Origin of the sequence: Kitasatospora sp. NPDC057904 (assembly GCF_042887925.1) — a bacterium.
Classification (GTDB): Bacteria; Actinomycetota; Actinomycetes; order Streptomycetales; family Streptomycetaceae; genus Kitasatospora.
In genome coordinates this window covers 451,987-509,657 of sequence record NZ_JBHVOL010000004.1, presented here as the reverse complement: position 1 = coordinate 509,657, position 57,671 = coordinate 451,987, and the positions used below count along the sequence as shown (strand labels likewise).

Sequence of the window (57,671 nt, the reverse complement as noted above, 5' to 3'; positions counted from 1 at the left end):
TGAGGGCGAGGCCAGACCTCGTGGTTTCATTAAGCAACCACAATGGTGGGCGGGTTCAGAACAGCGCTTCCTGGGTGTCCGGCTCCGGCGGGCGGACGCGCTCCGCGAGCGCGACGCCGGCGGTGGCGCGGCCCGTGACGGCGGTGAGCGTCCAGCCGGTGAGCAGCCGGGTGTCGAGCAGCAGCGGGTCGGCGCCGTCGGCCTGGTCGAGGAAGAGGTGCCGGCCGACCGGCGCCCGCAGCGTGCCCGCGAGGACGGCGCCGTGCGCGAGCCCGTCGACGTGCCGGTAGCTCTCCGGGGCGCCGCCGGCCAGGCCGAAGCGCTCGACGTGGTCGGTCACCGGGCGGTCCGCGAGCAGCTCCAGGGCGTGGCCGCGCAGGAGCCCGTGCGCCTGCGTGCGGGCGTCGGAGAGCACGGCTCGGCGGTGCGGCACGTCGCCGTGCGACCACCAGCGGTCCGTCTTGGCGCGGCTCTTGAACCGCTCGCGCGCCAGGCCCGAGGCGGCGACGGTGAGTTCGGCGCGACGGATCGCCGGGAGACCGCCGCGCGCGGTGAACGCGTAGGCGAGCGCGCCCTGTTCGAGGAGCCGGCTGTCGCCGCGCTGCTCGGCGGTCAGGCCCACCTTGAGCAGGCCGTCGCCGAACCAGGCCAGGTAGAGCAGGTACGTGCGGCCGTCGTCGAGGATCTGGTCGCGGGCGAGGGCGAGGCCGCGGTCGACGCTCTGGCACGCCGGGCACTGGACGGCGCCGCCGCCCGGATCGATCTCCGCGTGGTACGGACACGGCGTGCGCTCGGTGGCACCGGCCAGCCAGGCCCCGGTGCACCGGCGCGGGCCGCCGAGCAGCCAGCCGACCTCCGTCCCGGCCCCGACGACGCGCTCGTGGACCCGCGGACCGCACACGGCACCGAGCCGCGGCCGGCCCTCGTGCCAGCTCAGGCCGGTGGAGATCCAGCCGGCGGGCCGGTCGGGGTGCTGCGGTGCGATCGTCACGGGGCTCCTCTCGGCCGGAACGAGTCCGGGCGGAGCCGGTCTCGGTCGGAACCAGTGAGGCTACCCGCCACCACCGACAGCGGGCACGGCCGGTGCAGCGCCCGCGCCGCGTCACCCGGGCGCCCGGCATTCGGCGGACACCGGCGGGCGGGCCGAGGGGTGCATGCCTAGCGTGACGTCCTGGGGGCGATCCGAGCACTTCCGCGGGTCGGGACGGACCGTCCCGGGCCCGCCCTCCAGGAGGCACCGCACATGAGACTTCGGGCTTGTTCGAGCGCGCTGGTGAGCGCCGCGCTGACCCTCGGCCTGACCGCCGCCGCGACCCCGGCCGGGGCAGGGGCAGGGGCCGGGACCGCGACCCCGCCCGTGGCCGCCGAGCCGCGGCCGTTCCTCGACCGGCTGAACACCGTGTCCCTCGTCGGGTCCACCGTGCCCGCCAACGGCGACGTGAACCCGTACGGCACGTTCACGATCCGGGAGAGCGTCGGCGACCTGCGCCGGGGCAACGTCCTGATCAGCAACTTCAACAACTCGGTGAACCTGCCGGCGGGCCAGCAGGGCCGGGGCACCACCCTGGTCCAGGTCGCCCCGGACGGCGCCCTGACCACGTTCGCCACGATCGACCCGAACAACCTGCCGGGACCGTGCGACGGCGGGGTCGGCCTCACCACGGCGCTGACCGTCCTGCCCGGCGGCTGGGTGGTCGTCGGCAGCCTCCCCACCTCGGACGGCACGTCCGCCACCGCCAAGGCCGGGTGCCTGCTGGTGCTCGACGAGCACGGGACGGTCCGCGAGACGATCGCCGGGCACGGTATCAACGGCCCCTGGGACATGACCGCCGTCAGTTTCGGCAAGCGCAGCGAGCTGTTCGTCACCAACGTGCTCAACGGGACGGTCGACGGCAACGGCGCGGAGGTCGACGAGGGCACCGTCCTGCGGATCACCCTGTGCGCCGAGGGCGACCAGCCGCCCGCCCCGGTGGCCTTCACCGAGATCGGCTCGGGCTTCCCCGAGCGGACGGACCCGGCGGCCCTGGTCGTCGGCCCGACCGGGGTCGGCCTGCACGACGGCACGCTCTACGTCGCGGACACCGTGCTGAGCCGGATCACGGCCATTCCCGACGCGCTCACCCGCAAGAACAGCGCGGGCATCGGACGGGTCATCACCTCGGGTGGCAGCCTCAACGCCCCACTGGGCATGGCCCTCACGCCCAGGGGCGACATCCTCACGGTCAACGGCGGGGACGGCAACATCGTCGAGACCACGCGGAGCGGACGGCAGGTGGCGACCAAGACGATCAACAACGAGGGCACCCCGCCCGGCGCGGGCGCGCTCTTCGGCCTCGACCTGGACCTCGACCACGACGCGGTCTACTTCGTCAACAACGCCGACAACGTCCTCGACGTCCTGCACTAGGCCCTCTCTCTCCCGTCAGGCCGTCGCACCCGGCAGGCCGGCCACCCCCACCGCGTCCAGCAGCGGGCCGCCCGTGAAGGCGGCGAGGGGGCGGCCGTGCCGGGTGAGGACGTACGAGGTGTGGTGCGGCGTGTGGCCGGGCGTCGCGACGGCGCGCAGGGCCAGGCCGTGGTCGGGGTCGAGGTCGAACTCGTCGCCGTCGTGCACCAGGACGCGCCGGTAGGACACCGCCGCGTCGGCGGGCACGAGGTAGTGCGCGCCGGTGAGCAGCGCGAGTTCGGGCCCGCCGGTGGCGTGGTCGTCGTGCACGTGTGTCTCGGCGACGTACGCGATCGGGACGCACCGGCGGGCGGCCGCGGCGAGGACCCGGCCGACGTCGGCCGGCGGGTCGACGGCCACCGCCCCGCCGGGCCCGCCCGCCAGGTAGCCGTGACCGCCCGGCGCCTCGCTCTCAAGGATGTCGACGAAGTACACGCACCCTCCTCACGGATGTACCCCGGATGTACCCCTGGGGGTATCGGGCCGGATCCTAGCAGACGTACCCCCAGGGGTATCGCAGGCGCGCGGTGGGCCGGGGCCGGGACCGTTAGCATCACGATCATGACCGAGACCCCCACCCCGGACGACCTCGCCACCGCCCTCCGCCTCGCCGCCGACACCCTGCGCGGCGCCCCCGCGGACGCCGACTGGTCCCGCCCCGCCGGCACGCTCGGCTGGTCCTGCTGGGAGACCGTCGAACACCTCGCGGACGACCTCCTCGCCTACGCCGCCCAACTCGGCCCCGCCCGGCCGCCGCGGGACCGCTACGTCCCGTTCGTCTCGACGCGCGAGGCCCCGGGTGCGCCGAACAGCTTCGTCCGCGCCGAGCGCGGGGCCGGCGCGGCCGGGCTCGTCGAAGTGCTGGAGGCCAGCGGCGGGCTGATGGTCGCCATCGCCCGCACCGCCTCACCCGACGCGCGCGCCTACCACCCCTGGGGCCTCGCCGACCCGACCGGCTTCGTGGCGATGAGCCTGGTGGAGCTCCTGGTGCACCTGCACGACGTCACCCGGGGCCTGGACCTCCCCTGGAAGCCCCCGGCCGACATCTGCCACCGCACCCTCACCCGCCTCTTCCCCGACATCCCCACCGTCGACGCCGCCCCCTGGCCCACCCTCCTCTGGGCCACCGGCCGAGCCCCACTCCCCGGCCACCCCCAACGCACGACCTGGCGCTGGCACGCCGACGTCCCCGCCTGACCACCCGGCCCGCAGGAAGTCGGACCCGCCGACTTCCTGCGCCGATCACACAATCGGCGCCCTTGACCTCCAGGAGCGCATGCCGCCTCCCTCCGATGCGAGTAGCAGCGGCCCGACAGTACCTCGCCCACACCGGCACCCGCTGCCGACACAGATGGCAGCCACGACCTCGTCCTCCCTCGAACGGCGGTGTCCCGTTGCTTGACGACAACGGGGCACCGCCAATTAGCCGTTGCCAGGATTGTCCGGCTGACGCCGCCCCGTCACCGTCCGCCAAGGGGCGGGGGGGGACCGGCCACGCTACGACTCGGGTCGGCGGGCCTCCGCCTCCTGGACGTAGCGCTGGAAGAGGTACTCAACTTCGTCGGGCGCGCAGTACATCCGGGCCTGCCGCCAAGCGTTTTCGAGGTCGAACGGGTAGCGGCTGAGCCGTTGGAGGCGGAGTGCCCGCAGGGTCGTGAGCGGGGCGAGCATGACCCGCCACAGGACCACCCTCATCCTGCCCGCCCAACCGGGGCAGCCCAGTCCGGCGGCACGGTGGCCACCCTCAAGGCCTCGACGGACTGACGAAGCAGGACCCGCATGGCCTCATGCTGAGTCTCCGGGTCCTGGAACCCGGCACCGACCATCTCCCACTGCTCCAAGAGCGGGTGCCACCATGCGTTGCAGGACCTGATCGCTCGAGAGAGCCGTTGCAGGTCGGCCACCCGGGCGTCGTCCGGGAGTTGGGAGGTCCGCTCCATCCGGTCGAGCACCACCAGGTCCGGGTTGTCGTAGAGAGCTGTCTTGAGGAACTTCAGCCGCCTGATCCGTTCGGTGTCGGCCCGCCGGACGGCCAGAGCCTCCTGTGAAGTGGGCGACAGGCGGAGGACGAACTTCGCGGACAACAGCCGGTAGTGCGGGGTGCGCCGCCCACCGGGCACACCGAGCACGGCGTTGAGGATGTCCTCGGCCCCGAGTAGGTCGTCCGGTTGCAGCCCGGCGGTCACCTCCGCGGCGGCGCTGCGGAGGTCAGTGCGGACCTGCTCTGCCAGATTGGCTCGGCCCCGCATGGTGGGCCGCCATACAAGGGAGAATGTCCCTTCGAATGGAATGTCCGGTTCAGCGCTCGGCAGTTGACAAGGTCTCGGGCACGCCGTGGTGTGCGGGGCCCGCTGCCACGGCCACCTCATCGAGTGGTGCCGTCGAGCGTGAAGACATTGCGGAGCGGAGCGCCGACCAAGTGCTGGTAGAAGTCCTCAGCGATGTTGACTCCCTGCGCCGTGACGGAGCTCGCGAGCGCCTTCATCAGGTCCATCCCGGCCTGGAACATCCGGTGCCCGCGGAGCGGCACGAGCAGCTGGTCACGGAGCTGCACGTAGCTGTCGGAGTCGGCGTCTCCGGCGCAGGAGTGGATCCAACCGGTGATCCGCGGGATGGTCTCGACTGCAGTATCCGGACTGCCGAGCAACTCTGCCAGGGCCCTCTGAACGTCGATCTCCGGCGCGTCACCCGACAGCAGCCACGGCAGCTCCGGGCTGTCCACCGACATCAAGGCCAGGAAAGCCAGACTCCCGTTCCGGGACGAGCTCTTCGCCTGCTGCCAGGCCCGAACCTCCGTAACCAGTCGAGCCCGACCGGCGGGTTGGCGGGCGAGTTCCTCGAAGGCTGTGAGCACGCTCTGCCGGACTGCCGGGTCGTTGGTCCTCTGTGCCACCCGCCGCAGCCGGACCAAGGCCATCTTCGCGACGGCAGAGCTGACGTCGGGGTCGGCCAGGACGAGGCGACAGGTAGAAACCACGGTGAGCGCGCCGCCGCTCGTGTCGGCCCACTGGTAGAGCGTGGCCCAGACGAGGCGCCCGACGTGCTCATCACGCACCACAGTTCGAAGGACGGCACCCAGCACGTCCGGCTCGGTCAGCTCGGCCAACTTGTTGAGGTGTTCCCTAGTCCCGTGGCGCAGGGCCAAGGACGCCAGCGTCCGCACCACCGGGTCCATCGGGTCGGGCCGGTCGGCGAGCTTCCCTAGCCAGCCGAGCAGCGGCGTCCGCATCGCCTCATAATTGTCCCAGACGTACTCGAGCACCGCCCGCCCGTAGGCCGGCCGGTCGAAGAGCACCACGTCGCGCCCGTCGACCGTGGCACCGATGTCCTGGATCCGGCGGCGCAGACCGCGGGCCGCGAAGGCCGCCTGGGCGGCCGTCCCAGTCATCGGGTCGGTGTTCCCCGACTCCACCGCTTCCTGCAACTTCCGCGCGTCGGCGGACACCCTGGACACCGGCACGGACTGCCGCACCGCCAGGGCGAGCAGCAGGTAACGGTCCTCTAGCGTCAACGACCGGTCGGTCCTGCCACGGGCTACGGTGCGGTCCCCGAAGAGCTCGTCCAACTCCCCGCGCCAGTCCGATAGCGCGTCCAGCACGCGCTCCTCGAACGTCTTTACCGCGTCAGGGTCCACTGCCTTCCGGAGCAGCGCAGGGGCCGCTTGGTAGAGGCGGTGCTCCTCCCAGACCGCAACGATGCGATGGATCGCCCGAACGGCCGCCACAGCATTCAGGCCTTGCAGCTGAAACTGGGCCTGCGTGGACTCCCTGATCTCCTTGGCCAGCTCGTGGTGGCCGCCGGCCGCAAGGTGGGCGTCCACCACCGTGCCGGCGGCGGGGGGATCGACGAGGCGGAGCACGTGCACGCCGGATCGGGAGACCAGGCCGGGTACGTCCCAGAGCTCCTGGGCCACCGTCAGTACAAGGTGGGATCCGCAGTCGGACAGGTCCGCGGCGTGCTTCCCGAGCGAGCTGAGGAAGTCGGCCGAGACCCGGTCGGTGTCCGGATCCTTGAGATCGAGCTGGAAAGCATGGCTCTCCTCCAAGGGCAGCCAGGCCCGGCTCGGCGAATTCCAGTCCGCCTGCAGCTTGACCAGCGCGGCGCTCGGCGCGGTGCGCTCGGCCAGCAGGCGCAGCGCGAAGGTGGTCGCGCCGATCTCGCGGGGGGCGACGATGACCAAGACGGGCGCCCGCAAATTGCCGGTGGCCGGATCGAGCGCTTCCTGCCAGGTGTCCGTCCACGCGTCACGGACGAACGGCTGCTCCAGGAGGGCCTCACGGTCCAACTCCTCGCCCTCAAGAAGATCACGTTTGCGGGTCTCGAGGATCAGCTGCTTGACGTCGCCGCCGACGACGACGTCAACCTGGCCGTGGAAGTGCGCTACCGGACCGGTGGCCGTTTGGGTATCCGGGGTCACCTGCCGAGTAGCAGCCTGCTCCGAAGCGTCCTCCACCGGGGCTGGCAAGGCGTCGGGCAGCTCCAAGCGGGGGACTTGTCGAGGCTGTACCCACTTCGGCAGCCGGGCCTCGAGGATTTCACCGCCGTATCCCTCATCGTTCGGCCCGTCAGCGGAGTGGCGCGGGTGGAGGATTTCGGACATGGTTTCTCCCTTGTAGGGATACGACGGATGAGGTGCTGTCGGTTCAACGGCTGCGGCGGTCGATCCGGAGGGTCTCGACATGCCCGTTGATCACCGGGTCGTGCAACGGGGCATGAAAATTTTGGACAGCCCCTGCCCTGGCAAGTTGCTCCGACCTGGGGTGCGCCGGAGGCGTGGAAGCGATGCCCGATTCGGGGCTGTCCGGGTCAGGCAGGCACCCGCGGAGGGAGCTGACAGGCAAGCCAGGAACGAACAGCCGGCACGGCGCCTCGAACCCGGGCTTGTCGGCCACCCTGGCGACAGTCGCCAGGAAATGGCGTTCCGTGAGGCCCTGGTGGGTGCGCCCAGCCTGCACGGAGCGCTGGTAGACGGGCTCCGAGAGGACGGCCGCGAGGAACAGGCCGTTATCCGTCGCAGCCGCGACGGCCTGGTAGGCCGCGTCGCTGTTGACCAGCCGGCAGGCGTCGTTGATCGCGGCGCCGCGATGGTCGGGAACACTCAGCGGGCCGACGTGGACGGCGACCCGGACGCAGATGGCCGGTGCAGTGGCCATCCGGATGCCCTCGTAGCGCTGGAGCGCGGCGCTCAGGTTCCCCAGCAGCGGATCGACCATCCGCGCGGCATGCCGGGGTGGAAGGAGCAGGATGACGCCGTCGCCCGTGTCCTTGAACCCGGTGTCCAAGGTACGGGGCTCGGGCAATCCGCTCTGGACGAAGGCCGTCTCCAGGATGCTGTCCAAATCGGACCGGACCGGTGCCATCTGCGCTTCGGGGAGTCGGCTGTAGCCCTTCATGTCGACGACCAAGACGGCCTGTTCAGGCGGCACGTCGCGGTCCGATGCGTCACGGTCCAGTGCGGCGTGGTCCGGTGTGAAAACGGAGGAAGTCATGGGTGAGCAGCCCTTTCGGCAGTGGGGGCGGTGAACGAGACCCCATGCTGCTCGGCGGGACGGAGCGGTGGTGCCCAGTACTGGGCACCACCGCGGTGGCCTGCGTCACTCAGGCGAGCACATCGGCCTGGATGGCCGGCATGTTCCGGATGACCAGCCCGCCGCCCGCCTCGGTCCCGAGCCAGCCCCGTTCCCGCCACGGCTTGATCGCACTGCCCACGCCGTTCCGGGAGGCTCCGATCAGCTGCGACAGCTCGGTCTGGGTCAACCGCACCACGGCGTCGGCGCCATGCCGGGAAGCCGCCTGGACCAGTCGACCCAGAGCTGCGGCCAGACGCACCGGAACCGGCGCGGTTGCCATTTCCAGCCGTGCCGCCTCCGCCTCCCGAACGCGCGCAATGGCGTGTCGTAGCAAGGGAATTGTCAGATCGTGTTCGTGGACGAAGGCGAGGAACTCGGGAGCGGGAATGAGGTGGACGCGGCACGGCTCGGCCGCGATCACCGAGGCCGAGCGCGGCTGGGCATCCAGGACCGCGAGTTCGCCGAGCAGTTCGCCCGCGCCGCGGACGGCCAGTAGCGTCCGTTCACCGTTGGCGCCCACCAGCGTGACCAGGGTGGATCCGGAGCTGAGAAGGATCACCTGGGTGGCGGGGTCGCCCTGCCGGAGCAGCATGGACCTGGCGGGACGGCTGCGTTCTGGTGCGAGATTGCGCAATTTCGACCAGAGTCGATCGCCGATGATAGATTTATGGCAGAGATACACGTCCCCCCCTGAGTTTCCTCGGACAACAGCCGCACGATGCTCTCAATTCGCGCACGCGATCAACAGGCCGATTCCGGTCACCGTGCCTGCCGCAGCGATTAGGTCCACCGAGGTCCTCACCGCCCGGAACTTCCGCTCGGCGAGCGCGGCCAGCCGCTGCAGGCGCTGCGTCTCCAGCTCGGCCAGGGCCTCCCGATCCAGAGTCGTCAGGTTGGCAAGGGTGCTCGCCGTCACCGGACTGAGCCGGTACTGCTCCAGCTCGGCCAACGACCGCCCCTTCGGCAACGCGGGCCGGATGGCGAGAAGCGCGGCCGCCGCGGCAGCGAGCAGGAGCACACAGCCGCACAAGACCGCCATGGTCAGCAGCGCCGGCCAGGTGGACCAAGCCGGAACGGCCGCCACGGCTGCGGCCAGCGCGCCGCTGGCCAGCGTGCAGAGCGCGGCAGCCTTTCCGTCGGCACGCTGGAGCTCCACGAGCACCGCCGCCGACCTTGCGCCGAGTACCGCTTCCACGGGAACGGGTGAGGGGTCGGCAGTCCCGCTGTTTGTCTCCGGCATCAAAACCCCCTGGGATGTTCGGACGGTTCGGTCCATATGGCTACTCTCCGGGAAGCGAGTTCCAGCGGAAGCCCAGTAACGGGCACCGCTGCCGTTCGCCGCGTCACACCGGGACGCCCGCGCGACCGACTTTGGGTCGACCCTTGTAGACAGAGCGGAAGGTGCGGGGTGCCGCTGAACGGCAGGCCCACTGGCTGGAGCGCCTGACCTCACATCAGGGGCAGAGGACGGGAACAGGTATCGGCCTCTCTCCGAACGAAGCTCGGGGAGAGGCCGATACGATGCCGATCGGACGTGCGCTACTTGGTCTGGGCCTCGTAGGTCCAGCGCTCGTTCGCGCCGCCGGTGCAGTCCCACATGTCGAGCGCGCTGCCGTTCGTTGTGTCCCAGCCGTGCACGTCGATGCAGCGTCCGGATGCCGGGTTGTAGATCGAGCCGTCGAACTGGCGGATCCACGTCTGGGCGGCCGGGTCGCCGCAGGGTTGGGCGGTGATCCGGGTGCCGTTGACGGCGGGCGTGGTCGCCGTACCCAGGCAGGTGCCGGTGACCGGGTTCTTGATCTTGTTGTCGCCGGTCATCAGGAGGTGCTGGCTGTCCCCGTTCCAGCAGTCGTAGATCGCGGCGGCGGCGCCGGTGAGGCCGCCCCAGTTGTCCACGCACTTGCCGGGGTTGAAGGCGGTGTGGATCTGGACGAGCGAGTCGGTCGTCGCGAGCGCGTTCGCCTGCGGGTCGGTCAGTGCGTACGGGTAGATCCGGACGTCGCCGACCGCGCCGTTGAGCGCGTTGCCGGCGGGGTAGCGGTTGCTGATGTCGTTGCCGATGTTGAGGCTGCCGGCGGTCTTCCACGCGGTCGGGACCTTGGTGGAGCCGACCGCTCGGCCGTTGACGAACAGCGTGGCGGTGCCCGCCTCTGCGTTGTAGGTGCCGACCAGGTGAGTCCAGACGCCGAGTCGGGGCTTGGCCCGGTCCGTCGTCGGGTCTGTTGCGACGTAGTAGGTGCCGGTGTTGTAGTGATCGCCGTCCGGCAGGACGAAGGCCCACTTGCCGAGCCCGGCCGAGTACTGGAGGTAGAACGGGCTGCGCTCGTCGCCGGTGAGCGATAGCACGCTCTGGTAGCCGTTGGTGCTGTTGAGCTTCACCCACGCTGCGACGCTGTAGCTCCGGGTGGTGTCGAGGCCGGACGGTCCGGTGGTGCGGTAGAAGACGGAGCCGTCGAGCGCTGTGGCCTTGTTGGCGTTGCCGGTGTGATCGGCGGTGAGCACGGCGTTCTTCGGGTAGGCAGTGCCGGGCGCTCCGTTCTGGTACAGCGCGTTGGCGTCGCCGGTGTCACCGCTGCTACGGCCGTCGAGTGCCCACCACTGGGGATTGACGGACGTGTTGCCGATCGTGGAGGGGCCGACCTGCCAGGTGTATCCGGCGGCCGGGTTGCCGGGAGCAGTGGGCTGTCCCCACCAGATGTCGATCGTGCCGTTGCCCTTCATGGCCCAAAGGGTCGAGTTGCCGCTGCCGGTGAGGTCACCGTCGGAGCCGACGGTGGGCCAGGTGTCGGCGCTGACTCCGCCGATCTTGGTGCCGGGGCTGATCTGGGTGAGCGTCGGGGCCATGACGGTCTTGCCGGTCGGGTCCAGGATCGGCTTGCCCTGGTTGTCGGTGGCGACGACGGTGCTGGTGGTGAAGGTGTAGGCGAGCAGGTCGTCCTTGGCCGCGTCACCGGTCGCCGCGAGGTTCCGGCTCCACAACCCGGGGTGTCCCTGCTTGGCCCAGTCACCGGGAGTGATGAGTTCCTTGTCCTTCCAGCCGGAGGCGGCCAGTTGGACGGGCTTTCCGAGGGTGTTGGTGTCTGTGGCCGGGTAGTACCAGAGGGCGGCATCGGTGCCGTTGTTGAAGCTTTCAACGGTGAGCAGGCCGGTCTTGTTCTTGAATCCCAGCTTGGGATCGAGGTCGGAGTTCACCGGGTCGCCGAGCGCGGCGACCCGGAGCGTGTTCGACCAATCCTTGGCGTTGTAGCCGGGAGTGCCGAGCCATGCGCAGTTCTCCGTCTGTGTCGGTGAACAGGCGGGCTTCGAGATCGACTTCTTCGCGTCGATCCGCCCGTACACGCCGTCGTTCCCGGGATTGGGGTAGGCGACGAGGTCGGGCGAACCCGGTCCATGGACGATGACGTCATCGATGTGGGTACCGCCGGTCAGGGTGCCACGGTGCGTGAACTGGAAGTTCTTCCAGCTCAGACCGTCGGGCGCGGCACCGGCGGTGGCAACGGTCGTGACGGACGGGTTCTTGACGTTCGGGTTGCCCGGGGCGTTGTAGGTGCGCAGGTTGCCGGCCTGGTCGGCCAGCAGGATGTCGGGTGCTCCGTCGCCGGTCACGTCGCCGAAGACCGGCGGCGGGCCGTCGGGGTTCCACGGCACGTAGAACGAGTACGACGCGACGGGCGAGACGTTCTGCGCGTTGTCCATCACCTGGATGTACAAGATGTTGGTGCCCCAGCGGCCGGGTGCGACGGGGATCCCGCCTTGCGGCATCTGTGACCCGCAGGCCCAGCCGGCACCGGAGAACTGGGGGTCCCAGGACCAGCGGGCGCAGACCACACCGGAGGCGTAGCCGCCCCCCGCCGGGGCCGGGTCGGCTGCGGTGAACGGCACGAGACCGGTCTCCCCGACCCGCTTCTTGGTGACCTGGCCGTTGCCGGACGGCGGGTACTTGGTCGCCAGATCGGCATCCGACAACTGGGTGTAGACGTCCGGGACCGAAAGAGTCGGCGGGGTCAGGTCGACGCCGAAGCGGCAGACCGGGGTCGAGGCCGACATCTGCTGCATCACGGTGTCGGCACCCAGGGCGCCCCAGCCGTAGACGTGACCGTCCTTGATGACGCCGGGCTTGACCTGGAAGACCGCCACGCCGTTGTTGGGCGTCAGAGCGGAGTTGCCTTGGTCGGCGTCGGCGCTGAGGTCGGCGTAGTCCCAGATGTGGAACCAGCCGGTGAGCGAGTCCTGGGCTCGGCTGCTGACGGTGGCGTTGAGCGTGACCGTGCCGTTGAAACCGGCGGAGGAGTTCATCCAGCCGATCGAGTTGCCGTCGCAGCCCTGGTTGGTCGTCTCCGGGACCTTGGTGGTGGGGGCCGGGGAGGCGTTGGGGTTGGTCGGGGTATTGGGGACGCGGTCGTACTTGACGACGACGACCGGGGTGTAGTCGATGCGCTTGAACGCCTTCTGAATCGTCTCGTCGTGAGCGGCGAGGCCGAACGCGAGGCTGTCCCGCGCGGGTGCGTAGTTCTGGTAGACGGAGGTGACGTCGTAGTCGATCTGGTAGCTGCCGGTGCAGCCGTCGTGGTGCGCTCCGGGTACGGACTTCGTGCCGACCACGCCTCCGATGACGCCGGGAGGGTTGTTCCAGGTCGTGTTGTTGTCGATCGGATTGGTGAGGTAGAGGTCGACGTCGTACGGGTTGGTGCAGGAGTAGTCGGAGGACTCGACCTCCCACAGCGACAGGGTCGCGTTGTCGATGACGATGTCGTTGTACCAGCGGGTGTCGAACTGGAAGTACGAGCGTTCGACGCCCTTCTTGGTCCGGTAGCCCTGGAATCCGACGCCGGGGGTGGCGTACTGGTCACCGGTGTTGGCTACGGTCCTCCCGATGTTGGCCGTGGTCGGATAGGCGGATTGGGTCCAGGTCCAGGCGTTGGCCGAGCGGCTGTCGTAGAGCCAGCCCGGGTCGATGAACCAGGGCCCCTGGCCCTGGCCGAGGATGGACTCGTCCGTGGTCAGTTCGACCGCGTCAGGGGTGGCCGTGGTGGCCATGGTGGCGATCTTGGCTCCGGGGCCAGGACCTTCGGCGGTGCTGGTCCGGTCGGACCCGCCTGGTGTCACGTCATCGACGGCACCGGCGGCGTCCCGCTTCGAGGGTGCGGTAGCCGGCGACGTGCTGGTGGAGCTGTCCCACATCTGCGGAGCGGAGGCGTGCCAGCGGACCTTGCCGTCCGCGGTGGTGGCGGTGAGGTTGTTGTCGGCGTCGGCCTTGACAGTCACGCCCTTGGCGGTCGTGGGGAAACGGACCTTCTTGAGTGCCGGGTTCTTCGCCGCTTCGGCGGACTTGACGATCAGGACCGTGCTGAGGCTGCCGAGCTTGGACGTGGCCACCTTGAGGTCAACGCCGGGCGCGACTTCCGGATAGATCAGTGCCTGGCCACCCGGGTCGAGCGTCGGATTGGTGAGCGGGAACGGGGAATCCATGCTCAGCGATTCCCCGTCAGGGCTGGTCAGGGTGGCCAATGGCCCGGCACCCCCGCCGGACAGGCGCACGCCGGAGACCGAGGCCTTGGGGCGGAATCCGCCGGAGCCGTCCGCGATCAGCGTGCCGTCCAGAACGGCCCACGCCCCGTTCTGCTTCACGCGCTGCGGGTCGGCGTGCATGGTCCGGGCGAGGTGGCCGTCGGGAGTGGCGATAGTCTCGCTCGACTCGTCGGTCAGCTCCGGAACCGCGACGAGCTTTCCGGTCTTCTTCGCCTCGGCGATCGCCTTGTCGCCGGGCAGGACGGGCTTCTCGCCTGCGAACTTGGTGTCGCCGACGGTGATCGCGCCGGACAGTCCGGCCGGGAGGCCGGCCCAAGCAGCGGATGTCGAAGGTGGCGCGGTGTCGGCGAAGGCGCTGGGCACGATCGGCCCGACCGAGGTCAGCGCGAGAGCCAGACCGATCGCGGCGGCTGATGAGCGCCGTGACGGATACCTGATTCGGCGCATGCCGGAGGAAGCTCCGGGCGGAGCGGTAGGCATGATGTAGTCCCCCCACGAGAGATGCACGTGTCGATGCGTGCGAGCAACCTGCCGGTGAACGTAGGCAGGGCCAGAAGGCAAGCTGTCTCAGCGGCAAAGGCTTCGTCAACCACCTTTCACCGGCTGGATGTCCGATTTGCCATCGGGCCTCCCCGTTTACCCTCCGTGTGAGATCGGTCACGCAGGGCTGATGCAGTGAATCCGCTCGACCGCCCATTGGTTTGCACGCTACCCTCCGCCACAGTCGTTCGTCCGCGCCGTGTCGCGGTGCGGCCAACTCTGCTGGGGGGCAGTCATTTTGGTTCGTCATGTCCGTTTACGACGATCGGTTGGGCGGGTGGGTCCGCCGCCGACGTGGGGGAAGTCCCGAGTAGCACTCGTCAGTTCGCTGGCGCTTCTCGGCGCGTTGCTGTCACCGGTGGCACCGGCACTTGCCGCACCGCTCGCGGACAGCGGCAAGGACAAGATCTGGTCACCGCCCAACACGCCGTTGCCGAAGACGGGATCGGTGCCCGGCAAGCACGATGTACCCAAATCGACTCCTCGGGTGACCGGTTCGCCGGACTGGGTGCCGCCGAAGCCTCCGACGGGATCGGCGCACGGCAGCGCGGTGGCAACACTGGCAGCACCTCCGGCCGCCGGCTCGACGGCGGCCCGCAAGGGCGCGGACGGCGCTGAGATCCAGGAGCCTGCTGCAGGGGCGTCGCAGCGGGCCGGCGATCTGCCGGTATGGCTGGCCCCGGTTGCCACGTCCGGTGAATCCGCTCCGGCCGGCGCTGACGCGGGCTCCGCACCCGTGAGCGTCCAGGTGGCTTCGTCGACCGTCGCCGACGCCGCCGGCGTTCGAGGTCCACTGGTATCGCTCTCGCGGACCACCGAAGCCGACACGGCCAAGGTCAGGGTCGGCCTGGACCTGAGCGGCGTGGGGTTCGGCGGGGACTACAAGAACCGTGCGCGACTGGTCGCTCTGCCCGCGTGTGCACTGACCACACCGGACTCCGCAGGCTGCCTCACCCGTACGCCGGTTGCGTCGCACTACGACGAGCAGACCGATCGTCTGCTGGCCGATGTGGACCTCCCCGCTACCACATCGCCGACGAGCTCGCGCCAGCGAGCGCTGGCGAAGTCGTCCGACCTCGGTTCCATGGGCGTGGCGGCGCCGGTCGTCCTGGCACTGGACGGCACGCCGTCCAGCGGGACGGGCACCTTCAGCGCCACCTCGCTCTCGCCCAGCCAGGCCTGGTCGGCCGGAAGCTCCTCGGGATCGTTCAGCTACAGCTACCCGATCCAGTCCCCGCCCACCCTGGGCGGGGCGGTGCCGTCCCTCGCGCTCGGGTACGACTCGGCCTCGGTGGACGGCAAGACGGCCTCCACCAACTCCCAGGCCTCCTGGATCGGCGACGGCTGGGACCTGAGCTCCGGCTTCGTCGAGCGCTCGTACAAGTCGTGCGACAAGGCCGGCATCGCGGGTTCGGCGGACCAGTGCTGGGGCGGCGCGAATCTGACGCTGTCACTCGGCGGCCACTCCGGAGAGCTCGTCCCTCATGACGCCTCCTGCGTCGCGGGCAACGCCGCCGACGAGCAGTCGAGGTGCACCTGGCGGCTGAAGAACGACGACGGCACGAAGGTCGAGTACCTCACCGGTGCCGCCAACGGCACGTGGAACGGCTCCTACCTGAGGGTCACCGACTCCTCCGGCACTGTCTACTACTTCGGCCTCAACCAGCTTCCCGCCGCCGACGGCACCCCGAGCAAGGTCGGGCCCGAGAGCAAGTCCGCGTGGACTGTGCCGGTCTACTCCCCCAACCCCGGCGACCCGTGCTACGACGCGTCCAAGGGCAAGGGATCGTGGTGCCAGACGGCATGGCGCTGGAACCTCGACTACATCGTCGACGTCCACGGCAACCTCACCACCTACACCTACGCGCCCGAGACCAACTGGTACGCCCGCGGCGGCGGCCAGAACGGCGCCGCCGCCGCGGTGAACACCGCTTACACGCGCGCCGGCACCCTCGCCTCGATCGGCTACGGCCAGCTGCTGTCCGACCAGCTCACCGTCGGCGGTACCTACCAGCCCGCCTCCAGGATCGACTTCGAGACCGGTGAGCGGTGCACGTCGGCCTCCTGCGACCCGTCGCAGCAGTCTTCCCACCCCGAGTACTGGCCGGACGCCCCGCTCGACAAGCAGTGCCTCGACCAGGGCCGCTGCTCCAACTACGGCCCGAGCTTCTGGTCGACGAAGTGGCTCAACACCATCACCACCTCGATCCGGTCCGGCGGCGCCTACCGGCAGGTCGACCGCTACGTCCTGACACACGTCTTCAAGGACCCGAACAACGCGGCCCAGCAGGATCCGACGAATCCCACGAAGCCGACCGAGAACGCCCCGGTCGCCTGGCTCCAGTCGGTCAAACGGTTCGGCGAGGACAACTTCAACGGCCAGACCGAGAAGGACCTGCCCGAGGTCACCTTCACCGGCCTGATGATGCCGAACCGGGTCGACGGCCTGGTCCCGGCGCGCGCCCACTACAACCGTCCGCGGCTCGTGGGGATCACGACCGAGACCGGCGGCTCCATCCTGGTGAACTACAACCAGGACTCGTGCTCACGGGTGTCGGGCCGCATGCCGGCTTCGCCCGACAACAACACGATGAGCTGCTACAACGTCAAGTGGTTCGACAGCGGAGTGCAGAAGACGGTCGACGACTGGTTCCTGCGCTACCCGGTCAAGTCGGTCACCGTCGACCCCAACGCCGCACTCATCAGCGGTTCGGTGCCCAAGACGACCACCTACACCTACGGTCCCGCGGCGTGGCACCGCAACGACGGCGCGTTCACCGACAACGACTACCGCACCTGGGACCAGTTCCGCGGGTACGCGAGCGTCACGGTCGTGACCGGCTCCGGCAAGGACGGTCCGCAGTCCAAAACGTCCACCAGCTACTACCAGGGCATGGACGGCGACTACAAGGCGGACAACAACCCGCGGCCGGCCTCCGTCTCCGGGCCGACCAGCGGAAGCCGACCGGACACGGACTGGCTGTCGGGCCGGGTACTGGAGACCGACACCTACGCCGACGCAAACGCCACCTCACCCGCCGCGTACGCGGTGAACACGTACGAGAGCCCGAAGGAGACCACCGCCACACACGCGCGGACCGGACTTCCCGACCTGGTCTCACGCTACGCCGTCGTCAAGACCACCAGCGTCAGCACAGCGGCGACCACGACCGGCACACGCACGGTATCGACGGTCACCACGAGCGACCCGTCGAACGGCAACCGCGTCCTCACCTCCCTCAGCACCGCCGACGGCACTCCGGACGAATGCACCCGGACCTCGTACGCCACCGGCGCGAACGCACAGATGGCCGCCCTCGTGTCGGAGGTCCTGACGATCTCCGGCAGCAACGCCTGCGGCGCGGCGCCGACGGCGGCCAACACCATCTCCGACAAGCGCACCCTCTACGACGGCCTGGCCTTCGGTACCACAGGAGCCAAGGCCGAGGTCACCGGCGCCCAGGTCCTCGACAGCTACGACGCCTCGGGCACACCCACGTACGTCACCGTCGGCACCAACACCTACGACGCCTACGGCCGCACCGCCACCGTCACCGACCCGACCGTCACCGACAGCGCCAACCCGAACGGCGCCGTGGTCACCACCGCGTACAGCTCCGCCAACCCCGGCGAGCTGCCCAATCGCACCGTTACCAGTACCCCGGCACCCGCCGGAGCACCCGACGCAGGTGCCCGGCGCGAGACCACGGTCACCGTGGACCCCGCACGCTCGCTGCCCATCACCACGACGGACCCCAACGCCCGCACGCTCACCCAGGCCTACGACGCGCTCGGGCGCCTCAAGGCCGTCTGGATTCCGGGCCGTGACACGGCCGCAGGCGCCAACGTCACGTACGACTACGCCGTGAACGGGCTTACGGCGCCCTCCACGATCACCACCAACTCACTGTGGCCGAACGGCCACGACTACGGCACGTCGACCCAGATCCTCGACGGTCTGGGCCGCGTGGTGCAGACCCAGAGCCCGCCGGCGATCTCGGCCTACCAAGGCCGGATGGTCACGGACTCGTTCTACGACTCCCAGGGACGGGTCAACTCCACCTACGCCGGCTACTACGACGACACCAACCGACCCGGCACCAACCGCTGGATCCCGGACGCCGCGAAGGTCCCGAACAGGACCACGGTCCAGTTCGACGGCGTCGGCCGACCCGTCAGCAGCCAGTTCATCGCACTCGGCCAGCTCCAGACCACCACGACCACGTCCTACCTGGGAGCCGACCGCGTCGACGTGACGCCCCCGGCAGGCGCCACCGCGACCAGCACCGTCACCGACGCCCGCGGTCGCACCGCGCAGCTGTGGCAGTACCGGACACCCACGGCGACCGGCAACCCGGCGGACGCGGACGTCACCACCTACACCTACACACCGGCCGGCCAGGCCGCCACCCGCGTCGATGCCGCGGGCAACACCTGGAGCTACGCCTACGACCAGCGCGGGCGACAGGTCCGGGCCGATGACCCCGACACCGGCGTATCCACCCGCACCTACGACAGCGCGGGCCGTCTCGCCACCACCACGGACGCGCGCAACCAGACCGTCGTGCTCACCTACGACCTGCTCGGCCGCAAAACCGGCACCTACAACGGCACCGTGAGCCCGGCCAACCAGCTCACGGGATACTCCTACGACACCCTCCTCAAGGGCCAGGCGTCGAGCTCGACCCGGTACGCGGGCGGTGCCGGCGGAGCCGCCTACACCAAGGCGATCACCGAATACGACATCGGCTACCGGCCGACCAAGAGCACCGTGTCCATCCCCGGCAGCGAGATCGGCAAGACCGGGCAGACCACGTTCGAATACACCGCCGCCTACAACCCCGTCACCGGCTCGATGGTCAACGAAGGACGTGCCGCGGCAGGCGACCTCGCCCAGGAGTCGATCAACTACAACTACGAGGCCAACGGCCTCCTCAGCGACATGGGCGGCGCGGGCATCACCTACCTCCGCCAGGCGGACTGGGACGCCTACGGTCGCAACATCCGCTCCACCATGAATCCGTGGGGCACCCAGATCGTCGCGACCAACACCTATGACGAACCGACCGGACGCCTGCTGACCCAGTACGTCGACAAGCAGACCGCCACCACCGGCACCGTCCAGAACACCACCTACACCTACAACCCGGCCGGCAAGGTCACCGCAATCAGGGCCATCCCAGACAACGCCCCGGCTGCGACCGACCTGCAGTGCTTCACCTATGACTACCTGGGCCGCGTCACCACGGCGTGGAGCGACACCGGCCGGCTCAACCAACCGACACCGTCGCTCGCCGGCCAGGGAGCCTGCGCCAACGCAACACCCACCAGCGGAGCGGTCGCACCGGCGAAGACCACCGCCGGCGGAAGCACGGCGTACTGGCAGGACTACGGCTACGACCTGGCCGGCAACCGCACCAAGCTGGTCAACCACAACCTGGCGGGCGACACGTCGAAGGACGTGACGATCGACCAGTCCTTCCCCGCGCCCGGCACTCGCAACACCCCGACCACAGCGGCCGGGACGGGCGGCGGCACGGGTGGCCCGCACGCCCTGGCCACCAACAGGTCCACGTTCGCCGGCGGGTCCTATGGTCCGGGCGTCGACCAGTACGACGCGGCCGGCAACACCACCCAGATCGGCAACCCCGGCAGCAACAAAACCCTCGGTGCCGGCTTCGTCCTCAACCCCGGTGAGTCCGTGCGCTCCAACAGCGTGCAGCTCGCCATGCAGGACGACGGAAACCTGGTACTCAGCTCCCTGCGCACCGGGCAGGCGGTCTGGTCCAGCAACACCCAGAACCACCCGGGCGCCTGGGCGACCATGCAGGACGACGGCAACTTCGTGGTCTACGACGCCCAACGCACCCTGCTGTGGTCCTCACAGACCGTGGCCGGCGCCGGAAGCGGCTACTTCGCGGTCGTCCAGGACGACGGCAAGTTCAGCGTCTACACGCCGAACTGGCAGGAGAAGTGGTCGAGTTCCACCTGGAACGCGACCGACGCCGCGAACGGCGCGACGCTGACGTGGGACATCGAGGGCAAGCTCGCCTCACTCACCCAGGGCGCGCAGACCACGACGTACCTCTACGACGCCGACGGCAACCAGCTCGTGCGCCGCAACCCCGGCAAGACCACCGTCAACCTCGGCGGCGGCGACGAACTCACCTACGACACCAACAGCCAGACCAGCACCGGCACCCGCTACTACACCATCCCCGGAGGCATCACCCTGGTCCGCCAGGGCCCGACGAAGCTCACCTACCAGTTCTCCGACACTCACGGCAGCAACACGCTGTCCATCGACTCCGCCACCACCGCCGAAACCCGCCGCTCCTTCGACCCGTTCGGCGCGGCACGCGGAGCGGGCTCCCTGTCCACCCCGTGGTCCGGCAACAAGGGCTTCGTCAACGGCCTCAAGGACGACACCACCGGCTTCACCAACCTCGGCGCCCGCCAGTACCAGCCCACCACCGGCCGCTTCCTGAGCCCCGACCCAATCCTGGACGCCAAGGATCCACTCCAGTGGAACGCCTACGCCTACAGCAACAACGACCCGGTCAACCGCGACGATCCCAGCGGCCTCAAGTCCCCTGAATGCGGCACTCTCTACGACTGCGGGTCGGGCGGCACGATCACGATGAAGAACTATGCCGAGACCACGGCAAATTATGTTCCAGAATCCGTTCGCAAGCGGGAGCAGCAGACTCAGCCAAAAGTGATCAAGACCAGCAGTGGAAACTATCTGAACACTCTGCAGCCATGCCGCGGAAACACGTACATGGCCGTGCACGGTTTTAACTGCGCGCCCGCACCAGACTATGCCGGAACGATCGAGAATTCCGATGGAAAGACTCTCTCTGGAGATCAGACGAAGGATCTGAGCCCCGAGGACATCGCCCGGATGTGGCACCAGGGTGTTGGCGAGCAAACTCCGAACATGATTTTTGGGTCCGATTCGAGGCTTTCCGCCATGGTGGCCTCAGACGAGCATGTGCTTGAGCTTCAGAAGGAGCTCATTCAAGGATTTCAGCATCCAGGCTGGTACGACAATGTCGAAGAGGGCAAGTGGGTATCCAGGGACAGGAAGGGCGGATACTCACTCAATGGGATCAAGGATATCTTGGCCTTGGCGGGCCTAAAGCTCAGTTTCTCGGGGGATCCCCTACTTCGGGGAGACGACGGGAGTCGCGCGGACGCCGTTCTTGGAAGCTACACCCTTGACTATCAGGTTGCATCCATGGACAAGACCGCCAAGACCATGGTCGTCAACTATCATGTCACCAATGTGACCGGATGGACCTCTTTCTGTCATGCCGGATGCGGCAAAACCGATACGACAACCGGCACAGGGGCAACGATTCGTCAGGATATCTACTTCACTCAGGTTCTTGACCTGACGAGGAAGTACTATCGTTAGCGTCATGAAAGGGGCCACTGGATGACGCTTGGATTGAGGTTACGCTCTGCCGTATCTGCGGCATTGATGTCGACTGCAGTGCTGGTCTTCTCTGGCTGCGGAGGCCCTAAGGCACCTTCCTTGACAGAAGCGGACGTCGCGGGCACGTGGACAGGAGGGGGAGACGTGGTGTTGATGTTCTCTGCCGACCATCAATTTTCCGCAGACGTGCGGCGCGGCGCGGGCTTCCTGGAGAAGTCGGGGAAGACGCAGGCCGGATCCTGGAAGATCGTCCACCTGGGAAACGACGAGGATCCCGGGGTGGAAATCTCCTTCCCGACAGCCGAGCAGCCGAGCCTGACGCCACCGTCGATTCGCCTCGTGTCACACCTGGACGGAGACAAGTTGTCCATGTGTCTCTATGCGGAGCCGGATAAGCCATGTTCGGGGTATCTGCTGCATCGGACGGTGCCGACGACGGGCCGGGCAACAGGTGGGTGATTTTACCGCGCGAGCGACAAGGCAAGTCGGCCTCAGCTTGTTGTAGCTGAGGTGGCCATTCGGCCAATTGAAATTCTTGATGCCCAGGGCTGGAAACATGTGCCGCGGCTGTTCTCCGCGCTTCGAGATGTCTAATAAACGAAGTGCGAGGGGACGGCCGCGGCCTACTCCGGCGGCCACCCAGATCCTGGTGCCACGGGCGCCGCCCTATCGCTCGACGCTCCAGCCGAGCTCCAGCGATCCCCATTGCTGCTCAAGCAGCAGCGACAGGGGTTCAGCTACCACCCGAAAGACCAACGCCCCGGCACAGCCGAGGGCGACCCGAATCGGCTACCAGGTCCTCACCCAAGAGCTCGCACCTGTCACCTGCAGAGCTTGGCCTGACCTGCACCTCTGCAACGGTGGCGTTGGAAAATCGCGCCCCTGGCGTTGTCGCGGGAGCCAGGCCACATCATCTGAGCTGGGGCGACTAGATTTTGGAGACATCCCACACCAACAGCCAGACCAGCACCGGCACCCGGTACTACGCCATCCCCGGAGGCATCACCCTGGTCCGCCAGGGCCCGACGAAGCTCACCCACCGGTTCTCCGACACCCACGGCAGCAACACGCTGTCCATCGACTCCGCTACCACGAGCGGAACCCGCCGCTCCTTCGACCCGTTCGGCGCGGCACGCGGAGCCGGCTCCCTGTCCACCCCGTGGTCCGGCAACAAGGGCTTCGTCAACGGCCTCAAGGACGACACCACCGGCTTCACCAACCTCGGCGCCCGCCAGTACCAGCCCACCACCGGCCGCTTCCTGAGCCCCGACCCAATCCTGGACGCCAAGGACCCGCTCCAGCGGAACGCCTACGCCTACAGCAACAACAACCCGGTCAACCGCTCCGGGCCCAACAGCCTCATAGTGGTACGGCGCTGGTACCACCGCATCCTGCACAACCGGCTCGCGGCTCGGCTGTGGAGGGCGCTGCGCCCCCTGCCGAAGGTCGTCGTCACGACCGTCCCGTTCCACGTGTAGCTCAGCGGCGGTGCCGGGTGAGCCGGCAGCGCCGACCTGCCCTGATCAGCGGCTGGGACGTCCGGGCGCCCTCTCGCGCCCGCACAACCGGCTCCCGTTACGGTACGAAGCCATCCGCTCACCCATCCGGAAGCGCCGACGAGCCGATCCGGCACCCAGCTGCTCAGATGTTGGCATCTGCTGTTCGCACCTGTCTGAAAGCGGCAGCTCTCCGGTCCTGTTCCGACCAACCGGCACCGTGTCGACTCACCCCCGCGACCGACAGCCGCTTCCCGTCGGAGCCGACCCGCCAGCCCACTCCGCAGGCGAGCTCGGGCGGCCCGTGAGTTCCCTGAGGAGCACCATGCGGAATCTGCACATCCCCCGGTACCTTGCGACGGGCACGGCCCTCGGCCTCGGCCTGGCCGTCGTCCCGACGACCGCCGAAGCCGCGACCAACGTTCCGTGCACCACCGCCGCACTGATCACCGCGATCAGTACGGCCAACGGATCCGGTGGGGGCACCCTGAACCTGGCCCCGGGCTGCACGTACACCCTCACCACGGCATTCAACGGGGGCGACGCGGGCCTGCCGGCCATCACCACCCCGATCACCGTCAACGCCGACGGGGACACCATCGAGCGGTCCACGGCGGCGGGCACTCCCCAGTTCCTCGTCATCAGGGTCGACGGCGGCAAGCTCACCCTCAACAACGGCACGGTCAGGGGCGGCAGCACTCCCGGCGACGGCGGTGGCATCCAGAACATCAACGCCGGCAGCCTGACTCTCCAGGCGAGCACCGTCACCGGCAACACCGCCGGTGGCGTCGGCGGCGGCATCGCCGGCTTCGCCAACGGCACCGTGGTCCTGCGGGCGAGCAGCGTCGACCACAACACGGCCACCGGCGCGGGAGGAGGCATCTTCAGTGGCGGCGCGCTGACCCTGGAGGCCAGCAGCATCAGAAGCAACACCGGCGACCTCGGCGGTGGCGTCTTCGCCGGATCGAACGGCAAGCTGACGATGGCGGCCGGTGACATCAGCGACAACACCGCCGTCACCGCCTTCGGCGGCATCCTCAACAGCGGCACCGCGACGCTGCGATCGGCTCTGGTCAAGGGCAACACGGCGGCCGTCAGCGCCGGCATCAGCAACCACGGCACCATGACGCTGCAGGACACCACCGTCAGCGGCAACACCGCGACCGCGGGCAACGCCGGCGGCATCGCCAACATCACCAGCGCCACGCTGACCCTGGAGGCCAGCACCGTCAGCGGCAACACCGCCAACAGCCCGGGTGCCACCGGCGGCGGCCTCGCCAACCTGGGCACCGCGACCCTCATCGCCAGCACGGTGACCGACAACAGCGCCGACAGCGCCCCCGGCGGCATCTACAACAACACGGGCACGGTGGGACTCGTCGCCACCACCGTGGCCGGCAACCGCCCGACCAACTGCGCGGGCAGCCCCACCCCCGTCCCCGGGTGCTCCGGCTGACCCACACCCACGCCGCAACGGCGCCGCCGGGAAAGCCTCCGGTGGCGCCGTCGCAGCGTGCGCGGACCTGTCAACACCAAGGTCATTCCGCGCACTTGATGGCCAGTCGGACACGCCACAGGGCCCCGCGTTTGCCAAATGATCAGCTGATATGAATCAATACGCAAGGTTCATTCATATCAGCTGATGGACTGCGGGCTGGGCCAGGGGGACCGGCGGACGGGGGTGGCACACGTGTCGCGGTGGCGGACGCCCGACGATACAGAACTACTGGCGCGCGAAGGCGAGCTGACCCGGCTTCGGGCTGTCGTCGACGGTCTGCGCAGCGGCCGCGGTGCCGTGATCGAGATCGCGGGCGACCCGGGGACGGGAAAGAGCGCGCTCCTGCGCGTGGTCGCCGACCATGCCCGGGTACGCGGCATCCCGGTCTCCCAGGCCCGCGCCGTACGACGGCCGACGGTGCCGTACCAGATCTTCGTGGACGCGTACGGCGACCGGCTCGCCGGTGAGACCGCCGATGAGCAGCGCGACCGCTGCCGCGTCTTCCGGGGCTCCGGGGCCGGCACCGGGCCGACCTCCGAGGAGCACTTCCGCCGTGGGCGGGTGGCCCGCGAGCTGCTGGCCGAATGGGCCTCCGCAACAGGCGGTGGCGTGCTGTTGCTGGACGACGTCCACCTGTGCGATCCGGAGTCGGCCGAACTCGTCGCCCAGCTCGTCCGCACGCCGGTGCCGGGCCCGTTGCTCCTCGCCGTCGCGCACCGGCCCCGCCAGACCGCCCTGCCCCTGTTGGAGGAGCTGAGCCACGGCGTGCGGGCCGGCAGCGTCGTCCGGATCGAGCCGGCCGCGCTGGACCCGGCGGCCGTCACCGCCCTCCTGGGCCGCCGGGGTCCGGCGAACGCCTACGACCCGCCCGACGTCGTCGGCAGCACCGAGAGCGCGGGCACCGTCGGCACGCCCGCCGACGCCCGTCGATTGTGCGCCGCCGCCGACGGCAACCCCACGTACGTCCGCATCCTCGCCGCTGCCGACTGGCATCCTGACGACTGGCCGGCGAGTCCCGGGGAGGACCGGGACGGACTGCTGCGCGAGGCGGTGGCGCTGGCAGCCGAGTTGGACGCGCTCACGCCGGACGCGGCCGCAGCGGTCGACGCCGCCGCCGTGTTGGGCGACCACGTCGAGCCGGCGGATCTCACGGTGGTCTCGGGGCTCGAACCCGCCCGCGTCCACGCCGCACTCGCCGAACTGACCCGTGCCGACCTGCTGCGTCCCGTCGCCGGAGGCGCGCGGTTCGCGTTCCGGCATCCGGTGCTGCGGCACGTCGCCCATGAACGCGCGGATGCCGTCTCCCGGGTGTCGGCCCATCGCCGGGCGCTGGACCTGCTCACGGACCGCGAATGCACGGCCGCCGCCCGCGCCCGGCACGCGGAGCAGCTGGTCGGCACGGACGGCGTCACCGCGCTGGAGCTGCTGGTCGAAGGCGCGCAGGAGATCGCCGACGACGCGCCGGCCACGGCGGCTCGTTGGCTCGGGCTGGTGCTCGAATCCCTGCCCGGCAGGGACGCCCTCCGGCTGCCCACGGATTCGCTGGTGCTCGCCCGTGCCCGCGCACTCGCTGCCGCCGGCCGACTCGCCGACGCGCGGGCGCTGACCCACGAGGTGCTGCGCGAGGCGGCGCGCCTCGACCCGGAGCTCCGCGCCGAGGCGTACCTCGTCTCCGCCCTCTGCGAGCGGCAGCTCGGGCGCTACCGGGAGGCGGAGGCACTGGTCCGTGCGGCCTTGGGCGACCTGCCCGGGTCGCTGCCCGGTCCCGGTCCCGGTCCCGGTCCCGCTCCCGCGCACGTCGCCGAACTCGCCCTGGAATACGGCCGGGTCTCGCTGTTGGAAGGGACCTACGAGCAGACGCACCTGTTGGTCGGGCGCGCTGTGCAGGCCGCGAACGGCGCCGAGGACCGGACATCGACGGTGGCCGCCAGGGCACTCGCGGCTCTCGGTGACACCTACCTCGGCGACGTGGCGGCCGCAGCGCCCGCGGTCACCTACTGCGCCGGGCGACTGGACGGTCTGCCGGACACCGTGCTGGCCCGCAACCCCGAACTCCCCGCCGCGATCGGCTGGTCCGAGGTGTTCCTGGAGCGCTTCCCGGCCGCCTCCCGGCACTTCGGGCGGGGTCTGGCCGTCACCAGGGCCGGCGGCCCGCAGCAGATGCTGCCGCACCTGCTGCTGGGGCAGTGCGGCCTCGACACCCGCACCGGCCGGCTCGACCGGGCCGTCCACTCGGCGCTGGAGGCCGAACGGCTGGCCCGCGCCGCCGGCGCCCACGACGTGGCCGGCCGCGCCATGGCGCTCCGGGCGACGGCACTCGCGTGGGCACAGGGCACGCAGCAGTCCGCTGCCGTCGTCGCGCTCGCCGAGGCGGGAACCCACGGCACCCGTCCCGGCGACAACTGGTGGGCGGGTTCCGGGGTCGGTGCGCTCGCCCAGGCACAACTCCTCACCGGTGACGCCCCCGCGGCGCTGCGGACCCTGCTGGAGGACGGCGGGGGCGACGGCCTGCCGTTGCTCCAGCCCACCCTGCTCCCCCAGTGGCTGGGCGTCCTGACCATGGCGGCCGTGCGCTGCGGAGACCGGACCGGCGCCGAACGCTGGGCCCGGCAGGCCGACTCGGCCGCCGACCGGCTGGGACTGCCCGGCCAGCGCATGCACGCCCGCCGGGCACGGGCCCTCGTCCACGCCTCCGGCCACGAGCACGACACCGCCGTCGTCCTGTTCGACCAGTCGGCGCAGGGCTTTCGGCGCGCGGGCCTGCCGATCCAGCAGATCTGGACCCTCGTGCTGGGCGCGGCCTCGACGGCGGCGGTCCACGGTCCTGCGGCTGCCACGGCCCAGCTGGACTCGGCCCTGCATCTGGCCCGTCACTACGGCGCCCTGCGGCTGTCCGAGGAAGCCCTGCGGGAGCAGGCGAAGCTGACGACCGGAACGACCCGGGCCCACCGTCCCTCGACGGACCGACGGCAGCCCCTGCGGCTGCTCACCGAGCGCGAGCGCGAGGTCGCCCGGCTGGTCGGCGCCGGCGTCACCAGCCGCCAGGTCGCCCACGAGCTCGTGCTGAGCACTCGCACCGTGGAGACGCACCTGCAGCGGATCTACCGCAAGCTCGACGTACCGTCACGAGCCGCACTGGCCCGCCTGGTGGAGCGGGAGCTGCACAGCCCGGGGTAGGCCGGGCAGGGGCGGTCCGGCCTCATCCGCGGACGCTGTTCAGCTCGTCGCGCACCCGGCTGCGGACCCGGGCCACGGCCGGGGACGCGGTGAAGGCGTCCGCCACCTTGATCAGCCAGGCGACCTCCTCGTCGATGCCGACCTGCCCCTCGGACGGGACGTATCCGGCTGACGGTTCGGCGGGGTAACGGTGCCCGGCCCCGGCCGCCTCCAGGGCGGCGGCGATGCCGGCCGCCTCCACGGTCGCGGCGACCTCGTGGCGCCGACGAAGGCGCACTCCGCCGGTGCTCGCGGTGCTCGCGGTGAACTCGGCGACCCACGACGGCACCTGCGGGTGCACGTACGGACGGAGCGCGAGCTGGCCGTCACGGATCTCGATGATGCGGCGGTAGAGCGCGAACTGCGCACCGTGCGGCGTGCGCCGCCCCACCCGCGCGGTTTCCGGCAGCAGCTCCACCGCCGGCACCGTCGCCCGCAGCACCGACCACAACGGTTCCAGTCGGCGGTACGCGTACCGGGCGCGCAGAGGTCGCCACCACCTCGCCAGACGGCCGCCCCAGGCGGGCGCGGTCGCTCCGGCCAGCATCAGGACGACGCAGACGAGTGCCGACACGGCGGACGCCGCGCTCTCGGCGCCGATCTCACCGCCGGTGGTCAGCAGGTCGACCACGTCGTTGACGTTGCCGGCGATCCAGAGCAGCCCGATCACGGTCCCGGATGCCATCAGCCGCAGTCCGGAGCGGAGCGCGCCCGGCGGCATGCGGCGGGCGGCCCGGCCGGTCAGCAGTCCGAACACGGCCAGCCGCCAGACCAGGTGGGCCGTGAGCAGCCCGATATAGGCGACCAGGAGGAACCGCCGCTGGCCGTGCGCGACGACGAGGGCGCCCACCTGGGTGGTGCCGGCGGCGACGTACGCGCCGACGCTCAGCAGGAAGGCCCCGGCCGTGATGGCCGCCTGGCGTCGGAGCCCGCCCCGGACACCGCCCCGGATGCCGTCCGGCGGCTGGATCGAGTAGGCCAGCATGGCCAGGAATCCGACCGCGAGGAGTTCCAGCTCGTCGCTGACGAGCCGGAGGCAGCCGAATCCGAACCAGGACCACGGCCAGGACCCGAGGCCGCTCACCGCGGTGAACGTCGCCGGAGGCGTCGTCGCCAGCCCCAGCCCCAGGCACAGCCCGGAGGCGTACACGTAGCGGAGCGCCGGATCGGACCGCCGACCGCGGTCGGACAGGGCCTTGGCCGCCGTTCCGACGAGGGTGATCAGGCAGGCGAGGTAGTCGGCCACGTCGGCCAGCCGGTCACTCATGGTCTGCCGCACGGCTCCTCGGTGCCGGTCCGAACACGGAGCCCAGCCGGGTCACCCGGCCGTCGGAATCACCGGTGTCCGCGGACCCGGTCCGGGCCCGGTGCCTGGCGCGTTGCAGGACGAGGGAGGCGATCAGTTCGGCCTCCTGCTCCTGACGGTCGGAGTAGGCCGAGCGGCCGAGCACGCGCCGGATCAGCTCGCCCGACAGATGGGGCATCAGCGCCTCGGACGCGGCCGATCCGAGCGCGGTCGTGCCGGCGTGCCCGCAGAGCAGGTGGCCGACCTCGTGGAGCAGGATGTGCTGCTGGTGCAGCACGCTGGTGTCGGAGGGGTACCCGATGTAGTCGGCCCGGTCGGTGCTGGCCAGGATCCCGCACGGGCCCCTGCTCCGCCCCGGCAGCGGCACCAACTCGAGTGGCCTGCCCCGCATTCGCGCCAGTGTCTCGGCGAGGGCCGGCATCTCGAAGGGCTCCGGAAGGGGCAGCGCCTCCGCGATCTCCCGGCACCTCCGCCACAACTCCGCGTCCCTGTGGTCTGCCTGCCTCACGATTCCTCCCCCCGGGCTCGTCGACGGCGCGCCGACGAGAAGTGATCCTAGGCGCGGACGACGGTTCGGCTGGAATCAGCCGGCCCGCCCGGCGTTGGCCTCGCGTCTGGCGATCGCCTCGATCATGTCGCTGATCGTCCCGAGCCCGTCGGCGGACAGGGTCACCGCGCGCAGGGCCACGTCGCGCACACCGGAGTCGCGCAGGGCGCCGAGAAGCTCCAGCTCTTCGGCGATCCGCGCGCTCCGCTCGTCGTCGAAGAAGTAGACCGGGGACACCTGGAAGAAGGTCGCCAGCGCCTCCAGGTGACGCTTGGTCGGGTTGTCCCGCCGACCGGTGCGCAGCTGCCACAGGTACGTCGCCGAGAAGCTCTCACCGGTGGCCTCACGGCAGGCCCGGGCGACCTCGTCATTGCTGTACGGCTCGCGGTTGGGACGGCGAACCACCTGGAACAACCTGTCGATCCTGTCGGCGAGCGTCGACGTGCCGGGGTCGGGACCGAGCATCGCGGACCTCCCTCACACCTCGCACCGTTCGCCCGGATGCACCGGGCCTCTCGTCGCGATCATCCTAGGTGACACAATCGGGGTGCGTGCCGGACGAAGGCCGACGCCCACCCCGGCCTGCCGGGTTACCGAAAGTCGACTGCCCCCCATGGACCTGATGCCCGCGGAGATCGACGGCCTCCTCACGAACTACGTGTACCGGGACGACGGTGCCCTCGACGACCTGATCGCCGCAGGACCGGCGAGTCTGCACCGGCTCCTCGCCATTCTGGCCGGCCGGGCCGAGCCGGGCTGGGACATGGCGGAGATCACGCGCCACGACCGGGACGACTACCGGCGCCCCGGCTCCTTGCAGATACTCCTGGCCAAGGCCTTCCCGGATGCGCTCTTCGATGCCCTGGCAGACGATCCCTCGCTCGAATCGGTGCTGGCCCGCGAGACGTTCTCGTGCGTCGAGGATGCGCGGACCCTGCCGTTCCTGGAGCGCCAACTGCGGTCCCGTAGCCCCGAGTACCGCCGCCGGGCGCTGCGGGGTCTGGCCGAGAACGGGACGGCCGATCACACGGAGGCCGTCCTTGCGTGCCTGGCGGACCCCGAGGTGCGGCCCGACGCACTGGCCACGCTGGCGCGGCTGGGTGACGCCCGGGCCGTCGAGCCGTTGCTGCGCGCGCACACCGCGGACGACTCACCTCTCGCCCGGCTCGCCGGACTGGCCCTGGACCAGGTCGAGCAGCGCCTCGGCGGCCCGCCGGCACCGCCGGTCTGGCGCGAGCTGGGGCCGGTGGCGTTCACCGCGGAGACCGTGGGGCTCGGCGTGCCGTGGAACGTGGCCGAGGTCCTGGTGGAACCCGGGCAGACCGTCCGGGGCGGCGAACTCATGGCCACCCTGTCGAACGACGCGATCGACCAGGAACTGATCACGGACTGGCCCGGCACGGTCACGGAGGTCCGGATCACCGTGGGCGACGAGGTTCCGGAGGCGGCCATCGTCCTCGTCGTGAGGTCGCGCCGCCGGATCGGGTAGCGACGCGAGTACGGTCCGCGGCACAGTCGGAGAGAGCTCCCGTGTTGTGACAGACAAGGGATCGGCCGGCCCCTGGATGACGGAGCGTCAGCCATGGCCGGCCGGTGCCGCGGACTGATCGGTGGCCGCTCAGCCCTTGGAGTTCTCGCGGAGTCGATGGATCCCGATGATCCCGGAACGGTGCACTCGGGCACATTGGTAGAACTACGCAACCGGATACCGAGGTTCACCCTGCGGTCGGAACCTGGAGACCGGGACGTGCGGGCCCCGAGGAGGAAGCGAGGATTCAACACGCCCGCCCACCAGCAGCGGACGCCTCCCCCGCAGGTCGGGGTGCGTGGCTCGGTGGGGTGTTCACGTTCTATTGTGGCGGGCGCCGGTGGCGGTGCGTGGAGTGGAGGGGTGGACGGTGGCGGGGCGGCGGAACGACGGGGTGCTGGCGGTCTGGGCGGAGACGCAGCGGCAGCAGCAGCGCCGGGAGGAGGCCCGCTGGCGGGCGCAGGCGGCGGAGGAGCGGCGCCGGGAGCGCGAATTGCGGGAGGCGCAGCGGGCGGCGGTGCGCGGCGAGCGGGAGGCGCAGCGCGCGTACCAGCAGTCGCGGGAGGCGGACGCGGCCCGCCGGACGGCCGAACTGGACGCCCGAGTCGAGGAGTTGCGCGGGTTGCTGGCGGCCGGGCTGCGGGAGCCGGAGTTCAGCCCGCAGGCGTTGCTGGCGCCGCGTCCGGTGCCGCCGTTCGAGCCGGGTGCGCTGGGTGAGCCGGTGCCGATGCCCGATCAGAACGCCTACCTGGTGCCGCCGCCGGATCCGGCGCAGTCCCGCAACGCGGGGGTGTGGCAGCGCTACGAGCAGTACGCGGCGCAGGCGCGTGCCCGGTTCGAGCAGGACTGGTACTCCGCGCAGGCGCAGGAGGCGGACCGGCAGCGGCGGCTGGCGGCCTGTCACCAGGAGTACCTGGAGCGGGTGGCCAGGCACCGCAGGGAGGACGAGGAGCGGACCGTCCGCACGGAGGAACTGCTGCGCCGGCTGCGCGCGGGCGAGCCGGAGGCCGTCCAGGAGTACTTCACGGCCGGGCTGTACGCGTCCGCCGCGTGGCCGGAGGGCTTCCCGCACCGGCTGGTGGCGGCGTGGGAGGCGTCGTCGCGCCAGCTGGTGGTGAACTGGGAGCTGCCGGGCCCGGACGTGGTGCCGGCCGCGGTGCGGGTGCGGTATGTGAAGTCGGACGACCGCGAGGCCGAGGTAGCCCGTCCGGCGACGGAGCGCAAGGCGCTGTACCGGGAGGTGCTGGCGCAGACCTCGCTGCGGGTGGCGGCGGAGCTGTTCCGGGCGGACCGGGACGGGATGCTGGACTCGGTGGTGCTGAACGGTTTCGTCCGCGGCATCGACCCGGCGACCGGCCGGGAGTCGGAGCGCTTCCTGTCGACGCTGTCGGCCGCGCGGGCCGACTTCGCCGGGCTCGCGCTGGACCGGGTGGCGCCGGTGGAGTGCTTCCAGGGCCTCGGCGGCACGCTGTCGGCGCGCCCTGAGCGGCTGGACGAGGTGCGGCCGGGCCGGCTGCCGGAGACGGTGGGCGGGAGCCTGGCCGGGCACGGCGGCGAGGACGACCCGGACCTGTTCGAGATGGACCCGATCGAGTTCGAGAACCTGATCGCGGAGCTGTTCCGGCTGCGCGGTTTCCGGGTGATGACGACGGCCCGCAGCGGTGACGTCGGGGTGGACGTGGTCGCCGAGGACCTCGATCCGGTGACCGGCGGCAAGATCGTGATCCAGGCGAAGCGCTACCGCTCGACCGTCTCCCCCACGGCCGTGCGCGACCTCGACTCCACCGTGCGCCACCACGGCGCGATCAAGGGCATCCTGGTGACGACCGCGGGCTTCGGCCCGGGCTCGTACGAGTACATCCGCAACAAGCCGCTGTCGCTGGTCAGCGGCCCCGAGCTGGTCGAGCTGCTGGCCGAGCAGGGCCTGCGCGGGCGGCTCGGCGGCGCCCCGCACGCCGTCGACGAGGCACCGGACGGGGACGGGCCGGCCGAGCGGCGCACCGGTGTCGAGGTGGTGTGGCGGAGCCGGACGGCCGGCGGGGACGCGGTCGAGCTGGACGTGACGGCGTTCGTGTGCGCGGGCGGCCGGGTGCTGAGCGACGAGCACTTCGTGTTCTTCAACAATCCGCAGGACCCGGACGGCGCGGTGCGCCTGCACCCGACCCGTTCGGTGCCGGGCGAGCCGTTGCGGGCCGCCCGGGTCACGCTGGACCCGGCCCGGCTGGGGCCCGCGGTGGAGGAGGTGGTGATCGCCGTCTCGACCGAGGAGGAGGAGCCGCCGGCGCTGCCCCTCGGGTACGTGCACGGGCTGGCGCTGACGGGCGCGTACGGGCAGGGCGTGGCCGGTCCCGAGCGGTGGACGGCCGACACCGGGGGCGTGCCGGACAGCGCGATGCTGGTCGGGGCGTTCCACCGCAACGGCGGGGGCTGGCGGTTCACGCCCTCGGGCGCGTCGGTGACCAACGGCCTGGCCGGGCTCGCGGGGGCGTTCGGCGTGGCGGTCGAGTAGCGGGGCTCCGCCGAGCGGTATCGGGGTCGAGCGTCATACCTGAGGAGGAGAGGGGCCCCCTCCACTACGGCAGGAGGGCGGGGGTCACCCCTCCCCGGGACATACGAATCGCTTTCGAAGTCCTTGGAAGGATGGAACGTACCCGATCATCCGTTCCCGTCCCCTCCAGGAGTCTCCCCGTGACGATGCCCGCAACCGCCGTCCGCACCGGCCGGGCGGCCGCCCGCGCCACCGGCCTGAACAAGGTCTACGGGGAGGGCGAGACCCGCGTCGTCGCCCTGGACAACGTCACCGTCGACTTCCCGCAGGGCGAGTTCACCGCCATCATGGGCCCCTCCGGCTCCGGCAAGTCCACCCTCATGCACTGCATGGCCGGCCTCGACACCGTCTCCTCCGGCTCCTCCACCATCGGCGACACCGAACTCGTCGGACTGAAGGACAAGCAGCTCACCCAGCTGCGCCGCGACCACATCGGCTTCATCTTCCAGGCCTTCAACCTGCTGCCCACCCTCACCGCCCTGGAGAACATCACCCTCCCGACGGACATCGCCGGCCGCAAGACCGACAAGGCCTGGCTCGACCGCGTCGTCGACACCGTCGGCCTCTCCGGCCGCCTCAGCCACCGCCCCTCCCAGCTCTCCGGCGGCCAGCAGCAGCGCGTCGCCTGCGCCCGCGCCCTCGCCGGCAAGCCCGACATCATCTTCGCCGACGAACCCACCGGCAACCTCGACTCCCGCTCCGGCGCCGAGATCCTCTCCTTCCTGCGCAACTCCGTGCGCGAACTCGGCCAGACCGTCGTCATGGTCACCCACGACCCCGTCGCCGCCTCCTACGCCGACCGCGTCGTCTTCCTCGCCGACGGCCGCATCGTCGACGAACTCCACAACCCCACCGCCGACACCGTCCTGGACCGCATGCGCCGCTTCGACGCCAAGGGCCGCACCAGCTGAGGCCGCACGAACACCGCTGCGCCGACGCCCCCTAACCCACCAGGACTGACTCTCCCCCATGTACCGCACCGCACTGCGCAACGTGCTGGCCCACAAGGCCCGCCTGCTGATGACGGTCCTCGCCGTCATGCTGGGCACCGCCTTCGTCGCCGGCACGCTCGTCTTCACCGACACCCTCGGCAACGCCCTCAGGTCGCAGAACGCCAAGAGCTACACCGACATCGCCGTCACCGTCTCCGACCGGGGCGCCGTCGGCCGCGGCTACGACCACGGCGGCAAGTCCGCCACGAACGCGCCGCTCACCGAGGAGACCCGCAAGGCCGTCGCGGCCCTGCCCGGCACCGCCGACGCCCGCGGCATCGTCAGCGGCTTCGCCGGCATCGCCGACAAGAAGGGCGCGCTGGTCGGCGACGGCTTCTCGACCACCGGCACCAACTTCGTGCCCGGCGCCGACGGCACCGACCCGCGCTACCCGCTGGTCGAGGGCCGCGGCCCGAAGAACGCCACCGAGATCGCCCTCGACGCCAAGACCGCCGAGAAGGGCGGCTACCAGGTCGGCGACACCGTCCGGGTGGCCGTCAACGGCCCGGTCATGGAGCTGAAGCTCACCGGCACCCTGCACACCAACGACCCGCGCGTCGTCTCCGGCGGCTCGCTCGCCGCCTTCGACACCGCCACCGCCCAGCAGCTCTACCTGAGCCCGGGCCACTTCGCCGAGCTCGACGTGAAGGCCAAGCCGGGCACGGACGACGACGCGCTGCTCGCCACCGTCCGGCAGGCCCTGCCGCAGGGCGGCGACTTCGAGGCCAAGACCGGCCGCGCGCTCGCCGACGAGCAGGACAAGATGATCGAAGCCGGCACCAAGGGCATGAGCAAGGCGCTGCTGGTCTTCGCCGGCATCGCGCTGTTCGTCGGCATCTTCATCATCGCCAACACCTTCACCATGCTGATCGCCCAGCGCACCAAGGAGCTCGCACTGCTCCGCGCGATCGGCGCCGGCCGCCGGCAGGTCACCCGCTCCGTCCTGGTCGAGGCGTTCCTGGTCGGCCTGACCGCCTCGGTGGCCGGTCTGGCCGCCGGTGTCGGCATCGCGGCCGGGCTGCGCTCGCTGCTCAACGGCCCGATGGAGGCCAACCTGCCGGACGGCCCGCTGGTGGTCGCACCGGGCACGGTGGTCACCGCGATCCTCGTCGGCGTCCTGGTGACCGTGCTGTCGGCCCTGCTGCCCGCCATCCGCGCCGCGCGGATCGCCCCGATCGCGGCGATGAGCTCGGTCGAGCAGCCGGCCACCCAGAAGAGCCTGCTGCTCCGCAACGTGATCGGCCTGGTCCTCACGGCCATCGGCGCGGCCGCCCTGGCGCTCGGCGCCGTCGGCAAGACCGTCGGCCTGGTCGGCCTCGGCGCGGCCGTGCTGATGATCGGCGTGTTCGTCCTCACCCCGCTGCTGGCCCGGCCGCTGATCACCCTGTTCGCCCCGCTGCTGCGCGCCGTGTACGGCACGCCGGGCCGGCTGGCCAGGGAGAACGCGGTCCGCAACCCGCGCCGCACCGCCGCCACCGCCTCGGCGCTGACCATCGGCGTCATGCTGATCACCGCGCTGACGGTGGTCGGCGCCTCGGTGAACAAGGCCGTGGACGACGCCACCGCGAGCGACTCCAAGGCCGACTACACGGTCGCCATGGCGAACTACTCGATGCTCTCCCCCGACGTCGTCCCGCAGATCGCCAAGGCGCCCGGCGTCACCGCGGTGAGCGGCACCCGGACCGTTCCGGTGGAGACCGGCACGGACGACAGCGAGTGGCTGACGGCGGTCGACGCGAACACCCTCGACCAACTGGTCACGGTCAAGGTCAAGGACGGTTCGGCGGACGCCCTCAAGCAGGGCAAGCTGCTGGTGAGTTCGGGCCGCTCGGAGACCGCCGGCCACAAGGTCGGCGACGTCCTCAGCGTCACCTACCCGGACGGCGCCAAGGGCTCGCTCACCGTCGGCGGCGTCATGGAGGCCAACTCCGTGCTGGCCGGGGTCGTCGCCCCCGAGGCCGTCGTCGGCCCGCACGCCCAGCCGGGCACCGGCCCGGACAAGGTCCTGGTCAAGGGTGCCGATGGCGCGGACGCGAAGCTCAAGCAGGCGCTGCGCGACGCGACCGGCGGCAACCCGCTGATCGAGGTCAAGGGCGAGGCGGACGTGAAGAAGGAGAACCGTCGCATGATCACGGACCTCCTGAGCGTCCTCTACGGCCTGCTCGGCATGGCCGTCGTCATCGCGGTGCTCGGCGTGGTCAACACCATGGCGATGTCGGTCTTCGAGCGCCGCCGGGAGATCGGCATGCTGCGGGCGATCGGCCTCGACCGGCGCGGCGTCGGCCGGATGATCCGGCTGGAGTCGCTGCTGATCGCGCTGTTCGGCGGCGTGGTCGGCGTGGTCCTCGGGATCGTGGTCGCCTGGGCGGGCCTCAAGACGCTCGGCGACACGTTCAAGGGCATGTCGACCGTGGTGCCGCCGCTGCAGATCCTCGGCTTCCTGGTGGCGGCCGCCCTGATCGGCCTGCTGGCCGCCCTCTGGCCGGCCCGCCGGGCCGCCCGGACGGACATCCTGGGCGCGATCAAGAGCGAGTAACCGCACCGCGCGAAGGCCCTCCGCAGCGCTCAGGCGCTGCGGAGGGCCTTCGCGTTTCTCACGGCCCGCGCTTCACGGCCCGTGTTCACTGCCCGCGCTTCACGGCCGGGTGAACGCCACGCCCTGGTGCGAGGGTTGCGGCGACCCGGTCGTGAATCCGGTGGTGAACCCGGCCGGCGGGACGAGGCGTCGGACGACGTGCCGGGCGTTGACGGTCCACCCGTCAGCACGACAGTGGCAGGCATCCGGTACCGCGCTCCGTCAGCAGAACCGAACCGGCCCCGCACGGCGGCGGATTGCCGTGCGGGGCCGGTCGAGGCGAACGGGCGGGTCAGGCGGTGACGGGCTTGCGGGTCGCCTTCCCGCCGAACAGGCCGAAGAACACGGCCAGCGTCGGGACGAGGTAGCCGAGCCAGACCACCAGCTGGAGGACCGTCGGGTCCGGCTGGAAGTTGAACACGCCCTTCAGCAGCGTGCCGTACCAGCTGTCCTTCGGGATCGTGCTGCTGATGTCGAAGGCCAGGCTGTGCAGGCCCGGCAGCCAGCCCGCCTCCTGGAGGTCGTGCACGCCGTACGCGAGCACGCCGGCCGCGACGACGACGAGCATCGCGCCGGTCCAGGTGAAGAACTTCGCGAGGTTGATCCGCAGCGCGCCGCGGTAGAACAGCCAGCCCAGCACGACGGCGGTCAGCAGGCCGAGCGCGGCGCCGGCCAGCGGGTTCCACCCGTCGTCGGTGGCCTGCACGGCCGACCAGATGAACAGCGCCGTCTCCAGGCCCTCGCGGCCGACCGCGAGGAAGGCCGTGACGACGAGCGCCGTGGTGCCCATCGCGATCGCCGCGTCCAGCTTGCCGTGCAGCTCGGTCTTCAGGTGCCGGGCGGTGCGCCGCATCCAGAACACCATCCAGGTCACCAGGCCGACCGAGACGATCGACAGGCTGCCGCCGAGCGCCTCCTGGGCCTCGAAGGTGAGCTGCGAGGAGCCGAACTGGAGCACCGCGCCGAACGCCATGCTGAGTACGACCGCCGAGCCGACGCCGAGCCACACCGGCGGCAGCTTGTCCCGGCGGTCGGTCTTGACCAGGTAGGCGATCAGGATGCAGACGACCAGGCTGGCTTCGAGGCCTTCGCGCAGGCCGATCAGGTAGTTGCCGAACACGGCTGACTCCTCGGGGTGGTAGGGGTATGCGGGATCAGCCGAACAGGGCCTGGCCCCACCACTCCCCCGGCTTGCGGACGCCCGCCGGGCAGGCGAAGTGCGCGGAACCGACGTGCTGGATGTACTCGTTGAGCTTGTCGCTCGCCGCGAGCCGCTGCTGGAGCGGCACGAACGCCTTGCGGCTGTCGCGCTGGTAGGCCAGGAAGAACAGGCCCGCGTCCAGGCGGCCGAGGCCGTCGGTGCCGTCGGTGAAGGAGAAGCCGCGGCGCAGGATCATCAGCCCGCTGTTGGCGTCGGGGTGGGCCAGGGCGACGTGCGAGTCGGCCGGCATCGCCTTGAGGTCCGGGTCGTCGTGCTCCCGGGCCTTGCCGTAGGGGGCGCCCTCGCCCTTCGTGCGGCCGAAGACGTCCTCCTGCTCCTTGAGCGAGGTGCGGTCCCACGTCTCGATGTGCATCCGGATCCGCCGGGCGACCAGGTAGGAGCCGCCGGTCATCCAGTCCGGGCCGTCGCCGGGGGCCGCCCACACGTGGTCGGCCAGCCGGGCGGTGTCGGTGCCCGCGATGTTGTGGGTGCCGTCCTTGAAGCCCAGGAGGTTGCGGGGGGTCTGCTGGTCCGGCGTGGTGGAGGAGGTCTTGCCGAAGCCCAGCTGCGACCAGCGGATGCTCACCGTCCCCATCCCGATCCGGGCGAGGTTGCGGATCGCGTGCACGGCGACCTGCGGGTCGTCGGCGCAGGCCTGGACGCAGAGGTCGCCGCCGCTGCGCAGCGGGTCGAGCTTGTCGCCCTTGAAGTTCGGCAGCTCGATCAGGGCCTCGGGGCGCCTGGCCTTGAGGCCGAAGCGGTCGACGCCGTCCTTCTCGAACAGGCCCGGGCCGAAGCCGATCGTCAGAGTGAGCCGGGAGGCGGGCAGGCCGAGGGCCTCGCCGGTGTCGTCCGGCGGCGCCTCGGGCAGGCCGCTGGCGGCGCCGGTGCCGACCTCGCGGCCGCCGGTCATGGCCGCGGCGGCCTTCGTCCACTCCTTGAGCAGCTTGACCAGCGAATCGCGGGTGGCCTTCTCGGAGACGTCGAACGCGGCGAAGTGCAGCCGGTCCTGGACGGGGGTGGCGATGCCGGCCTGGTGGTCGCCGTAGAAGGGCACCTCGGCGCCCGGGGCCGCGGCGGGCGCCGGTGCGGGGTCGTCCTGCCGGGTGGCGGCGGCGACCGAGCCGACAGCGGCGGCGCCGAGCGCGACGCCCGCCCCGGCCCAGCCGATGACGGCGCGGCGGCTGACCGCGCTGCGGGGGTCGGCGTCGGCAGCGGCCGTGTCCGTGCGGTCCATCGGGTTCTCGGCGTCCATCGGCGGGCGGGCCCTTCTCTGTGCTGCTGGGTCCCACGGCTGCCGTGACGACCGGACGGGGCCGCCACGGCGGCCGTGGGGTGTGGTGAATACGGGCTGGGGGTCGGCGACTTGACGACCATCGGATGGTCGGCGGCTCGCCGACCACCGCGTGGCCGGTCGGTCGACGGCCACCGCGCGGCCGGTCACGCGCCGGCCACGGCGCGGTCGGCTACTTGACGACCACGGCGGCGGCCAGCTTCGACAGCGGCTCGCCCAGCGAGTTGACGGCGTCGGAGAAGGTCTTGCGCTCGGCCTCGGTGACCTTGTCATAGGACGTGTAGGTGCCGTCGGCATGCTTGTACTTGGCGAGCAGCGCCTGGATCGAGGCGAACTCGGAGTCCAGGGTCTTCGCGAGGTCGGGGTTCTTCTCGGCGGCGACCGGCTTCAGCAGCTCGTACGCCTTCTGCGCGCCCTCGACGTTGGCGTTGAAGTCCGCCAGGTCGGTGTGGCTGTAGCGGTCCTCCTCGCCGGTGATCTTGTTGGTGGCGACCTCGTCCAGCAGCTCCTTGGCGCCGTTGGCCATGCTGGTCGCGGTGATCTCCGCCTCGGGGATCTTCTTCTGCCAGTCCAACAGGTCGCCCACGAGCTGGTCGGCGAGCTGGTTCTCGTCGTCGCCGATCTTCCCGTCGGCCCAGAGGGACTTCTCCAGGCGGTGCCAGCCGGTCCACGGCTTGCCGGCCTCGACCTTGTCCTCGCGGGTGTCGGTCTTCGGGTCGACGTCGCCGAAGCTCTCGGCGACCGGCTCGGTGCGCTCCCAGCCGGTGCGCGAGGGGGCGTAGAGGGACTTGGCCTTCTCCACGTCGCCCGCCTTGATCGCGGCGGCGAAGGCCTCGACGGCCGGGATGGTGGCGTCGGCCTGCTCCTGCGCGTACGTGCGGTAGGCGTCGACGGCGGCGGCCAGGCGCGGGTCCGCGGAGGCGGTGGCGGCACCCTCGCCGGTCACCGTGATCTTCTGCCGGATGCCGTCGCCGACCATGCCGGGCTTGCAGGCGATCTCGTACGAGCCGGCCTTGATCTCGGCGTTGATGGTCGCCTTGGTGCCGGGGCCGATGTTCTCGCGCTCGGTGACGATCTTGTCGCCCTCGGCGTAGACGTAGACCTCGGTGGTCTTCGAGCCCTTGTTGCTGATGTCCAGGACGACGTGGCCGGCCGGGAAGGAGGTCTTCGAGACCTCGCACGCGGAGTCGGTGGCGTTGATCTTCACCGCGTCGGCGCCACCGGCCTTGTCGTCCTTCTTGTCCGCGCAGCCGGCCAGCGTCGCGGTCGCGACGGCGAGAGTGAGCAGCGCGGCTGCGGTCGTACGACGACGGGCGGGCATGACGGCTCCAACGGAAAAGGGCATGGGTGTGCCAGGGCGTGGCGAGGCGCCGACCGGGTCGGCGCCTCGTGATTAGCTAAGGCATACCTTACGTAAGATTTCCTTACCGGCGATACCCACCCCCCTGAGTCCGTCGCCTCCGGCCTCCTGAAGAGCGGCGCTTCGTCAGAGCAGCGCTCAGCTCCCCGGGGTGCGGCGGGCCGCGGCGCGGGCGGTCCAGCGGCCCTCGTGGCGGGTGATCCGGATCGGGTGGCCGAAGGTCGCGCTGATCAGTTCGGTCGTCATCACCTCGTCGACCGGCCCGGCCGCCACGCACGCGCCCTCCCGCAGCAGGAGGGCGTGGGTCGTCGTCTCCGGCAACTCCTCCAGGTGGTGGGTGACCAGCACGCTGGCGAGGTCGGGGTGCTGGTGGCGCAGCAGGTCGAGGCTGTCGAGCAGGAGCTCGCGGGCGGTCAGGTCGAGCCCGGTGGCCGGCTCGTCGAGCAGGAGCAGGCGGGGGCTCGGCATCAGCGCGCGGGCGATCAGCGCCCGGCCGCGCTCGCCCTGGGAGAGCGTCGTCCACGGGGCCCCGGCCATGGCCGTCATGCCGAGGGTCTCGATCAGGAGCTCCGCCCGCTCGACCGCCCCGGGGGCGGGCTTGCGGTGCCACTCCGGCTCGATGGTGTTGGTGGCCCCGGTGAGCACCACCTCCCGCACGGTCAGCGGCGAGCGCAGCGGGTGGCGCGGATTGACGTGCCCGAGGTGGGCGCGCAGTTCGCGGACGTCGACCCGCCCGAGCCGGCGGCCGAGCACGTCCACCTCGCCCCGGGTCGGGTGGGAGACCGCCCCGAGGAGGGCGAGCAGCGTGGACTTCCCGGCGCCGTTGGGGCCGAGCAGCGCCCAGTGCTCGCCGGGCCGGATGGTCAGGGAGATCCCGCGCAGGAGGTGGCGGCCGTCGCGGACGACGTCCACGTCCCGGGTGCGCAGCAGGGGGGCGGGCGATGTCATGCGTGCACGGTACAACCATCCCGAACGGACCGTCATGAACCGTTCACATGCTGGATCTTCACCCTGGTCAGACCCGGTCTGGATTGATCTGCACAGGACACAACTTGGCAAAGATATGACCATTCCTCTGGCCATTCATGACCGATCACCGTCAATCTCGGTCACAGCTGTTCGCGGGCCGTACTTCGCCCGAGCTTTACCGCGCGTTTCCCCAACCACGCGCGTCCCCTGCCACGCGCGTTTCCCTGTCACCACCCCACTGGAGTCAGAGTGAGCCCCACCTCCTCGTCGGCGTCCCGTCGTGCCCGCATAGCCGGTGCCACCGCCGTCATCGCCGCCCTCGTCGCCGTCACCGTCCCCGCCGGCACCGCCTCCGCCGCGCCCGCTGGACGGGACGCCGCGGTCGCCCAGGCCCGCGCCAACGTGGCCCGCAACGCCGGGGTGTTCGGGTTCGGCGACGGCCAGGACCTCGTGCTCAAGGACGTCGTCCTGGACGCCGACGGCTCGTCACACGTCCGCTTCGACCGCACCTACCAGGGCCTGCCCGTCGTCGGCGGCGACCTCGTCGTCCACCAGGACGCCCGCGGCCGCCTCAAGGACTCCACCCGCGCCGCCGCCCACGACCCCGCCGTGGCGTCCACCTCCCCGGCCGTGGCCCCGCAGGCCACCGCCGGCAAGGCGATCGCCTCCGCCCCGGGCGTCCACGACGCCGTCGGCACGCCCGAACTGGTCGTCTGGGCCGCCGACGGCACGCCCCGCCTCGCCTGGCGCACCACCGTCGCCGGCACCGGCGAGCACGGCCAGCCCGCCGGCCGGGTCGTCGTCACCGACGCCACCACCGGCGACGAGATCGAGGCCTACGACAAGGAGCACCAGGCCTCCGGCACCGGCCACTCCGAGTACACCGGCGACGTCACCGTCGACACCACCCCGGCCGCCGGCAGCGGCTACACCCTGGCGGACCCCGTGCGCGGCCACGTCACCAAGGACGCCGGCAACGCCTCCGCCGACGCCATCACCGCGGCCTCCGGCACGCCGTTCACCAGCAGCACGAACGTGTGGGGCGACGGCAAGAAGTTCTCCACCGACCGCTCCACCGCGGCCGTCGACGCCCACGCGAACACCGCCTGGACGTACGACTACTACAAGAAGACCTTCGGCCGGAACGGCATCAAGAACGACGGCAAGGGCGCCACCGTCTTCGTCCACGTCGGCACCAACTGGGACAACGCCCAGTGGTCCGACGACTGCTTCTGCATGATGACCGGCGACGGCAACGGCACCAGCGACCCCGAGCAGGTCGACCTCGACACCATGGGCCACGAGATGACCCACGGCGTCACCAGCGCCACCGCCAACCTCCGCTACAGCGGGGAATCCGGCGGCCTCAACGAGTCCACCAGCGACATCTTCGGCACCATGGTCGAGTGGTTCGCCAACAACAAGGTCGACACCCCCGACTACCTGTTCAGCGACCAGTCCACCCCGCCGTGGCTGCGCCGCTTCGACAAGCCCTCGCTGGACGGCAAGTCGGCGGACTGCTGGAGCGCCACCGTCGGCAAGCTCAACGTCCACTACTCCTCCGGCGTCGGCAACCACTGGTTCTACCTGGCCAGTGAGGGCAGCGGCAGCAAGACCATCAACGGCGTCGCGTACAACAGCCCCACCTGCAACGGCTCCAAGGTGACCGGCGTCGGCAACCAGAAGATCGCCAAGATCTGGTACCGCGCGCTGACCGTCTACATGACGTCCACCACCAACTACAAGGGCGCGCGCACCGCCTCGCTCAACGCCGCGAGCGACCTGTACGGGCTCAACAGCGCCGAGTACAAGGCCGTCGCGGCGGCGTGGAGCGCGGTCAAGGTCAACTGACGGCCGCCGCTCAGGCGGTGAACCCGACGTGGACGTGGTCGTGGTGGGTGTCGTCGGTGAAGAACTGGTTGCCGGCCCCCGGGATCGCGATCGGCCCGCCCACGTTGTACGAACCGGCGGCGGCCGCGGCCCGCATGAAGGACTCGATCAGCTGCCGCGGCGTCGCCGGGTCCACCACCGGGTGCCCGTCGATCCGCCAGACGTCGAAGGCCCGGCCCAGCGGATGGTCGCTGGGCCGGGTCGTGCCGAAGACGTCCAGCGGGTGGCCGGTGCGCACGACGCTCACCGACAGCGCGTAGGTGCCGGCCAGGCCCAGCATCGCGTTCATCACGCTGTCGTGGACGCTCCCGCTGCGCAGATCGGCGAGCGCCTCCGGCGGCAGCTCGATCCGCGGCTGCGCCAGCACCTTCGCCAGCGCCGCGGGCGGCGGCTCGGCGGGCGGGCCCGGCACGCCCGGGTGCAGGTCGGTGACGGTCCAGCGCGGCTCGGCACGGCTCAGGCGGACGTCCACCGTGACGCCGCCCCCGGCGGCCGAGCCGTCCGGCTGCCGGGTCCACTGGCGGCAGACGACGAGCACGCTCGCCGAGCCGGTCAGGATCCCGCCGTGCTGGGCGTCGATCACCTCCAGGCTCGCCTCCGGCGCGGCGGGGGCGAGCGGCCCGGCCGCGTCCGCGAGGGCCGGCGGCAGCCCGAGCGCCGCCACCCGGGCCCGCGCCGCCTCCGCCCCCTGCCCGCCGGGCGGCCACGCCCCGAGCGCGGCGACCAGCTCGACGGCGCGGCGCTTGACGTCGGGCTGCACCTCGGACGGGCCGGGCTGCCAGAGCGGCGGGTTGGGGAGGGGGGTCTGGCTGGGGCTGGGGCTCGGGCTCGCCGTCGGAGTCGGGCTCGGGCTCGGGCTCGCCGCAGAGACGGGGCTCGCGGTCGTCGAACTCGGCGCCGCCACCGGTTGCCTGCTCCCGCTCCCGCACCCGGCGGCGCCGAGCAGCAGCGCCGCCGCGCCCGCCCGCAGCACCCCGCGCCGGCCCGCCGTCCGCATGTCGTCCTGGCTGGTCACGCGCCCAGTATGCGGCGGACCGGGCCCGATCCCGTGGAGGGCTCAGCCGAGCCGGCGGATCGGGTCGCCCGCGAGGAAGGCCGCGATGTCCTCGATCGCCTCGCCGTAGTAGCGGCCGTAGTTGGGACGATCCTCGCCCCCGGGAGGGGGCGATTCCCTTCGGCTACCTTTGGGTGGCCGGTAGGGCTTCACGCGTCCGCCTCCGGCGTGGGGCCGGGACTCGCGCCGGTTTGGCGCTGCGCGTGCTGTTGGTGACCGAGCCGCCCGTCCGGCGGGCTCGGGCCTCGATCTCGACCGAGGCGTTGTGGTCGGCGTCGTCCTCCCAGCCGCAATGCACGCAGCGGAACAGTCGGCCGCAGCCGGGGCGACTGGTGGGATCGACCTTCCCACATGCGGGGTTGCCGCAGGTCTGGGAGGTGTGGAACGCCGGAACAGGAATCAGCCGGGAGCCGTACAGCCGGCACTTGTACTCCAGTTGCCGTCTGCGTTCGCCGGGCGCGTTGTCCAAAATCGACCGGTTCAGGCCGGACTTTCGGGCGACGTTCTTCCCGGGGGCGTCCAGAGTGCCCTTGGCGCTCTTGGTCATGTTCTTCACGCGCAGGTCCTCGATACCGACGAAGCCGTGGTTTTGGGCAAGGTCGGTGGTGAGCTTGTGCGTGAAGTCCAGTCGGCGATTGGCCTGCCGGGTCTTGAGCCTGGCGATCTGGGCCATGGTGCGGCGCAGCCGGTTGGAGTACCGGCCTCCATTGTGCCTCTTGGCGTGGGTGAGCTGGCGGGCCTTCTTTCGCTCCAGGTGTGTGAGACGGGCCTGTTCGGCCTTGTTGAGGGTGGGTGGCATGAGGCGGGGCTCGGTCTCGGTGGAGACGAACGCCGAAGCCGCGACCCCGAAGTCCACCCCACATCCTGGCCTGCCGTTCGACGCGTCAGGGATCCGGCCTGTGTGAACGCCGAAGGAGACGTGCCATCCAGTCCCGTCCCGCGACACGGTGGCATTGCGAATCGTGCCGCCCACGGCGCGGGAGAGCCGGAAGCGGACCCATCCGAGCTTCGGGAGCCTGACCTCGGCCCAATGTCGGCTGAGCTTGCGAACCTCGATGTACCGGCCCTTGAACGGAATGCCCATCCGATGCCCGCGCTTCTTCCGCGCGGGGAATCCAGCCGGATGGTCGGGGTTCCAGAAGTTCAGGTAGGCCGCGTCCAGGTTCGCCAGCACCCGCTGACCGCACTCGGACGGCAGATCTGCCATCCAGTCCAGCTCGGAACGGGCGATGGCGAGTTCACGGCACTGTGCGGATCCCATCAGGGTGATCCTGCGCTGCCGCCAAAGGTAGCGGCGCTGTTCCAGGGCCACGTTCCACAGGGCACGGCAGGTGTGCCCCCACCGGGTCAGGACCTCCTCCTGCCCCGCGGTGGGGTACAGCCGGTACCGACGCCCCATGTCAGCCTTCACGGAGATCACCGTATGCAAAGCGCATTTACGACTGTCAATCAGAAGATCTGAACTGGTAGTAGAAATGCGTTCTGCTACACATTCACGTCGTTCTTGTAACCGATCACGCCTACCTGCTGGTCAACTTCGCCAGGCCGCGTTCCAACCGGCCAGCTCCGCCGGGCGGTTGGTGATGATGCCGTCCACCCCGGCCTCCTCCAGCGCCTTCCAGCGGGCCGGCGCGTCGACCGTCCAGACGTTCACGGCGACGCCGGCGGCGTGCAAGTCCTTGACCACTCCGGGGCGCGCGGCGAGGGCGTCGTCCGACGGGTTGTAGGCGGTGAGCCCGAGGTCGCGCGCGGTGGCGACGGGATCGGGGTCGAGCTCGGAGCGCAGCAGGCCGAGGGGCAGGTCGGGCGCGAGCTCGCGGGCGTAGCGCAGGGCGTCCACCTGGAAGCTCTGCACGAAGACCCGGCCCGTCATGCCGTGGTCGCGGACCTCCTTCACGATCCGGGCGACCTCGTCGCGGGTGTGCGGCCCCTTGATCTCCAGGAGCAGGTTGCCGCCACGGGTGCGCAGGTCCTCCAGCTGGGCGGCGAGCGTCGGCAGCCGGGTGCCCGCGTAGGCCGGGGCGAACCAGGAGCCGGCGTCGAGCGCGTCCAGCTGGGCGGCCGTCAGGTCGCGGACGCGGCCGGTGCCGTTCGTCGTGCGGTCCACGGTGTCGTCGTGCAGGACGTACGGGACGCCGTCCCTGCTCGGCTGGACGTCGTTCTCGATCCACTGGGCGCCGGCCCGGCGGGCGACCTCGTCCGAGACGAGCGTGTTCTCCGGCGCCGCGGACGACCCGCCGCGGTGCGCGAACACCGTCACCGGCGTCCCGGCCGGACGGATCCACGCGTTCGGCGCGAGCGCCGTCACCTTCACCGCCGCGAACGACACCCGCGCGCCGTTCACCAGCAGCGCCTGGCCGCCGTCCGCACTGCGGGCCAGCCGGGTGGTGCGCAGCGCCTCGTGGCCCTCGAAGATCCAGCGGGCGCTGGTGCCGTGCACCTCGACGGCGATCCGCACGTCCCGGCCGGTGGTGGCGGCGGACGGTGCGGCGGCGGTGTCGGTGACGTTCCACGTGTCACCGGTGGTGCGCCGGGCGAACTCCAGCCCGTTGCCGGCCGTGCTGCCGGAGCGGACGGTGGCGATCGACCACGGCGTCGTACCGGCGGCGGGGACGTCCAGGCCGAGGGCCGTCCAGCGGGTGGCGTCCTGGACGGTCTCGAAGCGGGCGGTGGCCTCCAGCCGGAAGTCGTCCAGGTGGCGGCCGAAGGTGATCCGGCTCTGCCGCGCCCCGTCGGCGGAGCTGCCGACCAGACGGCCGTTCTCGACGCGCCAGTCGCCCTCGACGGGGTTCCACCCGGCGGGGAGGCCGGGGCCGGCGAAGCTCTCATCGACGACGACGTCGCCGGGGCTGCTCGTGCTTCCCGTGCTGCTCGTCGGCACGGCCGGCGCAGCCGGGGCGGTCAGGGCGACGGTCCCGAGCCCCAGGGCCGCCGCGACCAGCGCGGCGACGAGGCCGGTCCGTCGACGGCGGGCGGCGGCTTGCCGACGTGGTGTCATGTACAGCACGCTACGCGCGGCCGGCGAATGCGCCCCGAAGAAACGGGGAACCTGCCGTGACGATTGGGCTTTTCGTAGGTTTTTCGCAGGCATTCCACCCGCTTTCCACCCCTGGCGTCGAGCCCCTCGGTTCGCCGGACCGGACGGGTCGGGCACGACTCACCCCCGACGTCGCCCGGGAACCACATCGGGATGCGGCACCCACGACTCGGCGCCGACCTTCGGCCACGCAGCCACCACGGCCTCGCCCGGGCCTCGCGCCGCCCACCCGGACACCGCTTCGCCACCCACCCGACCACCTCCGCCTCACGTCAGTGGCGCCAGGACCGCCTCCGCCGAGGCCGTGCGGGCGTACAGCACCGAGCGGCCCGCGCGGTGGGCGCTCACCAGGTGGGCGTCGCGGAGGGCCGTCAGGTACTGCGAGACGGCCGCGGGCGACAGGCCCGTACGCCGGGCGAGGTCGGTGGTCGACGCCGGGGCGTCCAGTTCGACGAGCAGGAGCGCGCGGGAACGGCCGAGGACGGCGGCGAGGGCCGCGTTCGGCGCGGCGGGCCGGGCGGCCCACAAGCTGCCGATGCCGCGCGCCGGGTACGCGAGCTGCGGCGGGTCCGGCGGCGCGACCCGCATCAGCGGGCCCGGTCCGGTGAAGGCCGAGGGGATCAGCAGGAGGCCCGCCCCGGACGTCCGGCGGTCCAGCGGCTTCGGGCGGCGCTCCAGCCGGAGCGTGTCCCGCGACCAGCGGACCTCGGCGTGCAGGTCGTTGAGCACCCGCGCCGCACCGTGTTCGGCCACCTGCCGGGCGCGGTGCAGGACGTCCGCGTCCAGCGCGGCGCGGACGCGCGCCCAGTACGGCGCGAGCGCGACCTTCCAGTACGCCTCGAACGCCTCCGTGAGCCGCGCGAGGCCGGCCGGCGGGTCGGCGTACAGGGCGCGCAGCCGGGGGCCGCGGCCGCCGCCGTACTCCCGCAACCGGTCGAGGTCGCGCCGTACCCGCTCGGCCGGCGTGGCCCGGATCGCGGCCAGTTCCTCCGCGAGCGTGGGCGCCGGGCCGGCCGGGGCGGGGTTGACGAAGTCCGGCACGTACCCCGCGGGCGGCACGATCTCGGTGAGCCAGCCGCGCAACGGCCCGACGGCGGCGAGCCGGGGCCGCACCTGCTCGACCCACGGACGGTGCACCGGGTGGGCCCGGCCGGACGCGAGCAGGCGAAGGCTCGGCCCGAGCTCCCACATCGGCGAGACGGCGAAGCGCATGCTCGCCAGATCCCCCACCGTGAACGACAGTTCCGTCTCCACGGCCATGTGCGTCCTCCCGTACCCGTCCATTGGATTCGCACATTCCCGAATCATTGGCGATCAGGCTAGCCCGGATTCGATCATGTCGACCATGACTCCCCACATGACGCCCGACACCTCGGTGACCACCGTGCACGCCTCCGCCGCCGGCACCTGGACCCTCGGCGACCGCGCCGTCCACCGGATCGGCTTCGGCGCCATGCGCCTCCCCCAGACCGGCCCCGCCCTCACCCCGCACGCCGTCCCGCGCGACCGCGACCAGGCCGTCGCCGTCCTGCGCCGCGCCGTCGAACTCGGCGTCAACCACATCGACACCGCTGCCTTCTACTTCTCCCCGCTGCGCTCCGCCAACGAGCTCATCAACCGCGCCCTCGCGCCCTACCCCGACGACCTCGTGATCGCCACCAAGGTCGGCCCCGCCCGCGCCCTCGACGGCACGTGGGCCGAACACGCCCGCACCCCCGAGGCCCTGCGCGCCCAGGTGGAGGAGAACCTCCGCCAGCTCGGCCGCGACCACCTCGACCTGGTGAACCTGCGCGTCCTCGGCGCCGACTCCATCGCCGAACGCTTCGGCGCCCTCGCCGAGTTGCGCCGGGCCGGACTCATCCGCCACCTCGGCCTCTCCAACATCCGCCCGCACCACCTGGCCGAGGCCCGGGAGATCGCCCCCGTCGTGTGCGTCCAGAACCCGTACGGCATCGGCGCCGCCCCCGCGCAGGACGAGGTGCTGCGCCTCTGCACCGAGCAGGGCATCGCCTTCGTCCCCTTCTACGCCATCGCCGGCGCCGGCCGCGAACATGGTGCCGGCGCGAGCACCGGCGAGCCGCCGCAGGTGGAGGCCGTGGCGAGGGCCCACGGCGCGAGCACCGCCCAGGTCCGCTTGGCCTGGACCCTCCACCGCGCCCCCAACGTCCTGGCCATCCCCGGCACCGGCGACCTCACCCACCTCACCGAGAACATCGCCGCCGGCACCCTGCACCTGACCCCCGACGACCTCACCCTCCTGAACACCGCCCACCAGGCCTGACACCACCCGAGAAGTCGCCCCACCCGACTTCCCACGCAGCCGGTCATTCGCTCCCGGCACCCGGCCCCCGGCCCCCGGCCCCCGCAAGCACCCCGCGTGGAAGGTCGCCCCCGCACCCAACATCAGAAGTCGACCCGCCCGACTTCCTGCGCACACCTCCGAGCCAACGCCACAGCCGCGCAAGGAATCGGGGGCCACGGTCCCGCACCCGCCGCATCCCAGAAGCCGGAAGGACACCGCGCAGGGGCGGCGCGTGCGACTTCCCACGCGCGGAACACGCCACCGTCCAACACCAGAAGTCGGCCCGCTCGACTTCCTGTGCACGCCCCTGGCCCAACGCCACACCCGCGCAAGGAGTCGGGTGAGGCGACTTCCTACACGCTCGCAGCAGCCCGGAGGCCGTAAGGACGGTGCCTGGGAAGTCGACCCCTCCGACTTCCCCGGCGCACGACCAGCGGATGAACGCCCAGGGGGCGCCTTGCAGAGGAAGTCGGCCTGCCCGACTCCTGCGTGAGGGGATGCGCGCGGCGGCCTGGTGGGTCGCCTCCGCCTCGTGCGGAACCGGGTGGGTGGGGTGGGACGTCGGTTCGGGGGAGTTGATCACTGTGCCCAGGAGGCCCTGCATGGCTGGAAACGCTGCCCGTTACCTCTACCTCGTCCGGCACGGGGAGGCGCTGCCGGACGAGAGCGGGCTCTCGGAGGTCGGGCAGCGTCAGGCTGCGCTGCTCGGGCGGCGGTTGGCGGGGCGGCCGATCTCTGCCGTGCACCATGGACCGCTGGCCCGCGCCGCGCAGACGGCCGGGCTGATCGCCGAGCACCTGCCCGCGGCCACCGCCCGGGCCTGCGACGCGGCGGGCGACTACGTTCCCTACGTCCCCGGGCGGGCGGAGTTGCCCGCCGAGAGTGCCGACCTCTTCCTCCGCTTCCTCGCGCGTTCCGAGCCCCAGGAGTCGGGGCCCGAGCTGGCGCGGCAGGCCGTGGCAACGTTCACCGGGCCCGTGCCCGGGGACGAGGAGCGGCACGAGCTCGTCGTCACGCACAACTTCCTCATCGCCTGGCTCGTGCGCCACGCCCTCGATGCGCCGCCGTGGCGTTGGCTCGGGCTCAACCATGCCCATGCCTCGCTGACCGTCATCCGGTACGCCCCCGGGCGGCCGCCCTCGCCGCTGCTGGTCAACGACCTCGGCCACCTGCCCGAGGACCTTCGCTGGACCGGCTTTCCGGCCGGGTACGGGGTGTGAGCCGCGCGACCCGACGCCCTCCCGTTGGCAAAATATATAGACCGGTCTATTCTCTTCCCCATGGGAGCCAAGGGTGAGGAAACCCGCGCCCGGCTGATCGCCGGCGCGCGGGCGCTGATCGAGGCGCAGGGGTACTTCGGCAGCGGCGTCAACCAGATCGTCGCCGAGAGCGGCGCGCCGCGCGGTTCGCTGTACTTCCACTTCCCCGAGGGCAAGGACCAGTTGGTCGCCGCCGCCCTCGTCCAGGCCGGGCGGGAGGTCGAGGACCTGCTCAGGTCGCTCGCCGCCGAGGGCGTCGACGCCGGCGCGCTCACCCGGCGGCTGACCGAGGTCTTCGCCGACCGCCTGGAACGCTCCGACTTCACCAAGGGCTGCCCGATCGCCACCGTCGCACTGGAGGTCGCGGGCACCAACGAGCCGCTGCGCGCGGTCTGTTCGGCGGTGTACGAGAGCTGGCAGCGGGTCCTCGCCGAGCGGCTGGAGGCCGGTCGGTTCGGACCCGCCGAGGCCTGGACCGCCGCCGGGCAGGCGCTCGCCCTGATGGAGGGCGCGGTGCTGCTCGCGTCGGTCCGGCGCAGCCGGGAGCCGCTCGACCACGCCCAGCACGCCGTGCTGCACCTCATCGGCGCCAAGGGCTGATTCCGCGGGCCTCGCCGCTCAGGAGCTCCCGTGCTCCCGCATGCCCAAAAAATATACAGACCGGTCTACAGAGAATGGACGTCCCGCCGTGCCACTCCCCACCACCTTCGTCCTCGGCGCCACCGGCTTCATCGGGCGCTGGCTGGTCCTCGAACTCCTCACCCGCGGCGAACCCGTCGCCGTCGCCGTCCGCGGCGGCACCGGCAGCCCGCGCGACACCGCCCTCCGCTCGTGGCTGCGCGCCCACGGCACCGTCGACACCCCCCTCACCACCGTCGCCGCCGACCTCACGGACCCCGGCCTCGGCCTCTCCCCCGAGGACGACGCCCGCCTCGCCGCGATCCGCGACGTCCACAACCTCGCCGCCCGCTACGAGTTCGGCCTCACCCGCGCCGAGGCCCAGCCCGCCAACGTCGACGGTGCCCTGCACGCGCTCCGGTGGTCCGCGACCCGCCCCCACCTGCGCCGCCACGTCCACCTCTCCGGCTACCGCGTCGGTCGCGACCCCCGGCCCCGGTACCCGCTCACGCCCCGCGAGACCGCCGCCCTCTACTCCCGGCTCGGCGCCTACGAAGCCTCGAAGCAACTCGGCGACGCAGCAGTGCGCGTCACGGCCGACCGGCTGGGCATCCCCGTCACGACCGTCAACCCGAGCAGCGTCATCGGGCACTCGGCCACCGGCGAGGCCGGGCAGTACCTCGGGCTCGCCCACCTCGTCCGGCAGCTCCACCGCGGCCGCCTCCCCCTGCTCCCCGGGACACGGCGGACCTTCGTCCCGGTGGTCACGGTCGACCACCTGGCCCGCTTCCTCGCCGCCGTCCCCGCCCACGACCGGGCGCCCGCGCCGGCCCACACCGTCCTCGACCCCGAGACCCCGGCCCTCCCGGACCTCATCGCCCTCCTCGCCGCCCACCTCGGCGTCCGCCCACCGCGCGGCCTCATCCCCGTCCCCGTGGTCCGCGCCCTCCCCCGGGCCCTCACCGGCGCGGACCCCGAGACCCTCACCTTCCTCTCCGAGGACCGCTACGACACCACGTCCGCCGACGAGTTGGCCGCCGCCACCGGCCTCGCCCACCCACCCGTCCGGGCCGCCCTCCGCACCTGGGCCACCCGCCTGGTGGCCGACGGCTTCGGAGCCGACCCCGGAGCCGACCCCGGAGCCGCCGAGTAGAGCACCCACAGCCGGACAACCGGGTACGGTCGCCCCGTGAGCGCCGAATACAGCGAACTGGGCCTGCCTCCGACGGATCTCGCGCACGCCGCACTACGCCGCGCGAAGACCCTGCTCCCGGCGGCGATCTTCAACCACAGCCTGCGCACCTACCTCTACGGACGTCTCCTCGGCGAGCGGCGCGGCCTGCGGCCGGACCGCGACTACGACGACGAAGTCCTCTTCCTGGGCTGCGTCCTGCACGACTGCGGGCTCAGCGACGAGGGCGACGGCGACCAGCGGTTCGAGCTGGACGGCGCCGACCTGGCCGTCCGCTTCCTGGCGGAGCAGGGCGTGCCGCCGGACCGGACGGACGTCGTGTGGGACGCGGTCGCGCTGCACCTGGACCGTGAGGTCGCCCTGCGGAAGCGGCCGGAGATCGCGCTGGTCGCGCTCGGGGCGGGCTTCGACCTGGGCGGCGGGCCGGCCGCCCTTCCGGACGGCTACGCGGACCGCGTCCACCGGGCACTGCCCCGGCTGCGCGCGGCGGCGGTCCTCCACGACCGCATCGTCGGCCAGGCGCTGGAGAAACCGCACAAGGCGCCGCCCTTCACGCTGGCCGGCGAGCTCGTGCGCCAGGCGACGGGACGGACCTGGCCGGCATGGGAGCAGCTTGCGCGATCGTCGGGCTGGAACGACTACGACGAAACCGCCCCTGCGTAGGAAGTCTGCGTAGGAAGTCGGACCCGCCGACTTCCTACGCAGAGCCTCGCGAGGTCGCCCCGGCGGCCGTTCTTCACGAAGTGCCAGCGGGCCTGACAGCCGATCGCCAAGCTGTACATCGTGAATGGAGCTACCAGCAGCACGGTCCTCGCCCTGATCGGTGTCCTCCTGGGGACCACCGGGACGCTCGTGGGGCAGCACCTGGCGACACGCGCCGAAGCGCGACGGGACCGACAACACCGCACGGACGCGGAGCGGGCCGAACGCAAGGAGGCGATCCTGGGCTTCCTCGCCGCGGCGCAGCAGGTCGAGTTGGTGCTGGATCGCCGGAGCCTCGGCCTGCCGGCTTCGGAGGACCCCGAGGACCAGAAGCTGCACGACCTGTGGCTGACCAAGAAGGCCATCGAGCTGGTCTGCTCGCACACGGCGAGTCAGGCCGCACACGAGTACACCACGGCCCTCCACGAACACCTGCGGAACAGCGTGTCGCCCGAACGGCCCGCCAAGCGCGATTGCCGGCACGCATTCGTGGAATCGGCCCGAGCGGAGCTGGGGGGCGGCCCGTCGGGAATTCTCCGCTGACGCCCGCACCGACCGGGAACACGGCGCCCGGAGGCACCGGATGCACCGCGGGTAGGCGTGGTACGGGCGTCAGGGTTTCGGGGCGTCGGAACTCCGGGGTGTCGAGGCGTCAGCCCGCCGCTTCGAAGGCCAGGATCGTCCACCCCACCCCCGGGCGACCGTGCAGATCGGCGCGGGTGATGCGGTGGATGGGGTGCAGGCCGTTGGTGGTGGCCTGGGCGACCGTCTCCTCCGGAGGTACGTCGAACATCCGACGGCCGGGCGGTACCGGGCCGTGGCGCAGCGAGAGGATCATCCGGCCGCCGGGGGCGACCAGGCGGGCCAGCGAGGCCATCGCGGGCGGGCGTTCGGCGGGGGCGAGGTGCATCCAGACGGCCGTCAGGAGGACGAGGCCGAAGCGCTCCCCGCCGAGCGAGGGCAGCCCCGGGAGGGCGTCGGAGGTCCATCTGACGCCGGAGTCCCGGTGCAACTCCTCGCCGATGTACCGGAGTTCGGGTGTCGGTTCGGCGGCGACCACCGAGTGGCCGAGGGCGGCGAGGGCCGCCGCGTCGCGCCCGGTGCCGGCGCCGACGTCGAGGACGGCGGCGGGCGGCGCGGGGAAGAGGTGGAGCATCTCGCGGTGCACCTCGGCGAAGGTGACGCTCTCGTACTGGACGGCCAGCGCCTGCGCCTCGGCGCCGTAACCCGCCGTGCCGGACGGCCCGTTCACAACGCCCCCCGCATGATCACCGCATCGCCGGCCGCCGCCGCGTCCGCGAAGAAGTCCCGCAGCTCCCGCAGGTCGGCGACGACCTCGGCGGCGAGGGTCTCGGACCACGGGGTCGCGAAGCCGAGCGCGACGACGGTCCGCGCGAGCACCGGGTCCTGCTGGCGGACCAGCTCGCCGAGGGCCGAGCCCCGCAGGAACACCGAGGCGGCGGCGACCTGTTCGGGGCGCAGCACGAGCACGTCGGGCTCCCCCGCCGGGCGCGGTGCGCCGCCGTGGAGGGGCAGGCGGGCCGCCGGGTCGGGGTGCAGGCCGTTCTCGGTGAGCGCGAGCGCCATCAGCCGCGCGGTGCGCCGTACGGCCAGGGCGAGCCCGGCGGCCGTCAGCTCGGCGAAGCCCGCGTCGTACCGGGAGGGGACGAGCGCGCCGAGTTCGGTCGGCGAGCTGGTGTCCACGGCCTGCCCGGGCAGGCGCCGCCAGAAGTGGTCGCTCACCCGAACAGCCTAGCGCCGCCGGATCATGCCGGGCGGGAGGGCACGGGCGCGGGGGCACCGGACGCGGTCAGGCCTCCCCCGCGTGCCAGGCGGGCCACTCCCACGGGCGGTCGGCCCAGTGGACGCGCGCGGGGTCGTGGGGGTCGACGTCGGGGAACAGCTGGTGGATCCGGGGCTCGAACTCCTCGGGGGCCAGCGGCTCCCAGCCGTGGCCCTCGAAGTGGACCAGCCGGTAGCGGCTGTCGGTGCGGAACTCCGCGACATCGACCAGGTGGCCGGACGTGCTGTTGGTCTCCATGCCCCCAATATGTGGCGCGATGGCAATCCGCGCCCGTCCGGAACCCTCTTCCGGGTCATGTCCGGGTTTCGGCGCGCCCGTTGGGCCCGGTGGCTCGTTGAGCACGAAGCACACCACGAACCGGGGGGTACCGGACGCAGGAGGACATCGACATGACAGGGCAGCCCAGCGGCGGGCAGTGGCAGTGGCCGCAGCAGGCCTGGCAGCCACCGCCGGTTCCCGCCCCGCCGCCGACCGGGCCCGCCTACACGTCCGTCCCCCCGCCACCGCCCGACGTGCCACCACCGGCGGCGCCCGCCCCGAAGCGCTCGCGGAGGACGTGGGCGGCCGCGGCGCTGGGGACGGTGGCGCTGATGGCGGCCGTGCTGGCGATGTGCGGGCCGGGGGCGGGCGACGAGGTGTCCGTGGTGGCCGTGCCGCAGGCGGCCTCGCCGTCCCCGTCCGTCCCGGCGGCGCCGCACCTGCTGCCGGTCCCGCCGCGCCCGGTGACACCGGCGCCGTCCCCGCTGCCCGCGCCGACCCCCGCGGGCGGCGAGTCGGCGAACGCGGGCAGCGTCGCACCCATGGCGGAGGAGGAGCCGACGGCGACGGAACACGCCTCGGGCCCGCACCCGAAGTCGAGCCGCGCCCCGCACACGACGCCCCACCCGACCTCCGCCCCGGCGGCGTCCTCCGCCGGACGGGCCGGCCCGCCGGGGAAACCCCCGACCCTGGGCCAGGGCTCCCTCTGCGACCAGGCCGAACGCATCGGCCGCTGGTCCGCCGACTCGGAACAGGCCCGCCTCTGCCGAAGCATCTACGGCTAGCCGGCCGGTTCGAGGGGGGGTCGGTGGTGTGCGGCGGAGAGGCCCGAAGCCACGAGGTGATGCGGGGCTTGGCCCGTCTCGCGGCCGCATTCCCAGGTGGGGACTCGACGGTCCGTCCGGTCGGCCGGTGGTGCACCCGGCGGTCCCGTTCGGCGACGATCGCCCCCGGGCCGGCCCCGCCTGCGCCATGCCCGGGCGGGGCCGGCTCACCCCTCGACGCACGTCGCGCCCCGGCCGTCAGGCCGGGCCCAGCAGTGCCCTGTCCAGCCGCGGTGCCAGCACGCGCGCCAGCGTGTCGGTGATGTGGCCGGTGTCGCGGTACAGGACCACGCCCTCAAGGACCGCCGGGCAGTCGGGGCCGCTGCCCGGGCAGAGCAGCGGGCCGACGTCCACCACGCGGACGCCGTACCGCGCCGCCAGGCCGCCGTCGAGCATCGGGTCGGGCTCGAAGGCGGTCGCCCGGGGGAAGAAGCAGGCGTCGGAGCGGCCGTCGGAGGCGGCGAGGCAGGTGGGGACGTCCTTGCCCGCCATCGGGGTGTCGCCGAGGTAGGCGAGGGGCGCACCGGTGGCGGCGAGGCGGTCGAGGGTGCGGGTCCAGCCTCGGGCGCGTTCGTCCTGGCTGCCGTAGCGGTTGAGGCCGGCCATGAGGATCAGGCGTGGCCTGGGTCCGGTGGCGAGCCGGGTGAGGGTGTTCTCGCGCCAGCGGTCGCACTC

Annotated in this window: 42 protein-coding genes and 1 pseudogene (1 of these 43 running past the window's edge); 19 read left to right on the top strand and 24 right to left on the bottom strand. The window is 71.5% G+C overall.

Annotated features, from left to right (window positions below):
• Positions 1 to 55: 55 nt before the first annotated feature.
• Positions 56 to 991 (bottom strand): DUF2797 domain-containing protein, encoded by a 936-nt coding sequence (locus ACFVSN_RS13925; protein ID WP_387955187.1) that lies wholly within the window; start codon positions 989 to 991, stop codon positions 56 to 58.
• A gap of 252 nt (positions 992 to 1,243) precedes the next feature.
• On the opposite strand from ACFVSN_RS13925, the gene ACFVSN_RS13920 reads away from it, so the two are divergent.
• Positions 1,244 to 2,407, top strand: a complete 1,164-nt coding sequence (locus ACFVSN_RS13920) for a hypothetical protein (protein ID WP_387955185.1) — start codon at positions 1,244 to 1,246, stop codon at positions 2,405 to 2,407.
• Positions 2,408 to 2,437: 30 nt separating this feature from the next.
• On the opposite strand, the pseudogene ACFVSN_RS13915 reads toward ACFVSN_RS13920, so the two are convergent.
• A pseudogene (locus ACFVSN_RS13915) lies at positions 2,438 to 2,881 on the bottom strand (MBL fold metallo-hydrolase); the annotation flags it as partial.
• A gap of 126 nt (positions 2,882 to 3,007) precedes the next feature.
• On the opposite strand from ACFVSN_RS13915, the gene ACFVSN_RS13910 reads away from it, so the two are divergent.
• Positions 3,008 to 3,643, top strand: a complete 636-nt coding sequence (locus ACFVSN_RS13910; protein ID WP_387955183.1) for a maleylpyruvate isomerase N-terminal domain-containing protein — start codon at positions 3,008 to 3,010, stop codon at positions 3,641 to 3,643.
• Positions 3,644 to 3,943: 300 nt separating this feature from the next.
• On the opposite strand, the gene ACFVSN_RS13905 is transcribed toward ACFVSN_RS13910, so the two are convergent.
• The 7 genes from ACFVSN_RS13905 to ACFVSN_RS13875 all read right to left on the bottom strand — a co-directional run bounded on the left by ACFVSN_RS13905 (position 3,944) and on the right by ACFVSN_RS13875 (position 13,992).
• On the bottom strand, positions 3,944 to 4,141 hold the full coding sequence (locus ACFVSN_RS13905; RefSeq protein ID WP_387955181.1) for a hypothetical protein: 198 nt from the start codon (positions 4,139 to 4,141) through the stop codon (positions 3,944 to 3,946).
• Positions 4,138 to 4,695, bottom strand: a complete 558-nt coding sequence (locus ACFVSN_RS13900; protein ID WP_387955179.1) for a hypothetical protein — start codon at positions 4,693 to 4,695, stop codon at positions 4,138 to 4,140. Before ACFVSN_RS13900 ends, ACFVSN_RS13905 begins: the two co-directional genes overlap by 4 nt.
• 116 nt (positions 4,696 to 4,811) lie before the next feature.
• Positions 4,812 to 7,046, bottom strand: a complete 2,235-nt coding sequence (locus ACFVSN_RS13895; protein ID WP_387955177.1) for a hypothetical protein — start codon at positions 7,044 to 7,046, stop codon at positions 4,812 to 4,814.
• Positions 7,047 to 7,089: 43 nt separating this feature from the next.
• Complete coding sequence (locus ACFVSN_RS13890) at positions 7,090 to 7,935, bottom strand: hypothetical protein (RefSeq protein ID WP_387955175.1); 846 nt, start codon at positions 7,933 to 7,935, stop codon at positions 7,090 to 7,092.
• A gap of 109 nt (positions 7,936 to 8,044) precedes the next feature.
• The gene (locus ACFVSN_RS13885; protein WP_387955173.1) at positions 8,045 to 8,698 is read right to left on the bottom strand and encodes a Crp/Fnr family transcriptional regulator; all 654 of its coding nucleotides are present in this window, start codon (positions 8,696 to 8,698) and stop codon (positions 8,045 to 8,047) included.
• 42 nt (positions 8,699 to 8,740) lie between these two features.
• Positions 8,741 to 9,178: a Pycsar system effector family protein gene (locus ACFVSN_RS13880; RefSeq protein WP_387955171.1), complete on the bottom strand. Its 438-nt coding sequence runs from the start codon at positions 9,176 to 9,178 to the stop codon at positions 8,741 to 8,743.
• A gap of 377 nt (positions 9,179 to 9,555) precedes the next feature.
• Entirely contained in the window at positions 9,556 to 13,992 is a 4,437-nt protein-coding gene (locus tag ACFVSN_RS13875) for a LamG-like jellyroll fold domain-containing protein (RefSeq protein ID WP_387955169.1), read from the bottom strand.
• A gap of 451 nt (positions 13,993 to 14,443) precedes the next feature.
• Between ACFVSN_RS13875 and ACFVSN_RS13870 the strand changes: the two genes are divergently transcribed.
• The 5 genes from ACFVSN_RS13870 to ACFVSN_RS13850 all read left to right on the top strand — a co-directional run bounded on the left by ACFVSN_RS13870 (position 14,444) and on the right by ACFVSN_RS13850 (position 27,697).
• Entirely contained in the window at positions 14,444 to 21,505 is a 7,062-nt protein-coding gene (locus ACFVSN_RS13870; protein WP_387955167.1) for an RHS repeat-associated core domain-containing protein, read from the top strand.
• A gap of 165 nt (positions 21,506 to 21,670) precedes the next feature.
• Positions 21,671 to 21,985 carry a hypothetical protein gene (locus ACFVSN_RS13865; RefSeq protein WP_387955165.1) on the top strand — a complete coding sequence of 105 codons (315 nt, stop codon included), beginning with the start codon at positions 21,671 to 21,673 and terminating at the stop codon, positions 21,983 to 21,985.
• A gap of 476 nt (positions 21,986 to 22,461) precedes the next feature.
• On the top strand, positions 22,462 to 23,004 hold the full coding sequence (locus ACFVSN_RS13860; RefSeq protein ID WP_387955163.1) for an RHS repeat-associated core domain-containing protein: 543 nt from the start codon (positions 22,462 to 22,464) through the stop codon (positions 23,002 to 23,004).
• A 343-nt stretch (positions 23,005 to 23,347) separates the two neighbouring features.
• Positions 23,348 to 24,478: a right-handed parallel beta-helix repeat-containing protein gene (locus tag ACFVSN_RS13855; RefSeq protein WP_387955161.1), complete on the top strand. Its 1,131-nt coding sequence runs from the start codon at positions 23,348 to 23,350 to the stop codon at positions 24,476 to 24,478.
• A gap of 186 nt (positions 24,479 to 24,664) precedes the next feature.
• On the top strand, positions 24,665 to 27,697 hold the full coding sequence (locus ACFVSN_RS13850) for an AAA family ATPase (protein WP_387955159.1): 3,033 nt from the start codon (positions 24,665 to 24,667) through the stop codon (positions 27,695 to 27,697).
• Between the two features lie 22 nt (positions 27,698 to 27,719).
• On the opposite strand, the gene ACFVSN_RS13845 is transcribed toward ACFVSN_RS13850, so the two are convergent.
• The 3 genes from ACFVSN_RS13845 to ACFVSN_RS13835 all read right to left on the bottom strand — a co-directional run bounded on the left by ACFVSN_RS13845 (position 27,720) and on the right by ACFVSN_RS13835 (position 30,054).
• The gene (locus ACFVSN_RS13845; RefSeq protein WP_387955157.1) at positions 27,720 to 29,003 is read right to left on the bottom strand and encodes an MAB_1171c family putative transporter; all 1,284 of its coding nucleotides are present in this window, start codon (positions 29,001 to 29,003) and stop codon (positions 27,720 to 27,722) included.
• The gene (locus ACFVSN_RS13840) at positions 28,996 to 29,433 is read right to left on the bottom strand and encodes a ParH-like protein (RefSeq protein WP_387955155.1); all 438 of its coding nucleotides are present in this window, start codon (positions 29,431 to 29,433) and stop codon (positions 28,996 to 28,998) included. The genes ACFVSN_RS13845 and ACFVSN_RS13840 overlap by 8 nt, the downstream gene beginning before the upstream one ends.
• 192 nt (positions 29,434 to 29,625) lie before the next feature.
• Positions 29,626 to 30,054, bottom strand: a complete 429-nt coding sequence (locus ACFVSN_RS13835) for an XRE family transcriptional regulator (RefSeq protein ID WP_380436237.1) — start codon at positions 30,052 to 30,054, stop codon at positions 29,626 to 29,628.
• A gap of 148 nt (positions 30,055 to 30,202) precedes the next feature.
• Between ACFVSN_RS13835 and ACFVSN_RS13830 the strand changes: the two genes are divergently transcribed.
• The 4 genes from ACFVSN_RS13830 (at position 30,203) to ACFVSN_RS13815 (ending at position 37,193) form a co-directional block, all read left to right on the top strand.
• Complete coding sequence (locus ACFVSN_RS13830; RefSeq protein ID WP_387955153.1) at positions 30,203 to 31,078, top strand: HEAT repeat domain-containing protein; 876 nt, start codon at positions 30,203 to 30,205, stop codon at positions 31,076 to 31,078.
• Positions 31,079 to 31,487: 409 nt separating this feature from the next.
• Positions 31,488 to 33,626: a restriction endonuclease gene (locus tag ACFVSN_RS13825; protein ID WP_387955151.1), complete on the top strand. Its 2,139-nt coding sequence runs from the start codon at positions 31,488 to 31,490 to the stop codon at positions 33,624 to 33,626.
• A 185-nt stretch (positions 33,627 to 33,811) separates the two neighbouring features.
• The gene (locus tag ACFVSN_RS13820; protein WP_387955286.1) at positions 33,812 to 34,576 is read left to right on the top strand and encodes an ABC transporter ATP-binding protein; all 765 of its coding nucleotides are present in this window, start codon (positions 33,812 to 33,814) and stop codon (positions 34,574 to 34,576) included.
• 58 nt (positions 34,577 to 34,634) lie between these two features.
• Positions 34,635 to 37,193, top strand: a complete 2,559-nt coding sequence (locus ACFVSN_RS13815; protein WP_387955149.1) for an ABC transporter permease — start codon at positions 34,635 to 34,637, stop codon at positions 37,191 to 37,193.
• A gap of 331 nt (positions 37,194 to 37,524) precedes the next feature.
• Here ACFVSN_RS13815 and efeU read toward each other — a convergent pair whose 3' ends face one another.
• The 4 genes from efeU to ACFVSN_RS13795 all read right to left on the bottom strand — a co-directional run bounded on the left by efeU (position 37,525) and on the right by ACFVSN_RS13795 (position 42,035).
• Positions 37,525 to 38,352, bottom strand: coding sequence for an iron uptake transporter permease EfeU (efeU, locus tag ACFVSN_RS13810; protein ID WP_380499377.1), 828 nt, complete (start codon positions 38,350 to 38,352; stop codon positions 37,525 to 37,527).
• A gap of 34 nt (positions 38,353 to 38,386) precedes the next feature.
• Complete coding sequence (gene efeB / locus ACFVSN_RS13805; protein ID WP_380447319.1) at positions 38,387 to 39,688, bottom strand: iron uptake transporter deferrochelatase/peroxidase subunit; 1,302 nt, start codon at positions 39,686 to 39,688, stop codon at positions 38,387 to 38,389.
• A 211-nt stretch (positions 39,689 to 39,899) separates the two neighbouring features.
• Positions 39,900 to 41,048 (bottom strand): iron uptake system protein EfeO, encoded by a 1,149-nt coding sequence (efeO, locus tag ACFVSN_RS13800; protein WP_387955146.1) that lies wholly within the window; start codon positions 41,046 to 41,048, stop codon positions 39,900 to 39,902.
• A gap of 177 nt (positions 41,049 to 41,225) precedes the next feature.
• The gene (locus tag ACFVSN_RS13795; RefSeq protein ID WP_387955144.1) at positions 41,226 to 42,035 is read right to left on the bottom strand and encodes an ABC transporter ATP-binding protein; all 810 of its coding nucleotides are present in this window, start codon (positions 42,033 to 42,035) and stop codon (positions 41,226 to 41,228) included.
• Between the two features lie 270 nt (positions 42,036 to 42,305).
• Here ACFVSN_RS13795 and ACFVSN_RS13790 point away from each other — a divergent pair, with 270 nt between their 5' ends.
• Positions 42,306 to 43,907, top strand: a complete 1,602-nt coding sequence (locus ACFVSN_RS13790) for a M4 family metallopeptidase (protein WP_387955142.1) — start codon at positions 42,306 to 42,308, stop codon at positions 43,905 to 43,907.
• A gap of 10 nt (positions 43,908 to 43,917) precedes the next feature.
• On the opposite strand, the gene ACFVSN_RS13785 is transcribed toward ACFVSN_RS13790, so the two are convergent.
• The 4 genes from ACFVSN_RS13785 to ACFVSN_RS13770 form a co-directional block, all read right to left on the bottom strand.
• Positions 43,918 to 44,961 (bottom strand): hypothetical protein, encoded by a 1,044-nt coding sequence (locus ACFVSN_RS13785; RefSeq protein WP_387955140.1) that lies wholly within the window; start codon positions 44,959 to 44,961, stop codon positions 43,918 to 43,920.
• Positions 44,962 to 45,124: 163 nt separating this feature from the next.
• The gene (locus ACFVSN_RS13780) at positions 45,125 to 46,411 is read right to left on the bottom strand and encodes an RNA-guided endonuclease InsQ/TnpB family protein (RefSeq protein ID WP_387955138.1); all 1,287 of its coding nucleotides are present in this window, start codon (positions 46,409 to 46,411) and stop codon (positions 45,125 to 45,127) included.
• A gap of 120 nt (positions 46,412 to 46,531) precedes the next feature.
• Positions 46,532 to 47,998: a glycerophosphodiester phosphodiesterase gene (locus tag ACFVSN_RS13775; RefSeq protein WP_387955136.1), complete on the bottom strand. Its 1,467-nt coding sequence runs from the start codon at positions 47,996 to 47,998 to the stop codon at positions 46,532 to 46,534.
• Positions 47,999 to 48,304: 306 nt separating this feature from the next.
• Positions 48,305 to 49,297 (bottom strand): DUF5937 family protein, encoded by a 993-nt coding sequence (locus tag ACFVSN_RS13770; RefSeq protein ID WP_387955134.1) that lies wholly within the window; start codon positions 49,295 to 49,297, stop codon positions 48,305 to 48,307.
• Between the two features lie 76 nt (positions 49,298 to 49,373).
• Here ACFVSN_RS13770 and ACFVSN_RS13765 point away from each other — a divergent pair, with 76 nt between their 5' ends.
• The 6 genes from ACFVSN_RS13765 to ACFVSN_RS13740 all read left to right on the top strand — a co-directional run bounded on the left by ACFVSN_RS13765 (position 49,374) and on the right by ACFVSN_RS13740 (position 54,653).
• Complete coding sequence (locus ACFVSN_RS13765; RefSeq protein ID WP_387955132.1) at positions 49,374 to 50,318, top strand: oxidoreductase; 945 nt, start codon at positions 49,374 to 49,376, stop codon at positions 50,316 to 50,318.
• A gap of 623 nt (positions 50,319 to 50,941) precedes the next feature.
• The gene (locus ACFVSN_RS13760) at positions 50,942 to 51,559 is read left to right on the top strand and encodes a histidine phosphatase family protein (RefSeq protein ID WP_387955130.1); all 618 of its coding nucleotides are present in this window, start codon (positions 50,942 to 50,944) and stop codon (positions 51,557 to 51,559) included.
• A 60-nt stretch (positions 51,560 to 51,619) separates the two neighbouring features.
• Positions 51,620 to 52,198: a TetR/AcrR family transcriptional regulator gene (locus ACFVSN_RS13755; protein ID WP_387955128.1), complete on the top strand. Its 579-nt coding sequence runs from the start codon at positions 51,620 to 51,622 to the stop codon at positions 52,196 to 52,198.
• Between the two features lie 88 nt (positions 52,199 to 52,286).
• Entirely contained in the window at positions 52,287 to 53,369 is a 1,083-nt protein-coding gene (locus ACFVSN_RS13750) for an SDR family oxidoreductase (RefSeq protein ID WP_387955126.1), read from the top strand.
• 36 nt (positions 53,370 to 53,405) lie between these two features.
• Positions 53,406 to 54,071 (top strand): HD domain-containing protein, encoded by a 666-nt coding sequence (locus ACFVSN_RS13745; RefSeq protein ID WP_387955124.1) that lies wholly within the window; start codon positions 53,406 to 53,408, stop codon positions 54,069 to 54,071.
• A 120-nt stretch (positions 54,072 to 54,191) separates the two neighbouring features.
• The gene (locus ACFVSN_RS13740; RefSeq protein ID WP_387955122.1) at positions 54,192 to 54,653 is read left to right on the top strand and encodes a hypothetical protein; all 462 of its coding nucleotides are present in this window, start codon (positions 54,192 to 54,194) and stop codon (positions 54,651 to 54,653) included.
• A 109-nt stretch (positions 54,654 to 54,762) separates the two neighbouring features.
• On the opposite strand, the gene ACFVSN_RS13735 is transcribed toward ACFVSN_RS13740, so the two are convergent.
• From ACFVSN_RS13735 to ACFVSN_RS13725, 3 genes are all read right to left on the bottom strand, one after another.
• Complete coding sequence (locus tag ACFVSN_RS13735; protein ID WP_387955120.1) at positions 54,763 to 55,362, bottom strand: class I SAM-dependent methyltransferase; 600 nt, start codon at positions 55,360 to 55,362, stop codon at positions 54,763 to 54,765.
• Complete coding sequence (locus tag ACFVSN_RS13730) at positions 55,359 to 55,853, bottom strand: hypothetical protein (RefSeq protein ID WP_380444117.1); 495 nt, start codon at positions 55,851 to 55,853, stop codon at positions 55,359 to 55,361. Before ACFVSN_RS13730 ends, ACFVSN_RS13735 begins: the two co-directional genes overlap by 4 nt.
• 67 nt (positions 55,854 to 55,920) lie before the next feature.
• Entirely contained in the window at positions 55,921 to 56,151 is a 231-nt protein-coding gene (locus ACFVSN_RS13725; RefSeq protein ID WP_380444115.1) for a hypothetical protein, read from the bottom strand.
• A 152-nt stretch (positions 56,152 to 56,303) separates the two neighbouring features.
• On the opposite strand from ACFVSN_RS13725, the gene ACFVSN_RS13720 reads away from it, so the two are divergent.
• The gene (locus tag ACFVSN_RS13720) at positions 56,304 to 56,957 is read left to right on the top strand and encodes a hypothetical protein (RefSeq protein ID WP_387955118.1); all 654 of its coding nucleotides are present in this window, start codon (positions 56,304 to 56,306) and stop codon (positions 56,955 to 56,957) included.
• 237 nt (positions 56,958 to 57,194) lie between these two features.
• Here the strand turns inward: ACFVSN_RS13720 and ACFVSN_RS13715 are convergent, their stop codons facing one another.
• Positions 57,195 to 57,671: the 3' end of an acyltransferase family protein gene (locus ACFVSN_RS13715; RefSeq protein ID WP_387955116.1), read on the bottom strand. 1,692 nt of this gene lie beyond the right edge of the window; the window shows 477 of its 2,169 coding nt (coding positions 1,693-2,169); the start codon falls outside the window, past its right edge; its stop codon occupies positions 57,195 to 57,197.

Coding starts and splice junctions, on each gene's coding strand:
- ACFVSN_RS13920 (WP_387955185.1), top strand. CDS start 1,244: ATGAGACTTCGGGCTTGTTCGAGCGCGCTGGTGAGCGCCGCGCTGACC.
- ACFVSN_RS13910 (WP_387955183.1), top strand. CDS start 3,008: ATGACCGAGACCCCCACCCCGGACGACCTCGCCACCGCCCTCCGCCTC.
- ACFVSN_RS13905 (WP_387955181.1), bottom strand. CDS start 4,141: ATGAGGGTGGTCCTGTGGCGGGTCATGCTCGCCCCGCTCACGACCCTG.
- ACFVSN_RS13900 (WP_387955179.1), bottom strand. CDS start 4,695: ATGCGGGGCCGAGCCAATCTGGCAGAGCAGGTCCGCACTGACCTCCGC.
- ACFVSN_RS13895 (WP_387955177.1), bottom strand. CDS start 7,046: ATGTCCGAAATCCTCCACCCGCGCCACTCCGCTGACGGGCCGAACGAT.
- ACFVSN_RS13890 (WP_387955175.1), bottom strand. CDS start 7,935: ATGACTTCCTCCGTTTTCACACCGGACCACGCCGCACTGGACCGTGAC.
- ACFVSN_RS13875 (WP_387955169.1), bottom strand. CDS start 13,992: ATGCGCCGAATCAGGTATCCGTCACGGCGCTCATCAGCCGCCGCGATC.
- ACFVSN_RS13855 (WP_387955161.1), top strand. CDS start 23,348: ATGCGGAATCTGCACATCCCCCGGTACCTTGCGACGGGCACGGCCCTC.
- ACFVSN_RS13850 (WP_387955159.1), top strand. CDS start 24,665: ATGGACTGCGGGCTGGGCCAGGGGGACCGGCGGACGGGGGTGGCACAC.
- ACFVSN_RS13845 (WP_387955157.1), bottom strand. CDS start 29,003: ATGAGTGACCGGCTGGCCGACGTGGCCGACTACCTCGCCTGCCTGATC.
- ACFVSN_RS13840 (WP_387955155.1), bottom strand. CDS start 29,433: ATGCGGGGCAGGCCACTCGAGTTGGTGCCGCTGCCGGGGCGGAGCAGG.
- ACFVSN_RS13835 (WP_380436237.1), bottom strand. CDS start 30,054: ATGCTCGGTCCCGACCCCGGCACGTCGACGCTCGCCGACAGGATCGAC.
- ACFVSN_RS13830 (WP_387955153.1), top strand. CDS start 30,203: ATGGACCTGATGCCCGCGGAGATCGACGGCCTCCTCACGAACTACGTG.
- ACFVSN_RS13820 (WP_387955286.1), top strand. CDS start 33,812: ATGCCCGCAACCGCCGTCCGCACCGGCCGGGCGGCCGCCCGCGCCACC.
- ACFVSN_RS13815 (WP_387955149.1), top strand. CDS start 34,635: ATGTACCGCACCGCACTGCGCAACGTGCTGGCCCACAAGGCCCGCCTG.
- efeB (WP_380447319.1), bottom strand. CDS start 39,688: ATGGACGCCGAGAACCCGATGGACCGCACGGACACGGCCGCTGCCGAC.
- efeO (WP_387955146.1), bottom strand. CDS start 41,048: ATGCCCGCCCGTCGTCGTACGACCGCAGCCGCGCTGCTCACTCTCGCC.
- ACFVSN_RS13795 (WP_387955144.1), bottom strand. CDS start 42,035: ATGACATCGCCCGCCCCCCTGCTGCGCACCCGGGACGTGGACGTCGTC.
- ACFVSN_RS13775 (WP_387955136.1), bottom strand. CDS start 47,998: ATGACACCACGTCGGCAAGCCGCCGCCCGCCGTCGACGGACCGGCCTC.
- ACFVSN_RS13770 (WP_387955134.1), bottom strand. CDS start 49,297: ATGGCCGTGGAGACGGAACTGTCGTTCACGGTGGGGGATCTGGCGAGC.
- ACFVSN_RS13765 (WP_387955132.1), top strand. CDS start 49,374: ATGTCGACCATGACTCCCCACATGACGCCCGACACCTCGGTGACCACC.
- ACFVSN_RS13760 (WP_387955130.1), top strand. CDS start 50,942: ATGGCTGGAAACGCTGCCCGTTACCTCTACCTCGTCCGGCACGGGGAG.
- ACFVSN_RS13755 (WP_387955128.1), top strand. CDS start 51,620: ATGGGAGCCAAGGGTGAGGAAACCCGCGCCCGGCTGATCGCCGGCGCG.
- ACFVSN_RS13725 (WP_380444115.1), bottom strand. CDS start 56,151: ATGGAGACCAACAGCACGTCCGGCCACCTGGTCGATGTCGCGGAGTTC.
- ACFVSN_RS13720 (WP_387955118.1), top strand. CDS start 56,304: ATGACAGGGCAGCCCAGCGGCGGGCAGTGGCAGTGGCCGCAGCAGGCC.